At 63.9% G+C, this 53,078-nt stretch carries 73 protein-coding genes and 1 pseudogene (1 of these 74 cut by a window edge); 43 read left to right on the forward strand and 31 right to left on the reverse strand.

The genetic code is table 11. From position 1 onward, the window contains the following. Positions 1-254: 254 nt before the first annotated feature. The gene (locus LCM4576_RS05710) at positions 255-800 is read left to right on the forward strand and encodes a YbhB/YbcL family Raf kinase inhibitor-like protein (RefSeq protein WP_071030927.1); all 546 of its coding nucleotides are present in this window, start codon (positions 255-257) and stop codon (positions 798-800) included. A gap of 31 nt (positions 801-831) precedes the next feature. Here the strand turns inward: LCM4576_RS05710 and yghU are convergent, their stop codons facing one another. Further along, positions 832-1,701: a glutathione-dependent disulfide-bond oxidoreductase gene (gene yghU, locus LCM4576_RS05715; RefSeq protein WP_071030928.1), complete on the reverse strand. Its 870-nt coding sequence runs from the start codon at positions 1,699-1,701 to the stop codon at positions 832-834. 224 nt (positions 1,702-1,925) lie between these two features. On the opposite strand from yghU, the gene LCM4576_RS05720 reads away from it, so the two are divergent. Both LCM4576_RS05720 and LCM4576_RS05725 read left to right on the forward strand, forming a co-directional pair. After that, on the forward strand, positions 1,926-2,828 hold the full coding sequence (locus tag LCM4576_RS05720) for a S1C family serine protease (RefSeq protein ID WP_071030929.1): 903 nt from the start codon (positions 1,926-1,928) through the stop codon (positions 2,826-2,828). A 13-nt stretch (positions 2,829-2,841) separates the two neighbouring features. Next, positions 2,842-3,783, forward strand: a complete 942-nt coding sequence (locus tag LCM4576_RS05725; protein WP_071030930.1) for a LysR family transcriptional regulator — start codon at positions 2,842-2,844, stop codon at positions 3,781-3,783. Here the strand turns inward: LCM4576_RS05725 and LCM4576_RS05730 are convergent. Both LCM4576_RS05730 and LCM4576_RS36475 read right to left on the reverse strand, forming a co-directional pair. Next, the gene (locus tag LCM4576_RS05730; protein ID WP_071070776.1) at positions 3,734-4,462 is read right to left on the reverse strand and encodes an SDR family oxidoreductase; all 729 of its coding nucleotides are present in this window, start codon (positions 4,460-4,462) and stop codon (positions 3,734-3,736) included. The two genes, LCM4576_RS05725 and LCM4576_RS05730, sit on opposite strands and share 50 nt — an antisense overlap. 117 nt (positions 4,463-4,579) lie before the next feature. Further along, positions 4,580-4,726 carry a hypothetical protein gene (locus LCM4576_RS36475; RefSeq protein WP_157901200.1) on the reverse strand — a complete coding sequence of 49 codons (147 nt, stop codon included), beginning with the start codon at positions 4,724-4,726 and terminating at the stop codon, positions 4,580-4,582. A 63-nt stretch (positions 4,727-4,789) separates the two neighbouring features. Between LCM4576_RS36475 and LCM4576_RS05735 the strand changes: the two genes are divergently transcribed. The 4 genes from LCM4576_RS05735 (at position 4,790) to LCM4576_RS05750 (ending at position 7,849) form a co-directional block, all read left to right on the forward strand. Further along, positions 4,790-5,605 carry a transporter substrate-binding domain-containing protein gene (locus LCM4576_RS05735; protein ID WP_198540210.1) on the forward strand — a complete coding sequence of 272 codons (816 nt, stop codon included), beginning with the start codon at positions 4,790-4,792 and terminating at the stop codon, positions 5,603-5,605. Between the two features lie 130 nt (positions 5,606-5,735). Further along, the gene (locus tag LCM4576_RS05740; RefSeq protein WP_040980680.1) at positions 5,736-6,404 is read left to right on the forward strand and encodes an amino acid ABC transporter permease; all 669 of its coding nucleotides are present in this window, start codon (positions 5,736-5,738) and stop codon (positions 6,402-6,404) included. Then, positions 6,391-7,113, forward strand: a complete 723-nt coding sequence (locus tag LCM4576_RS05745; RefSeq protein WP_071030932.1) for an amino acid ABC transporter ATP-binding protein — start codon at positions 6,391-6,393, stop codon at positions 7,111-7,113. The genes LCM4576_RS05740 and LCM4576_RS05745 overlap by 14 nt, the downstream gene beginning before the upstream one ends. A 133-nt stretch (positions 7,114-7,246) precedes the next feature. Next, complete coding sequence (locus tag LCM4576_RS05750) at positions 7,247-7,849, forward strand: YdeI family protein (protein WP_071030933.1); 603 nt, start codon at positions 7,247-7,249, stop codon at positions 7,847-7,849. Between the two features lie 116 nt (positions 7,850-7,965). Here the strand turns inward: LCM4576_RS05750 and LCM4576_RS05755 are convergent, their stop codons facing one another. After that, a complete protein-coding gene (locus tag LCM4576_RS05755; RefSeq protein ID WP_071030934.1) occupies positions 7,966-8,292 on the reverse strand; it encodes a hypothetical protein in 327 nt (108 codons plus the stop codon). 312 nt (positions 8,293-8,604) lie between these two features. Between LCM4576_RS05755 and LCM4576_RS05760 the strand changes: the two genes are divergently transcribed. The 8 genes from LCM4576_RS05760 (at position 8,605) to LCM4576_RS05795 (ending at position 14,975) form a co-directional block, all read left to right on the forward strand. After that, positions 8,605-9,312: an SDR family NAD(P)-dependent oxidoreductase gene (locus LCM4576_RS05760; RefSeq protein WP_071030935.1), complete on the forward strand. Its 708-nt coding sequence runs from the start codon at positions 8,605-8,607 to the stop codon at positions 9,310-9,312. Positions 9,313-9,392: 80 nt separating this feature from the next. Further along, on the forward strand, positions 9,393-9,689 hold the full coding sequence (locus LCM4576_RS05765; protein WP_041009523.1) for a type II toxin-antitoxin system HigB family toxin: 297 nt from the start codon (positions 9,393-9,395) through the stop codon (positions 9,687-9,689). Next, positions 9,689-10,105, forward strand: a complete 417-nt coding sequence (locus tag LCM4576_RS05770; RefSeq protein WP_071030936.1) for a type II toxin-antitoxin system HigA family antitoxin — start codon at positions 9,689-9,691, stop codon at positions 10,103-10,105. The genes LCM4576_RS05765 and LCM4576_RS05770 overlap by 1 nt, the downstream gene beginning before the upstream one ends. A gap of 289 nt (positions 10,106-10,394) precedes the next feature. Next, the gene (locus LCM4576_RS05775; protein WP_071030937.1) at positions 10,395-11,603 is read left to right on the forward strand and encodes an ABC transporter substrate-binding protein; all 1,209 of its coding nucleotides are present in this window, start codon (positions 10,395-10,397) and stop codon (positions 11,601-11,603) included. Beyond that, positions 11,600-12,412, forward strand: coding sequence for an ABC transporter ATP-binding protein (locus tag LCM4576_RS05780; RefSeq protein ID WP_071030938.1), 813 nt, complete (start codon positions 11,600-11,602; stop codon positions 12,410-12,412). The genes LCM4576_RS05775 and LCM4576_RS05780 overlap by 4 nt, the downstream gene beginning before the upstream one ends. Continuing rightward, complete coding sequence (locus tag LCM4576_RS05785; RefSeq protein ID WP_071030939.1) at positions 12,409-13,113, forward strand: ABC transporter ATP-binding protein; 705 nt, start codon at positions 12,409-12,411, stop codon at positions 13,111-13,113. Before LCM4576_RS05780 ends, LCM4576_RS05785 begins: the two co-directional genes overlap by 4 nt. A gap of 7 nt (positions 13,114-13,120) precedes the next feature. After that, positions 13,121-14,008, forward strand: a complete 888-nt coding sequence (locus LCM4576_RS05790; RefSeq protein WP_040980698.1) for a branched-chain amino acid ABC transporter permease — start codon at positions 13,121-13,123, stop codon at positions 14,006-14,008. Between the two features lies 1 nt (position 14,009). Beyond that, positions 14,010-14,975, forward strand: coding sequence for a branched-chain amino acid ABC transporter permease (locus tag LCM4576_RS05795; RefSeq protein ID WP_071030940.1), 966 nt, complete (start codon positions 14,010-14,012; stop codon positions 14,973-14,975). Between the two features lie 169 nt (positions 14,976-15,144). Here the strand turns inward: LCM4576_RS05795 and LCM4576_RS05800 are convergent, their stop codons facing one another. Beyond that, positions 15,145-15,621 (reverse strand): Lrp/AsnC family transcriptional regulator, encoded by a 477-nt coding sequence (locus LCM4576_RS05800; RefSeq protein WP_071030941.1) that lies wholly within the window; start codon positions 15,619-15,621, stop codon positions 15,145-15,147. 102 nt (positions 15,622-15,723) lie between these two features. Here LCM4576_RS05800 and LCM4576_RS05805 point away from each other — a divergent pair, with 102 nt between their 5' ends. The 6 genes from LCM4576_RS05805 to LCM4576_RS05830 all read left to right on the forward strand — a co-directional run bounded on the left by LCM4576_RS05805 (position 15,724) and on the right by LCM4576_RS05830 (position 23,720). After that, the gene (locus LCM4576_RS05805) at positions 15,724-16,926 is read left to right on the forward strand and encodes a diaminopropionate ammonia-lyase (RefSeq protein ID WP_071030942.1); all 1,203 of its coding nucleotides are present in this window, start codon (positions 15,724-15,726) and stop codon (positions 16,924-16,926) included. Then, a complete protein-coding gene (locus tag LCM4576_RS05810; RefSeq protein ID WP_071030943.1) occupies positions 16,923-18,158 on the forward strand; it encodes a Zn-dependent hydrolase in 1,236 nt (411 codons plus the stop codon). Before LCM4576_RS05805 ends, LCM4576_RS05810 begins: the two co-directional genes overlap by 4 nt. Before the next feature lie 203 nt (positions 18,159-18,361). Then, complete coding sequence (locus tag LCM4576_RS05815) at positions 18,362-19,558, forward strand: diaminopropionate ammonia-lyase (protein ID WP_071030944.1); 1,197 nt, start codon at positions 18,362-18,364, stop codon at positions 19,556-19,558. A 45-nt stretch (positions 19,559-19,603) separates the two neighbouring features. Next, entirely contained in the window at positions 19,604-20,764 is a 1,161-nt protein-coding gene (locus LCM4576_RS05820; RefSeq protein WP_071031016.1) for a M20 aminoacylase family protein, read from the forward strand. Between the two features lie 97 nt (positions 20,765-20,861). Beyond that, positions 20,862-22,955, forward strand: coding sequence for an EAL domain-containing protein (locus LCM4576_RS05825; RefSeq protein WP_071030945.1), 2,094 nt, complete (start codon positions 20,862-20,864; stop codon positions 22,953-22,955). 258 nt (positions 22,956-23,213) lie between these two features. Beyond that, positions 23,214-23,720: a hypothetical protein gene (locus tag LCM4576_RS05830; RefSeq protein ID WP_071030946.1), complete on the forward strand. Its 507-nt coding sequence runs from the start codon at positions 23,214-23,216 to the stop codon at positions 23,718-23,720. A gap of 6 nt (positions 23,721-23,726) precedes the next feature. Here the strand turns inward: LCM4576_RS05830 and LCM4576_RS05835 are convergent, their stop codons facing one another. Further along, positions 23,727-24,026 carry an AzlD family protein gene (locus LCM4576_RS05835; RefSeq protein ID WP_071030947.1) on the reverse strand — a complete coding sequence of 100 codons (300 nt, stop codon included), beginning with the start codon at positions 24,024-24,026 and terminating at the stop codon, positions 23,727-23,729. Next, entirely contained in the window at positions 24,023-24,766 is a 744-nt protein-coding gene (locus LCM4576_RS05840) for an AzlC family ABC transporter permease (protein WP_071031018.1), read from the reverse strand. The genes LCM4576_RS05835 and LCM4576_RS05840 overlap by 4 nt, the downstream gene beginning before the upstream one ends. Positions 24,767-24,935: 169 nt before the next feature. On the opposite strand from LCM4576_RS05840, the gene LCM4576_RS05845 reads away from it, so the two are divergent. Continuing rightward, positions 24,936-25,394, forward strand: coding sequence for an Lrp/AsnC family transcriptional regulator (locus LCM4576_RS05845; protein WP_040981044.1), 459 nt, complete (start codon positions 24,936-24,938; stop codon positions 25,392-25,394). Between the two features lie 44 nt (positions 25,395-25,438). Here the strand turns inward: LCM4576_RS05845 and LCM4576_RS05850 are convergent, their stop codons facing one another. From LCM4576_RS05850 to LCM4576_RS36480, 6 genes and pseudogenes are all read right to left on the reverse strand, one after another. Further along, the gene (locus LCM4576_RS05850; protein WP_040980714.1) at positions 25,439-25,756 is read right to left on the reverse strand and encodes a plasmid stabilization protein; all 318 of its coding nucleotides are present in this window, start codon (positions 25,754-25,756) and stop codon (positions 25,439-25,441) included. Between the two features lie 42 nt (positions 25,757-25,798). Next, positions 25,799-25,996, reverse strand: coding sequence for a hypothetical protein (locus LCM4576_RS05855; protein ID WP_040980716.1), 198 nt, complete (start codon positions 25,994-25,996; stop codon positions 25,799-25,801). A gap of 26 nt (positions 25,997-26,022) precedes the next feature. Continuing rightward, positions 26,023-26,232 carry a hypothetical protein gene (locus tag LCM4576_RS05860; protein WP_040980718.1) on the reverse strand — a complete coding sequence of 70 codons (210 nt, stop codon included), beginning with the start codon at positions 26,230-26,232 and terminating at the stop codon, positions 26,023-26,025. A gap of 196 nt (positions 26,233-26,428) precedes the next feature. Further along, the gene (locus LCM4576_RS05865) at positions 26,429-26,926 is read right to left on the reverse strand and encodes a hypothetical protein (protein WP_071030948.1); all 498 of its coding nucleotides are present in this window, start codon (positions 26,924-26,926) and stop codon (positions 26,429-26,431) included. Positions 26,927-27,163: 237 nt separating this feature from the next. Then, on the reverse strand, positions 27,164-27,682 hold the full coding sequence (locus tag LCM4576_RS05870) for a ferritin-like domain-containing protein (protein ID WP_071031020.1): 519 nt from the start codon (positions 27,680-27,682) through the stop codon (positions 27,164-27,166). A gap of 85 nt (positions 27,683-27,767) precedes the next feature. After that, positions 27,768-27,863: pseudogene (locus tag LCM4576_RS36480) on the reverse strand (KGG domain-containing protein); the annotation flags it as partial. Between the two features lie 442 nt (positions 27,864-28,305). Between LCM4576_RS36480 and LCM4576_RS05880 the strand changes: the two are divergent. Continuing rightward, positions 28,306-28,530 carry a hypothetical protein gene (locus tag LCM4576_RS05880; protein ID WP_040980724.1) on the forward strand — a complete coding sequence of 75 codons (225 nt, stop codon included), beginning with the start codon at positions 28,306-28,308 and terminating at the stop codon, positions 28,528-28,530. A 45-nt stretch (positions 28,531-28,575) separates the two neighbouring features. Here the strand turns inward: LCM4576_RS05880 and LCM4576_RS05885 are convergent, their stop codons facing one another. Both LCM4576_RS05885 and LCM4576_RS05890 read right to left on the reverse strand, forming a co-directional pair. Further along, the gene (locus LCM4576_RS05885) at positions 28,576-29,469 is read right to left on the reverse strand and encodes an alpha/beta fold hydrolase (protein WP_071030949.1); all 894 of its coding nucleotides are present in this window, start codon (positions 29,467-29,469) and stop codon (positions 28,576-28,578) included. A gap of 39 nt (positions 29,470-29,508) precedes the next feature. Then, positions 29,509-29,742, reverse strand: coding sequence for a DUF6894 family protein (locus tag LCM4576_RS05890; protein WP_071031022.1), 234 nt, complete (start codon positions 29,740-29,742; stop codon positions 29,509-29,511). A 167-nt stretch (positions 29,743-29,909) separates the two neighbouring features. On the opposite strand from LCM4576_RS05890, the gene LCM4576_RS05895 reads away from it, so the two are divergent. Further along, positions 29,910-30,629: a Crp/Fnr family transcriptional regulator gene (locus tag LCM4576_RS05895; RefSeq protein WP_071030950.1), complete on the forward strand. Its 720-nt coding sequence runs from the start codon at positions 29,910-29,912 to the stop codon at positions 30,627-30,629. Between the two features lie 4 nt (positions 30,630-30,633). Here LCM4576_RS05895 and LCM4576_RS05900 read toward each other — a convergent pair whose 3' ends face one another. After that, on the reverse strand, positions 30,634-30,933 hold the full coding sequence (locus tag LCM4576_RS05900) for a DUF982 domain-containing protein (protein ID WP_071031023.1): 300 nt from the start codon (positions 30,931-30,933) through the stop codon (positions 30,634-30,636). A 702-nt stretch (positions 30,934-31,635) separates the two neighbouring features. On the opposite strand from LCM4576_RS05900, the gene LCM4576_RS05905 reads away from it, so the two are divergent. Further along, positions 31,636-31,953, forward strand: coding sequence for a hypothetical protein (locus LCM4576_RS05905; protein WP_071030951.1), 318 nt, complete (start codon positions 31,636-31,638; stop codon positions 31,951-31,953). 21 nt (positions 31,954-31,974) lie between these two features. Here LCM4576_RS05905 and LCM4576_RS34495 read toward each other — a convergent pair whose 3' ends face one another. After that, positions 31,975-32,157 (reverse strand): hypothetical protein, encoded by a 183-nt coding sequence (locus LCM4576_RS34495; RefSeq protein WP_083354669.1) that lies wholly within the window; start codon positions 32,155-32,157, stop codon positions 31,975-31,977. A 212-nt stretch (positions 32,158-32,369) separates the two neighbouring features. Continuing rightward, on the reverse strand, positions 32,370-32,624 hold the full coding sequence (locus tag LCM4576_RS37695; protein WP_407067361.1) for a DUF1524 domain-containing protein: 255 nt from the start codon (positions 32,622-32,624) through the stop codon (positions 32,370-32,372). Here LCM4576_RS37695 and LCM4576_RS05910 point away from each other — a divergent pair. Continuing rightward, positions 32,548-33,456 carry a hypothetical protein gene (locus LCM4576_RS05910; RefSeq protein WP_071030952.1) on the forward strand — a complete coding sequence of 303 codons (909 nt, stop codon included), beginning with the start codon at positions 32,548-32,550 and terminating at the stop codon, positions 33,454-33,456. The genes LCM4576_RS37695 and LCM4576_RS05910 overlap by 77 nt on opposite strands. Before the next feature lie 126 nt (positions 33,457-33,582). Here LCM4576_RS05910 and LCM4576_RS05915 read toward each other — a convergent pair whose 3' ends face one another. The 4 genes from LCM4576_RS05915 to LCM4576_RS05930 all read right to left on the reverse strand — a co-directional run bounded on the left by LCM4576_RS05915 (position 33,583) and on the right by LCM4576_RS05930 (position 36,394). Continuing rightward, positions 33,583-33,813, reverse strand: coding sequence for a hypothetical protein (locus LCM4576_RS05915; protein ID WP_041012457.1), 231 nt, complete (start codon positions 33,811-33,813; stop codon positions 33,583-33,585). 131 nt (positions 33,814-33,944) lie between these two features. Further along, on the reverse strand, positions 33,945-35,255 hold the full coding sequence (locus tag LCM4576_RS05920; RefSeq protein WP_071030953.1) for an NRAMP family divalent metal transporter: 1,311 nt from the start codon (positions 35,253-35,255) through the stop codon (positions 33,945-33,947). 241 nt (positions 35,256-35,496) lie between these two features. Beyond that, the gene (locus LCM4576_RS05925) at positions 35,497-36,135 is read right to left on the reverse strand and encodes an inorganic diphosphatase (protein WP_244508255.1); all 639 of its coding nucleotides are present in this window, start codon (positions 36,133-36,135) and stop codon (positions 35,497-35,499) included. Positions 36,136-36,148: 13 nt separating this feature from the next. Next, positions 36,149-36,394 carry a hypothetical protein gene (locus tag LCM4576_RS05930; RefSeq protein WP_071030955.1) on the reverse strand — a complete coding sequence of 82 codons (246 nt, stop codon included), beginning with the start codon at positions 36,392-36,394 and terminating at the stop codon, positions 36,149-36,151. A gap of 371 nt (positions 36,395-36,765) precedes the next feature. Between LCM4576_RS05930 and LCM4576_RS05935 the strand changes: the two genes are divergently transcribed. Continuing rightward, positions 36,766-37,008: a hypothetical protein gene (locus LCM4576_RS05935; protein ID WP_071030956.1), complete on the forward strand. Its 243-nt coding sequence runs from the start codon at positions 36,766-36,768 to the stop codon at positions 37,006-37,008. 54 nt (positions 37,009-37,062) lie between these two features. Here the strand turns inward: LCM4576_RS05935 and LCM4576_RS05940 are convergent, their stop codons facing one another. Continuing rightward, the gene (locus tag LCM4576_RS05940) at positions 37,063-37,782 is read right to left on the reverse strand and encodes a Crp/Fnr family transcriptional regulator (protein ID WP_040980750.1); all 720 of its coding nucleotides are present in this window, start codon (positions 37,780-37,782) and stop codon (positions 37,063-37,065) included. 302 nt (positions 37,783-38,084) lie between these two features. Here LCM4576_RS05940 and LCM4576_RS05945 point away from each other — a divergent pair, with 302 nt between their 5' ends. After that, positions 38,085-39,332 carry a trimethylamine methyltransferase family protein gene (locus LCM4576_RS05945; protein WP_071030957.1) on the forward strand — a complete coding sequence of 416 codons (1,248 nt, stop codon included), beginning with the start codon at positions 38,085-38,087 and terminating at the stop codon, positions 39,330-39,332. Between the two features lie 61 nt (positions 39,333-39,393). On the opposite strand, the gene LCM4576_RS05950 is transcribed toward LCM4576_RS05945, so the two are convergent. After that, positions 39,394-39,597 carry a CsbD family protein gene (locus LCM4576_RS05950; RefSeq protein ID WP_040980754.1) on the reverse strand — a complete coding sequence of 68 codons (204 nt, stop codon included), beginning with the start codon at positions 39,595-39,597 and terminating at the stop codon, positions 39,394-39,396. Positions 39,598-39,773: 176 nt separating this feature from the next. Between LCM4576_RS05950 and LCM4576_RS05955 the strand changes: the two genes are divergently transcribed. The 3 genes from LCM4576_RS05955 (at position 39,774) to LCM4576_RS05965 (ending at position 41,161) form a co-directional block, all read left to right on the forward strand. Then, positions 39,774-40,313, forward strand: coding sequence for an HD domain-containing protein (locus LCM4576_RS05955; protein ID WP_320411840.1), 540 nt, complete (start codon positions 39,774-39,776; stop codon positions 40,311-40,313). A gap of 311 nt (positions 40,314-40,624) precedes the next feature. Beyond that, positions 40,625-40,834: a cold-shock protein gene (locus LCM4576_RS05960; protein WP_040980758.1), complete on the forward strand. Its 210-nt coding sequence runs from the start codon at positions 40,625-40,627 to the stop codon at positions 40,832-40,834. Between the two features lie 105 nt (positions 40,835-40,939). After that, a complete protein-coding gene (locus LCM4576_RS05965) occupies positions 40,940-41,161 on the forward strand; it encodes a hypothetical protein (protein ID WP_071030959.1) in 222 nt (73 codons plus the stop codon). Between the two features lie 34 nt (positions 41,162-41,195). Here the strand turns inward: LCM4576_RS05965 and LCM4576_RS05970 are convergent, their stop codons facing one another. Beyond that, entirely contained in the window at positions 41,196-41,531 is a 336-nt protein-coding gene (locus LCM4576_RS05970; protein WP_071070748.1) for a hypothetical protein, read from the reverse strand. 267 nt (positions 41,532-41,798) lie between these two features. Here LCM4576_RS05970 and LCM4576_RS05975 point away from each other — a divergent pair, with 267 nt between their 5' ends. From LCM4576_RS05975 to LCM4576_RS06010, 7 genes are all read left to right on the forward strand, one after another. Next, a complete protein-coding gene (locus LCM4576_RS05975) occupies positions 41,799-42,044 on the forward strand; it encodes a hypothetical protein (protein ID WP_041009559.1) in 246 nt (81 codons plus the stop codon). 52 nt (positions 42,045-42,096) lie between these two features. Further along, positions 42,097-43,146, forward strand: coding sequence for a sensor histidine kinase (locus LCM4576_RS05980; protein WP_040981054.1), 1,050 nt, complete (start codon positions 42,097-42,099; stop codon positions 43,144-43,146). A 121-nt stretch (positions 43,147-43,267) separates the two neighbouring features. After that, positions 43,268-43,621: an SPW repeat protein gene (locus LCM4576_RS05985; protein ID WP_040981056.1), complete on the forward strand. Its 354-nt coding sequence runs from the start codon at positions 43,268-43,270 to the stop codon at positions 43,619-43,621. Between the two features lie 145 nt (positions 43,622-43,766). Continuing rightward, positions 43,767-43,937 carry a hypothetical protein gene (locus LCM4576_RS36485; protein ID WP_157901201.1) on the forward strand — a complete coding sequence of 57 codons (171 nt, stop codon included), beginning with the start codon at positions 43,767-43,769 and terminating at the stop codon, positions 43,935-43,937. Between the two features lie 187 nt (positions 43,938-44,124). Beyond that, a complete protein-coding gene (locus LCM4576_RS05995; RefSeq protein ID WP_071030961.1) occupies positions 44,125-44,343 on the forward strand; it encodes a hypothetical protein in 219 nt (72 codons plus the stop codon). 205 nt (positions 44,344-44,548) lie between these two features. Then, positions 44,549-45,454, forward strand: coding sequence for an HTTM domain-containing protein (locus LCM4576_RS06005; protein WP_157901202.1), 906 nt, complete (start codon positions 44,549-44,551; stop codon positions 45,452-45,454). Continuing rightward, entirely contained in the window at positions 45,451-46,623 is a 1,173-nt protein-coding gene (locus LCM4576_RS06010) for an SdrD B-like domain-containing protein (protein ID WP_131803221.1), read from the forward strand. Before LCM4576_RS06005 ends, LCM4576_RS06010 begins: the two co-directional genes overlap by 4 nt. 86 nt (positions 46,624-46,709) lie before the next feature. Here the strand turns inward: LCM4576_RS06010 and LCM4576_RS36750 are convergent, their stop codons facing one another. Together LCM4576_RS36750 and LCM4576_RS06020 are read right to left on the reverse strand one after the other, a co-directional pair. After that, on the reverse strand, positions 46,710-47,501 hold the full coding sequence (locus tag LCM4576_RS36750; RefSeq protein WP_071030965.1) for a hypothetical protein: 792 nt from the start codon (positions 47,499-47,501) through the stop codon (positions 46,710-46,712). Positions 47,502-47,618: 117 nt separating this feature from the next. Continuing rightward, entirely contained in the window at positions 47,619-48,101 is a 483-nt protein-coding gene (locus tag LCM4576_RS06020; RefSeq protein ID WP_071030966.1) for an Lrp/AsnC family transcriptional regulator, read from the reverse strand. Between the two features lie 135 nt (positions 48,102-48,236). Here LCM4576_RS06020 and LCM4576_RS06025 point away from each other — a divergent pair, with 135 nt between their 5' ends. Continuing rightward, a complete protein-coding gene (locus LCM4576_RS06025) occupies positions 48,237-48,992 on the forward strand; it encodes a tryptophan 2,3-dioxygenase family protein (protein WP_071030967.1) in 756 nt (251 codons plus the stop codon). Between the two features lie 289 nt (positions 48,993-49,281). Next, positions 49,282-49,704, forward strand: coding sequence for a DoxX family protein (locus tag LCM4576_RS06030; RefSeq protein WP_041009567.1), 423 nt, complete (start codon positions 49,282-49,284; stop codon positions 49,702-49,704). A 174-nt stretch (positions 49,705-49,878) separates the two neighbouring features. Here the strand turns inward: LCM4576_RS06030 and LCM4576_RS06035 are convergent, their stop codons facing one another. The 4 genes from LCM4576_RS06035 to LCM4576_RS06050 form a co-directional block, all read right to left on the reverse strand. Beyond that, positions 49,879-50,184, reverse strand: coding sequence for a hypothetical protein (locus LCM4576_RS06035; RefSeq protein ID WP_071030968.1), 306 nt, complete (start codon positions 50,182-50,184; stop codon positions 49,879-49,881). 72 nt (positions 50,185-50,256) lie between these two features. Continuing rightward, positions 50,257-50,526 (reverse strand): hypothetical protein, encoded by a 270-nt coding sequence (locus LCM4576_RS06040; RefSeq protein WP_071030969.1) that lies wholly within the window; start codon positions 50,524-50,526, stop codon positions 50,257-50,259. A 227-nt stretch (positions 50,527-50,753) separates the two neighbouring features. Further along, positions 50,754-51,227 carry a hypothetical protein gene (locus tag LCM4576_RS06045; protein ID WP_083361329.1) on the reverse strand — a complete coding sequence of 158 codons (474 nt, stop codon included), beginning with the start codon at positions 51,225-51,227 and terminating at the stop codon, positions 50,754-50,756. A 139-nt stretch (positions 51,228-51,366) separates the two neighbouring features. Next, positions 51,367-51,690, reverse strand: coding sequence for a hypothetical protein (locus tag LCM4576_RS06050; protein ID WP_040980781.1), 324 nt, complete (start codon positions 51,688-51,690; stop codon positions 51,367-51,369). A gap of 355 nt (positions 51,691-52,045) precedes the next feature. On the opposite strand from LCM4576_RS06050, the gene LCM4576_RS06055 reads away from it, so the two are divergent. The 3 genes in view from LCM4576_RS06055 to LCM4576_RS06060 are tightly spaced (each overlapping or abutting the next) and all read left to right on the forward strand, a layout consistent with a single transcriptional unit that may run on beyond the window. After that, positions 52,046-52,414: a hypothetical protein gene (locus LCM4576_RS06055; protein WP_071031025.1), complete on the forward strand. Its 369-nt coding sequence runs from the start codon at positions 52,046-52,048 to the stop codon at positions 52,412-52,414. Further along, positions 52,407-52,841 (forward strand): hypothetical protein, encoded by a 435-nt coding sequence (locus LCM4576_RS34505; RefSeq protein WP_244508253.1) that lies wholly within the window; start codon positions 52,407-52,409, stop codon positions 52,839-52,841. Before LCM4576_RS06055 ends, LCM4576_RS34505 begins: the two co-directional genes overlap by 8 nt. Next, positions 52,786-53,078: the beginning of a terminase large subunit domain-containing protein gene (locus LCM4576_RS06060; protein WP_371410033.1), read on the forward strand. 418 nt of this gene lie beyond the right edge of the window; 293 of the gene's 711 nt are visible here — the first part of the coding sequence; the start codon lies at positions 52,786-52,788; its stop codon lies off the right edge, out of view. The genes LCM4576_RS34505 and LCM4576_RS06060 overlap by 56 nt, the downstream gene beginning before the upstream one ends.

The raw sequence follows: 53,078 nt of genomic DNA on the forward strand, positions 1-53,078 counted from the left end.
CCGCCGTCTCGCGCAGGCGTGATTGGTAGTGCGCAGGCGTGATTGTTCGCGCGGCCGATTCCTCGGTTAGTGTCGTGATCGATCCAACACCCCCTGGATCGACCGGCCGTGGGGTCCCACCTCCATAGTCCGAACGAAAGAGCCCCGACGGCCTCCACCGGCGGGGCTTTTTCTTTGTCCAGGCAGGCGGTCGCGCCTGCTTGCCCTTTTTCGGGCCGCTTTTCCGCTACGCTGTGTTGTTCAGGGAGGATCAAATGATCTTGCGCGTCAGCTTCACCATGCTTGCCCTGGTCGCCTTGGCCACCCAGGCGCAGGCGTTCGAGATATCCAGCCCCTCGGTCTCCGACGGCAAATGGGATGCGAAATATCTCGGCGACAAGGCCGGCTGCGGTGGGCAGAGCGTCTCGATCGCGCTTGCCTGGAAGGATCCGCCGGCCGGCACGAAGAGCTATGYGCTGACCATGTTCGACACCGACGCCAACGGCGGCAAAGGGTTCTGGCACTGGCTGGCCTGGAACATCCCGGCGAGCGCCAAGGGACTGCGCGAGGGCGCCGGCGCGCAGGGTGGCAAGCGCATGCCCAAGGGCTCGGTACTGGGTAAAGGCGACGTCGGCCGCGTCGGCTATTTCGGCCCGTGCCCGCCGCCCGGCAGCGGCGACCATCACTATGTCTTCACGCTCTATGCGCTGGGCGAAAAGACGCTGCGCACGCCGGACAATCCGCTGCCGGACATGGTCTCGGTCGCCGCCAAGAGTTCCGCGCTCGGCCAGGCGACGGTGACGTATACTTATGGAAGGTAGCTAATCTCCCCCCTTGATGGGGAGATTACCCTCACTCCGCYGCCTCCAGCTTGTCCTGCGTCTTCGTCTCGAAGTCGCTGGCGTCGTGGCGCTCGCGCAGCTGGAAGGCCGGATCGCCGGACATGCGGTTGACCATGCGCCCGCGGCTCACCGCCGGCCGCGCATCGATCGCGTCGGCCCAGCGCTGGACGTTCTTGTACTCGTGCACGGACAGGAACTCCGCGGCGTTGTTGTAGCTGCGGCCCTTGGYGAGCCCGCCATACCAGGGCCAAACCGCAATGTCGGCGATGGTGTAATCGGGGCCTGCGAGATATTCGCTCTCCGCCAGCCTGCGGTCGAGCACGTCCATCTGCCGCTTGGTCTCCATGGCGAAGCGGTCGATCGCATATTCGATCTTGTGCGGCGCATAGGCRTAGAAATGGCCGAAGCCGCCGCCGAGATAGGGTGCGGAACCCATCTGCCAGAACAGCCAGGAAAATGTCTCCGCGCGCGCCGCGCGCTCGGTCGGCAGGAACGCGCCGAATTTTTCGGCGAGATAGGTGAGGATCGAGCCGGACTCGAACACGCGCACCGGCTTCGGCTCGCTGCGGTCCATCAGCGCCGGGATCTTCGAGTTCGGGTTGACCTCGACGAATCCGCTGCCGAACTGGTCGCCGTCGCCGATCTTGATCAGCCAGGCGTCGTATTCCGCGCCCTTGTGGCCGAGCGCCAGAAGCTCCTCCAGCATGATCGTCACTTTCTGACCGTTGGGCGTGGCCAGCGAGTAGAGCTGCAGCGGGTGCTTGCCGACCGGCAATTCCTTCTCATGCGTCGGGCCTGCGATCGGCCGGTTGATCGAAGCGAACTCACCGCCATTCGGCTTGTTCCAGGTCCAGACTTTCGGCGGGATATATTCGTCCATGTGCGGAGGCCCTGTAGGTTCGGAGAACTGCGACGTCTGCTGATGGCGATAGACTTAGGTGCGGTTGCGCGCGCGTCAAAGAAAAAAGTTCAATCTTCGTTGAACTAGCGCTTGTACCAGCATGCAGGGCTTCCCTCCTCCCACTGGGAGAAGGACGAGGGCCCTTGCGCCGCGCGCCTCCGGCCATACTTAATAGGCGAAGACCCGCAATGCAGGATGGATCGATGACCATCGGGAAAATTTCGCGCTCCGTCGTTGCCGTGCGCGCCATGGTGCCGGACGACGCTTTCACCGCCAACGCGCTGGGCACGCGCCGCGAAGGCAGCGGCGTGGTGATCCGCGACAATGGGCTGGTGCTCACCATCGGCTACCTCATCACCGAGGCCGAGGAGGTGTGGCTGACCGACCAGGACGGCCGCGTGGTCGCGGCCCACGCGCTGGCCTACGACCAGGAGACCGGTTTCGGTCTCGTCCAGGCGCTGGCGCCGCTCGGCCTGCCGCCCGTCCAGTTCGGCAACRCCAGGAAGGCCAATATCGGCGATGCCGTGACGCTCGCCGACGGCATCGGCCAGCAGGTCGATGYGCATATCGTCACCAAGCAGGAATTCGCCGGCTACTGGGAATATCTGATCGACGAGGCGATCTTCACGGCGCCCGCGCATCCGTCCTGGGGCGGTGCCGCGCTGTTCGACGGCGACGGCAAGCTGCTCGGTGTCGGTTCGCTGCGCCTGCAGATGAGCCGGGCCGGCGAGGTCGCCGACATCAATATGGTGGTGCCCATCGACCTTTTGACGCCGATCCTCGACGATCTCATCAAGCGCGGCCAGACCGCGACGGCGCCGCGCCCTTGGCTCGGCGCCTTCTCGGCCGAGTCGAACGGCATGGTGGTGGTGATGAGCGTGGCGGAAGGTGGCCCGGCCGCCAAGGCGGGCCTGCGTCAGGGCGACATCATCTCCGACGTGCGCGACGGCGAGGTAGACGGTCTGGCGGATTTCTACAGAAAGCTCTGGCAGAACCCGGCCGGCTCGGAAATACCGCTGCGCGTCGTGCGCGACGGCCGCGAGACCTGGCTGCGCGTCAAATCCGCCGACCGCAATTCCTTTCTGAAAAAGCCGCAACTCCAATAGGTTCGGCGCCCTTATGCATCCCAGGCTGCTGAAAACCTTTCTGGCGGTCGCGCGCACCCGCAACGTCACGCGCGCGGCGCAACAGGTCAATCTCGCGCAGTCGAGCGTCAGCGACCAGATCCAGGCGCTGGAAACCGAGCTGGGCGCCAACCTCTTCACCCGCTCGCGGCAGGGGCTTACCCTGACGCCGGCCGGCGAGGCGCTGAAACCCTATGCCGAGGACCTGCTGACGCTCGCCGACGATGCCCGCGCCGTCATCGATGCCACCAAAGCCGAGGCGGCCGGCAGCCTGTCGATCGGCGCCCTGGAGACGATCGCCTCGGCAAGGCTTGCCGGCTGGCTCGCCGGTTTCCGCGCCGCGCATGCCGGCATCGACATCAAGCTTAAGGTGGCCGGCAGCGGCGAGTTGCTGCGCCGGCTGGAGGACGGCGAGATCGACGTCGCTCTCTGCTTCGAGCGGTCCAATATCGGTGAGCCGGACCTGCGCTTTGCCAGGCGCGTCGTGGCGGCCGAGCCGCTTGCGCTGATCGTGCCGCCCGGCGACAACCGCGCGGATGTCGATCTGGCGGCGCTGGCCGAGAAGCACTTCGTCGCCACCGAGACCGGTTGCGTCTACCGGGCCATGGTCGACAAGGCGTTTGCCGAAGCGGGCCTGGGCAAACCTAGCCTCGCCGCCGAAGCAGGCAGCATCGATGCCATCGCCGGCCTGGTGGCGGCCGGCGCCGGCTTTGGCCTCGTGCCGCGGCTCGCGGTCGCTGCCGCGATCGACCGCGGCGAGGTTGCCGAACTTGCCTGGCCCGGCCCGGTCCGCTCGGCGGACGTCGTGATGATCTGGCGCCGCCGGCGCGTCCAGCCGCCGGCGCTGAAGGCGCTGCTCACCGCTGTGGGGGAGGGCTTCGTCCCGGTCAAATCAGACGGTGCCCGCCCTCGACATGCAGCGTCTCTCCCGTCGTGAAGCCATTGCCGATCAGGAAGCGGATCGCGTCGGCGATGTCCTCGGGCCTTCCGACCCGCCCCGCAGGCAAGCGCTCCGCCATCGCGGCAAGCGTCTCGTTCTTCGCATCGCCAACGACGAACCCCCAGATCGGCGTGTCGACCCAACCCGGCGAGACGGCGTTGACGCGGATCGGCGCCAGCTCGACGGCCAACGCCCGCACCAGCCCTTCCAGCGCCGCGTTGACCGCGGCGACCACCGAGCCGCGCGCTGCGGGTCGGTAGGCGGCGATGCCCGAGACGAAGGTGAGCGAACCGGACGGAGGCAGTATCGGCGCTCCATGCTTGGCAAGCAGCAGCGGTCCGTAGAACTTGCTTTCCACCACACGCTGCGCGGCTGAAAGCTCGACCTCGGGCAGCAGCCGGTAGGCGCCCTCGATTGCAGCGGCGGTGCTGACGATATGGTCGAGCCGGCCGATGCGCTGAAACAGTGCGGCGACCTCATCCTCGCGGCCGATGTCGGCCACCGCCGTTTCAAGCGTGTCCCGACGGCCGAGCGCTTCCCGCGCCGCGCTCAGCTTCGCTTCGCCGCGCCCGGCGATGATGACGTGCGCGCCTTCCGCGAGGCAGCGCTTGGCAAGCGCCAGCCCCATACCCGAGCTGCCGCCGACGACCAGGATTCTTTGCTTGTCCATGTCCATACCTTTCCTTTGCATGGAGAGGGTTTGGCAGGTCGCAGGGCGAAGCGGAAACGGAAGAAACCGATGGCGCCATCGGAAACTCCGATGGCGAGGCCGACGGGCTCGCCGACTGTCAGCTCAGGCTCTGGCATAAACGGTCGCGAGAACCTGGCCGCGCGGGAAACCCGGCTCCTCGCGGTCCTGCGCGAGGAACCGCAATTTCGGCAGCCTTGACTTGGGCGCTGCCCGTTCCAGATGCACAGTACGGGCTCCGAGTTCATGCATTGCGCGCACTCCTGATCGTCGACGTATTTCAGGCTGACGAATGCCCGCCGAAAGGAGATATCTGTGAACAACAAGTCGCTTATCATGCTGGCCACGTCGCTGGTTTCCGGCCTCCTATTCTCGTTCGGCGCAACGCCCATGGCGGCGGCGCAAAGTGCTGCAACCAACATAGTGGTCGGCGCCGACACGACCTTCCCGCCATTCGAGACCGAGACGAATGGCGAGGTCACKGGCTTCGACATCGACATGATCAAGGCGATCGCCAAGGCCGAGGACATGACGGTCAGCCTGAAAACGCTGCCGTTCAACGGCATCATTCCAAGCCTGCAGGCCGGCTCGATCGATGCCGCGGTTGCCGGGATAACCATCAAGACCAGCCGCATGCAGAACGTCGATTTCAGCGACGCCTACTATAAATCCGGCTTGTCGGTGCTGGTGAAGAAGGACTCCGGCATCAAGGGCTTCGACGACCTCAAGGGCCATGTGGTCGCCACCAAGAAGGCAACCTCGTCCGTCGATTATCTGACCAGCCACGGCTTCGCGGCGGATTATGTGAAGCAGTTCCAGAGCATCGATGCCGCCTACCAGGCGCTCGAGACCGGCGGCGCGGACGCGGTCATCTTCGACAATCCCGTCAACGTCAACTTCAAGGCCGGCCACGACAATGTCGAGACCGTCGGCCCGCTGCTGACCGGCGAATATTACGGCATCGCCATCAGCAAGCAGAAGCCGGAGCTGGTCGAGAAGATCAATGCCGGCCTCRCCAAGATCAAGCAGAACGGTGAATACCAGAAGCTTTTCGAGAAATATTTTGGAGGTGACACCAGCGGCGTCGTCAATGAGGTGCAAAAACCGGCCTCCGTTGCGATTTCGGGCTGAGGACCGTTCGGATCGACCGAACGACGGATTCCCTCAGCTTCCCGACCTGTCCGGCCGGAGGGAGCGCATGGCGCGAGCCATGCGCACCGCCGGCGAGGCAGGCGGGAAATAGCATTCCAAGGCACGGTCCATGGGCTCGATCTGGCAAAACCTACCCGTCATCCTTGATGGCCTGCGGCTCACCATCCAGTATTCGATCGTCGCTATCCTCCTGATGGTGGTCATCGGCCTGTTCGCGGCGCTGATGCGCCTGTCGACAATCGCGCCGCTGCGCTGGATCGCCACCGGCTATGTCGAGATTTTTCGATCCACCCCGCTGTTGGTGCAGCTTTTCTTCATCGTGCTCGGCCTGCCGGCGATCCTGCCCGTCAACCAGTGGTTCGGTCAGCTCACCTATCCCATCCTCGCCGCCGCCTTCACGCTCAGCCTCAACGAGGGCGCCTATGTCACCGAGATCATTCGCGCCGGCATTCTCGGCGTCGACCGGGGCCAGAAGGAGGCGGCGCAGTCGATCGCCATGAACGGCTTCCAGACGATGCGCTATATCGTCCTGCCCCAGGCGTTCAAGCGGATGATTCCGCCGCTGGTCAACCAGGCTGCGCAAACGATCAAGGACACCTCGCTGCTGGCGCCGGTCGGCATCGCCGAGCTGGTCTACAAGGGCGAGATCGTGATCGCCGAGACCTTCGCGTCCTTCGCCATCTGGGGGCTGATCGCCGCCCTCTACTTCGTCCTCATCTTCTCGCTGTCGAAGTTCTCGTCCTATCTGGAGAGGAGGCTTCAAGTTGATAAACGTTAAGGACCTTCACAAGTCCTTCRGCCACAACGAGATCCTCAAGGGGATAACCACCCATGTGGAGGAAAGGGAGGTCGTCGTCGTCATCGGCCCGTCGGGAAGCGGCAAAAGCACGTTCCTGCGCTGCCTGAACGGGTTGGAGAAGGCAACCAGCGGCGAGATCGAGATCGCCGGCATGGTGCTGACCGATCCGAAGACGAACATCCACCAGCTGCGCCAGCATGTCGRCATGGTGTTCCAGCAGTTCAACCTGTTCAAGCACCTGACCATTCTGGAGAATGTCACGATCGGCCCGCGCAAGGTCAAGAAGATCTCGGTCGAGGAGGCCAACAGGGTCGCGCGCGAATTGCTGGCCAAGGTCGGCCTCATCGGCAAGGAACAAAGCTACCCCGACGAGCTTTCCGGCGGCCAGCAGCAGCGCGTGGCGATCGCGCGCTCCCTGGCGATGGGACCGGCGGTCATGCTCTTCGACGAGCCGACCTCCGCGCTCGATCCCGAAATGGTGGGCGAGGTGCTTCAGGTCATGAAGACCCTCGCCGTCGAGGGCATGACGATGGTCGTCGTCACCCATGAGATGGGTTTTGCCCGCGAGGTCGGGCACCGGGTGATCTTCATGGATGACGGCATGATCGTCGAGGAGGGGGCGCCGAAGGCGCTTTTCTCGGATCCGCAGAGGGAGCGCACGAAGAGCTTCCTGGCGAAGATCCTGTAGCGCCAGACCGCCGGATTCCCCTCCATCGGCCTTAGTGCCTGCTTCTGCTGACAGAAACTGGCAACAGAGGAGGCTACATGGGCCGCGGAATCGGCGAGACTGTCTCCCGGTCAGCAATGCGGCAGAGGTGGCGATGGCCCCGATCAAGGTCGATCCAGACAAGGTGCGCGAGTTCCGCGATGCCGACAGCTTCTATGCGTGGCTGGCCGACAACCATGCCGGCGAAAGCGAGGTCTGGATCAAGGTTCACAAGGTCGGTTCGGGGCTGGCATCGATCACGCCGAAGGAGGCGATCGACGTCGCGCTCTGCTTCGGCTGGATCGATGCGGTTCGCAAGTCGCTTGACGACAAGAGTTTCCTGCAGCGCCACACGCCGCGCGGCAAAAAGAGCATCTGGAGCAAGATCAACATCGACAATGTCGCGCGCCTGATCGAGGCGGGCCGCATGACCGAGCATGGCCTGCGCGAGGTCGAGGCGGCCAAGGCCGACGGTCGCTGGGATCGCGCCTATGGCGGATCGAGGGAGATGACCATCCCGCCCGACCTGCAGGCAGCAATCGATGCCGAGCCGAAGGCGAAAGCGATGCTGGAGAGGCTCTCGGCGCAGAACCGCTTCGCGCTCGCCTTCCGCACCCACAACATGAAGACCGAAGCGGGACGCAGGAAGAAGATCGCCGATCTCGTCGCCATGCTGGCGCGCGGCGAAGCGATCCACCCGCAGAAGAAGAAGCCGTAAACGCAAACAAAAACGCCGCCCGAAAGGGAGGGCGGCGTTTTCGGAAAGCGATGATCCTGAACCCTTTGCAAGCGGTCGCGGATCATCCGGTCATGAAGTTCGAAACGCGTCGGGCCTTACGCAGCCTTCTTCGCAACATGCTTCTTCGCATGGTGCTTGCGCACGTGATGCTTCTTGGCGTGATGCTTCGAATGCTTCCTCACGTGGTGATGCTTGCGAGCATGATGACGATGATGCTTGCGGTGATGCTTCTTGTGCGGGCCATTGCTGGCCGGCTTGGCGGCATCGGTAGCTGCCGGCTTCGCGGCTTCGGTGGTCGCAGCCGGAGCCGTGGTCGTCGCCGGAGCCGTGGTCGTCGTCGTGGCGGTCTGGGCATTGGCGGCCGGCACCGCGAAAGCGAGCGCGACGGCAAGGCCGAGTGCGGAAAGAAGGGTCTTTTTCATAATCGGCAATCCTTGGGTTTAAGATCGATGTCTTTGTYGCGCGCCGCAAATTCGGCTGCTCCGGTACCGCTTATGACAGCCGCTTTTTTCGCGAGTTTTTCCCGACTGTTGAATCTTGTTTCCAGATTGTGTCTGACGCTTTCCCTTGCGGAAAGAGATGGCCGCCTGCGACGAAGGCGACCGTGCATCCGGCTGGTTTGGAGGCAGGCTTTTCATGAGCCCGATCGCACGATGCGTGCGAATTGCGCGCCCTAATCATTCGATCCGATCGATGCCATCTTGCTGCTGACATACCGAACGGGAGCAGGAGCAATGACCACCAACATAGATCACTCCGGCAAGGTGACGCTCGTCACCGGCGGCAACCGGGGCATCGGCCTGGAAACGGCGCGCCAGCTTGCGGAACTCGGCTTCAGCGTCCTCATCGGCGTGCGTGATCTTGCCAAGGGCGAGGCAGCGGCGAAGACGCTTGGCGGCAAGGTCGAAGCCATCGAGCTGGATGTCGCCGCGCCCGAGGCGGCAGCCCGCGCCGCGGCCGAGGTCGAACGCCGGTTCGGCCGGCTCGACGTTTTGGTCAACAATGCCGCGATCCACTATGACCCTTCGGCGCGGGCGCTCAAGCCCGACTGGACGGTGATCCGCGAGGCCTTCGAGACCAATGTCTTCGGCGCCTGGCGTGTGGCGGTGGCTTTCGCGCCGCTGCTTCGCGCCTCCGGTCGCGGCCGGCTGGTCAACGTCTCGTCGGAAGGCGGCTCGCTCGCTTCGATGGGCGCCGGCGCGCCGGCCTATTCGGCCAGCAAGGCGACGCTCAACGCRCTGACCCGCATCCTGGCGGCCGAGCTGCGCGGCGCGGGCGTGCTGGCCAATTCGATCTGCCCCGGCTGGGTCGCGACCGACATGGGCGGTCCCGGCGGCCGTCCCGTCGCGCAAGGCGCCGCCGGCATCGTCTGGGCCGCGACCTTGCCCGACGACGRCCCGACCGGCGGCTTCTTCCGCGACGGCAAAAAGCTGCCGTGGTGAGCAGGCATCGATGAGGCGGATATTTCCCAAATTGGGTAAATCCTTCTTGTTCCCGCTTTGGGAAATGGCTATATGGGTGCATGCAAATCGTCAGCAGGAAAGCGCTCGTCACCTTCTGGACAACGCACCCGCAATCAAAAATGCCGCTGACGGCCTGGTTCAATGCATCGAGCAAGGCCGAGTGGAAGGGACCGGCTGACATCAAGGAACAGTTCGGCACAAACGTCGATTTCGTAGCTGATAATCGAGTGGTGTTCGACATTGCGGGCAACAAGTACCGGCTGATTGTGCATGTCAGCTATACGTTCAAGAGGGTGCTCATTAAGTTCGTCGGCACCCACGCGGAGTACGACAAGATAGACGCGGAGAAGGTGTGATGGACAACATCCGACCCATCAGGAACGAAGCCGATTACGATTGGGCGATTGCGGAGATCACTCGCTATTTTGACAAGGAGCMGGTTCCCGGCACGCCTGACGCCGATCGTTTCGATGTTCTTGCTGAACTCATCGAAGCATACGAGGCAAAGAACTACCCTATCGCGGAGACCGACCCGGTGGACGCGATCACTGCTCATATGGAGATGGCCAATCTCGGCAGGCACGCGCTGGTAAAGCTGCTCGGGTCAGCGTCGCGCGCATCTGAGATTCTAGCCCGCAAGCGAGCGCTGACGATGGATATGGCTTTCAAGCTCAATCGTGAATGGCATATCCCCGCAGAGGTTCTGATCGCCCCTTATCACTTGGCCGACCAGGGCAACAAAAAGGATAAAAAAGCCGCCGCTCGTGCTTGATTGCCCGGGGTATCTCATCCCCGTGCGACCGCCTCTTGGTCGTTTCCGGCAACTGGTCATCCCATTCATCCGCCATGCTACGAAAATAGCATTCCAGGCCCGCGAAATGTGATGCTAGGCTCGCGCCCGTGCACCCAAGGCACACTGCGGCCCAGTCCGCAAACAGGAGGACCTGCAAGAGGAGGAGCGCAGAGCGGGATCGAGGCTCCAATCCAAAATCCGAAAGAACCATTGAACCATCGCGAGGCCGCCGCGTTTCCTGTGGTTGGCCACCAGGGAGGAACCACCAGTGAAAGCATCCTGTCTCGTCTCGGCCGCGCTCCTTGCGGCATCTGCAATGCCGGCGGCGGCCGGCCAGATTTCCGACGGCAAGGTCAAGATCGGCATCCYGAACGACCAGTCGGGCGTCTATGCCGATTTCGGCGGCAAGTGGTCGGTCGAGGCTGCCAAGATGGCGSTGGAGGATTTCGGCGGCAAGGTGCAGGGCGCGCCGATCGAGATCGTCAGCGCCGACCACCAGAACAAGCCCGACATCGCCTCCAACATCGCGCGCCAGTGGTACGACACCGAGCAGGTCGACGCGATCATGGAGCTCACGACATCCTCCGTGGCCTTGGCCGTCCAGGGGCTTTCCAAGGAAAAGAAGAAGATCGACATCGTGACGGGTGCCGCCGCCACCGACCTGACCGGCAAGCAGTGCTCGCCCTACGGCTTCCACTGGGCCTATGACACCYATTCGCAGGCCGTCGGCACCGGCGGCGAGCTGGTCAAACAGGGCGGCGACAGCTGGTATTTCATCACCGTCGACTATGCTTTCGGCTATTCGCTGAAGGACCAGACCGCCAAGCTCGTCGAGGCGAGCGGCGGCAAGGTGCTGGGGGAGGTGCGCTATCCGCTGGGCTCAACCGACTATTCCTCCTTCCTTTTGCAGGCGCAGTCTTCCGGCGCCAAGATCGTCGGGCTCGCCAATGCCGGCCTCGACACGTCGAACTCGATCAAGCAGGCGGCCGAGTTCGGCATCGTCGCCGGCGGCCAGCGGCTTGCAGCACTTCTCTTCACCCTCGCCGAAGTGCATGGCCTGGGCCTGCAGGCGGCGCAGGGCGTTGTGCTGACCGAGGGCTTCTACTGGGATCGCGACGACAAGAGYCGCGAATTCGCTCAACGCTTCTTCAAGCGCACCAACCGCATGCCGAACATGATCCAGGCCGGCACCTATTCGGCGGTGACGCAGTATCTCAAGGCCATCGACAAGGCCGGCACCGATGAGACAGAGGCGGTGGCCAAGGAACTGCATGAAATGCCGGTCAACGACGTCTTCACCGCCAACGGCAAGGTGCAGGCCGACGGCTCGATGGTGCACGACATGTATCTCTACCAGGTCAAGAAGCCGGAAGAGTCGAAGAAGGACTGGGACTACTACACCTATCTGGCGACCATTCCGGGCGACAAGGCTTTCATGAAGGCCGAGGACAGCGGCTGCCCGCTCGTCACCAAGTGACGCTCGAAACCGCCGCCGCCGTCCGGTCGGACGGCAAGGAACAGACGCCGCGGGTGGTGCTTTCCGCCCGCGGTTTGCGGCGCGACTTCGCCGGCTTCGTCGCGGTCAAGGATGTCGACCTTGACGTTCATCATGCCAGGATCCATGCGCTCATCGGCCCGAACGGCGCCGGCAAGACGACCATCTTCAACCTGCTGACCAAGTTCCTGCAGCCGACCAGCGGCAGGATCGAATTGCTCGGCACCGACATCACCCGCACGCCGCCGGCAAGAGTGGYGCGCATGGGCCTCGTGCGCTCCTTCCAGATCTCCGCGATTTTTCCGCACCTTTCGGTGCTCGACAATGTGCGCGTCGCGCTGCAGCGCCCAAGCAGGCTGGGCTACCAGTTCTGGCGCTCTCTCTCCGCACTCGACCAGCTCACGCCAAGGGCGCGCGAGCTGCTCGCCATCGTCGGGCTGGACGAAGCGGCGCATCGCCTGGCCGGCGATCTCTCCTATGGCAGGAAGCGCGTGCTGGAGATAGCCACCACGCTGGCTCTCGATCCGAAAGTGCTTCTGCTCGACGAGCCGATGGCCGGCATGGGGCATGAGGATGTCGGCATGATCTCCGGCATCATCCGCTCGCTGGCGAAGGATCGCGCCGTGCTGATGGTCGAGCACAACCTCACCGTCGTTGCCGATCTTTGCGACTGGATCACCGTCATGCAGCGCGGCCAGGTGCTTGCCGCCGGCGACTACGCCACCGTGAGCCGGGACGAGCGCGTGCGCGTGGCTTATATGGGGACGGAGCATGAAGAGGGCGGGGCATGAGTGAGCCGCTGCTTGCCGTGCGCGACCTCCACGCCTGGTATGGCGAGGGCCATGCGCTGCATGGCGTTAACCTCGACGTCATGCGCGGCGAGACCGTGACGCTGCTCGGCCGCAACGGCGTCGGCAAGACGACGACGCTGCGCGCCATCATGGGGCTAATCCGCAAGCGGACGGGAAGCGTCACCTTCAACGGCAAGGAACTGATCGGCCTGCCGCTGCACCGCGTCGCCCACCAGGGCATCGGCTTCGTGCCGGAGGAGCGCGGGATCTTCGCCACCCTTACCGTCGACGAGAACCTCATCCTGCCGCCGGTCGTGGCGAAGGGCGGCATGAGCGTGGAAGAGATCTTCGAGCTGTTCCCCAATCTCAAGGAGCGCCGCAACAGTCARGGAACGAAGCTTTCCGGCGGCGAGCAGCAGATGCTGGCCATCGCCCGCATTCTGAGGACAGGYGTTGAGATGCTTCTGCTCGACGAGCCGACCGAAGGCCTGGCGCCGGTCATCGTGCAACGCATCGGCGAGTTGCTGGCGACGCTGAAGAAGCGCGGCATGACCATCCTCTTGGTCGAGCAGAACTTCCGCTTCGCCGCCCGCATTGCCGACCGCTTCTATCTGATGGACCATGGCAAGGTGGTCGAAGGCTTCCCGGTCGGCCAGCTTTCCGCGCACACCGACAAGCTRCACGAGGTGCTGGGGGTATGATCGCGCCATGTTGACGGTCTTCGGCATCCCCATCCAGGCGCTTCTCGGCCAGCTCCTTGTTGGCCTGATCAACGGCTCCTTCTATGCCATGCTCAGCCTCGGCCTCGCCGTCATCTTCGGCCTGTTGCGCATCATCAACTTCGCCCATGGCGCGCTCTATATGCTGGGCGCTTTCATCGGCTACCTGCTGCTGGTGCATCTCGGCATCGGCTACTGGCCGGCGCTGGTCCTGGTGCCGCTGATCGTCGGTCTGTTCGGCATGGCGGTGGAGCGCGTGGCGCTGTCGCACCTCTACCGTCTCGACCCGCTTTACGGCCTGCTCTTCACCTTTGGCCTCGCCTTGGTCATCGAAGGCGTGTTCCGCTACTATTACGGCGTCTCGGGCAATCCCTACGCCGTGCCGACGCTGCTCGCCGGCGGCACCAATCTCGGCTTCATGTTCCTGCCCAATTATCGCGGCTGGGTGGTGGTCGCCTCGCTCATCGTCTGCATCGGCACCTGGCTTTTGATCGAGAAAACCAGGCTCGGCTCATATCTGCGCGCCGCCACCGAGAACCCGGAACTGGTTCAGGCCTTCGGCGTCAACGTGCCGCTGCTGCTCACGCTCACCTACGGGCTGGGCGCGGCCCTTGCGGGCCTTGCCGGCATTCTCGCCGCGCCCGTCTATCAGGTCAGCCCGCTGATGGGCTCGGACCTGATCATCGTCGTCTTCGCCGTCGTGGTGGTCGGCGGCATGGGCTCGATCCTCGGCGCCATCGTCACCGGCTACATGCTTGGCCTCGCCGAGGGCCTGACCAAGGTGTTCTATCCCGAGGCCTCGAACCTCGTCGTCTTCGTCATCATGGCGATCGTGCTTTTGCTCAGGCCCGCCGGCCTGTTTGGAAGGGACGCCTGAGATGAGCGGGGCGACCCTTCACGCACAGCGCGCCGCCGCCTCCGTCAGGCTGGAACGGGCGCTGGTGGCACTGGGCATCGTGGCGCTGATCGCCGCGCCCTTCGTCATCTATCCGATCTTCGTCATGAAGATGCTGTGCTTCGCGCTCTTCGCCTGCGCCTTCAACCTGCTGCTCGGCTACACGGGCCTGCTCTCCTTCGGCCACGCCGCCTTCTTCGGCGGTGCCGCCTATTTCTGCGCCTATGCGGTGAAAGCCTGGGGCTGGCCGCCGGAAGCCGRCATCCTGCTCGGCACCGCGGGCGCCGCCTTGATGGGCCTCGTGATGGGCTTCCTCGCCATCCGCCGCCAGGGCATCTATTTCGCCATGATCACGCTGGCGCTGGCGCAGATGTTCTATTTCTTCTGCGTGCAGGCGTCCTTCACCGAAGGCGAGGACGRCATCCAGGGCGTGCCGCGGGGCCATCTCTTCGGCATGCTCGACCTCAACGTGCCGATGACCATGTATTTCTTCGTGCTGGCGATCTTCCTGCTCGGCATCTTCGCCATCTGGCGCATCGTCAACTCGCCCTTCGGCATGATCCTGCGCTCGATAAGGGAGAACGAGAACCGCGCCATTTCGCTCGGCTATTCCGTCGGCCGCTACAAGCTCGCCGCCTTCGTCATGTCGGCCGCGCTCRCCGGTCTTGCAGGGGCTACGAAGGCGATCGTCTTCCAGTTCGCCACGCTCACCGACGTTACCTGGCAGATGTCGGGCGAGGTGATCCTGATGACGCTGCTTGGCGGCATCGGCACCATGGTCGGCCCGGTGGTGGGAGCGGGCCTCGTCGTGGGGCTGGAGAACACGCTGGCGACGTCCGGCTTCCCGGTGACCATCGCCACCGGCCTGATCTTCATGGTCTGCGTGTTGATCTTCCGGCGCGGGATCGTCGGCGAGATCTATGTGCGGTGGTTGGGGCGCGGAGGTTGAGTGCGGCGCGCTTCTCCCCCCTTGAGGGGGAGATGGCCGCGAAGCGGCCAGAGGGGGGCCTCGCGCGTGGAGTGCCAACGCCCTTTGCTCGATGTTAGACGGCGTTGCGCTCTATGTGAGACGACCCCCTCTGTCGCCTTCGGCGACATCTCCCCCTCAAGGGGGGAGATTAGCGCCCCACCGGCACTTCCATCCCAACCTTCACGCGGTCCATCGCAACAAAAGTGCGGAACCGCTTCACATTGTTGTTCGCGAAGAACAGCCGCCTGGTCAGTGCCTCGTAGTCGGCCATGGTGGCCACCGTGACGACGAGGATGAAGTCGGCCTCGCCGGTGACGTAGTAGCATTGCTGCACTTCCGGGACCGCCGCGAAGCCGCGCTTGGCGGCATCGATCAACTCGGCGCGCTCGCTCTCCACCTCGACCTCGACGAATATGGTGATCGGGTGGCCGACCTTGGCCGGGTCGACCAACGCGACATTGGCGCGGATGACGCCCGTCTCCTCCATGCGCTTGATGCGTCGCTGTACGGCTGGCGCCGAGAGGTTCACTGCCTCGCCGATGGTACGTTGCGGCGTGGCGTTGTCCTTCTGCAGGATGGCGAGGATGGCACGGTCGAAGGCGTCGAGGTCGGGCGAAATAGACATGGCAGTGTTCCAAACGAAACAAACTTGCATTTCAAGCGCCAAAAGAGAGCGCCTTTTTCGCYTGGCTTGCAATAAATTTCAGCCATCAAGACGGAGAAACCCATGTTCCTGCTCAACCGCCGCCCCGACCATCGCCAGCCGCTGACCGAGGAAGACGCCGCGACGCTTGGGCTTGCCGGCGCCCAGGAGGCCGGGCGCTTCCTTGCCGCGCGCGACAACCATGCCGAGACGCCGCTTCATGCCTTGCCCTCGCTGGCGGCCGAACTCGGCATCGGTGCGCTCCACATCAAGGACGAGGGCAAGCGCCTCGGCCTCGGCAGCTTCAAGGCCCTGGGCGGCGCCTATGCCGTGATGCATCTGGTGCTGGAGGAGGCTGGCAGGCGGCTCGGCCACGCCGTCGCGGTCGAGGACCTGCGCAAGCCTGAGGTGAAGGCGATCGCCGCGCAAATGACCTTCGCCTGCGCGACCGACGGCAACCATGGACGCTCGGTGGCGCAGGGCGCCGGCCTTGTCGGYGCGCGCTCGGTCATCTTCGTCCATTCGGGCGTCAGCAACGAACGCGTGGCGGCCATCGCCCGCTTCGGCGCCGAGATGGTGCGCGTCGCCGGCGATTACGACCAGTCGGTCAGGGAAGCCGCCCGCGTCGCCGCCGAGCGCGGCTGGACCGTCGTCTCCGATACATCCTGGCCGGGCTACGAACGCATCCCGGGACTGGTGATGCAGGGCTACACCGTGATCGTGCGCGAAGCGCTGGAACGCTTGCCTGAGCCGCCCACCCATGTCTTCCTGCAGGCCGGCGTCGGTGGCTTCGCCGCGGCGGTGGCCGGCCATCTCGCCATTGCGCGYGGCGACGCGAGGCCGACTGTGACCGTGGTCGAGCCCGCGCGGGCGGCATGCGTCTATGAGACGGCCAAGGCCGGACGTCCGGTGACGATCGCGCACAGCAAGCCGACGGTGATGGCGATGCTCGAATGCTACGAGCCGTCGCTGGTCGCCTGGCGCGTGCTGTCACGGATCGGCGATGCCTTCATGACGGTGGAGGAGGAAGACGCGGTGTCGGTGATGAACCGCCTGGCGCGGCCTGCGGGCGATGATCCGGCGATCGTCTCCGGCGAGAGCGGCGGGGCAGGGCTCGCCGGACTGATCCGCGCTGCCGGCGATAACAAGATGCGCGCTGCGCTCGGCCTCGACGCCAGTTCGCGCGTGCTCATCATAAACTCCGAAGGCGCGACGGATCCTGGCCGATATGCCGAACTGGTCGGCATGGCGCCGGACGAGGTCGCAAACGCGAGGCAGCCGGCATGAGCAATCTGACCATCAACGCCGACCGGCTTCTGGGCCGCATCCAGGAACTCGGCGGAATCGGCCGCGACGCGCAGGGCAGGCTGGTCCGCGTCGCCGCATCCGACATGGACAAGCTCGGCCGCGACCGCCTCGTCGGCTGGCTGGAAGAGGCTGGGCTTGAGGTCGCCATCGACCGCATCGGCAACATCTTCGGCATCTGGAAGACAGGCGCCACCGAAAGCCAGTCGCCGGTCATGCTCGGCTCGCATATCGACACGGTGATCGACGCCGGCATCTATGACGGCTGCTATGGCGTGCTTGCCGGCCTCGAAGCGATCGAGAGCCTGAAGGAGGCCGGCTTCGCGCCGGCCCGTCCGCTCGTCGTCGCCGCCTTCACCAATGAGGAGGGGGTGCGCTTTTCGCCCGACATGATGGGTTCGCTGGTCTTTGCCGGCGGCCGCGACCTCGAGGAAGCGCTGGCCTCCATCGGCACCGACGGCACGGTGCTGGGCAAGGAACTGGAACGCATCGGCTATGCCGGCGAGCACGAGCCCGGCTTCCTCAAGCCGCACGCCTATGTCGAATTGCATGTCGAGCAGGGGCCGGTGCTTGAGCGCGAAGGCATCGCCGTCGGCGCGGTCGAAAACCTGCAGGGCATTTCCTGGCAGCGCATCACGATCGACGGGGAGGCCAACCATGCCGGCACTACGCCGATGTCGATGCGCCGGGATGCCGGCGTCGCCGCGGCGCAGGTGATCGGCTTCCTCGCCGACCGGGCCAGCGCGTCATCGACGCGCACCGTCGCCACTGTTGGCACCATGGCCTTCGAGCCCAACGCCATCAACGTCATCCCGTCCCGAGCGACCTTCACCATCGACCTTCGCGACCCCGACGAGATGCACCTTCGTGAGATGGAAGCGGCGCTCGTCGCCTTCCTCGACAAGTTGGCCGCAAGCGCCGGCGTCACCGTCCACGCCGAAAGCCTGGCGCGTTTCGAGCCGGTGACGTTCGATGCCCGCATCGTCTCGYTGATCGAGGATGGCGCCAGGGCCGCCGGCCTTTCGTGCCTGCGCATGACCTCGGGCGCCGGCCAYGACGCGCAGATGATCGCGCGCATCGCGCCGTCGGCGATGATCTTCGTGCCGAGCCGGGGCGGCATCAGCCACAGCCCCGCCGAATTCACCGCTCCCGACGGGCTGGTTGCCGGCGCCAACATCCTGCTCGGCGTCGCCGCCCGGCTGGCGGCCGACTGATCGCGGGAGGAACGCAGATGGGTGCAGCGGCAGCGAAATACCACCAAAAATAGTCATGTTGGCTGTGTCGGGTGCTTCCGAACCGAACATTCGGCGACATCCAATCGAAACAAACTTCAATCACTTAGCCAATTAAAGCGCGCGCAGAATCGCGCCGGAGTCGCGCCCGCCAAAAGAGTTCAGTGCCTCGCAGGAAGACTAGCATGCTGCTTCTCAACCAACGTCCCGAACACAACCAGCCGTTGGTTGCCGCCGATGCGGAGGCACTCGGCATGGCTGGCGGCGAGCGGGCCGAGCATTACCTCAAGGCGCGCCACGACCATGCCGAGACACCGATGCACGCCTTACCGGCGTTGGCCGACGAGCTCGGCATCGCGTCGCTTCATGTCAAGGATGAAGGCCAGCGTCTGGGCCTTGGCAGCTTCAAGGCGCTGGGCGGCGCCTATGCCGTCATGCGGCTGGTGCTGGAGGAGGCCGGCAAGTGGCTCGGGCGCGATGTCGATATCAGCGAGATAAACGACGCCAGAGTGCGCCAGATCGCGTCCGGCATGATCTTCGTCTGCGCCACCGACGGCAACCATGGCCGCTCCGTGGCGCAGGGCGCCAGCCTCGTCGGCGCGCGTTCGGTGATCTTCGTCCATGCCGGTGTCAGTGCCGAGCGCGTCGCGGCCATCGCCCGCTTCGGCGCGGAGATCGTCGAGGTCGAGGGCGGCTATGACCATGCGGTGCGCGAAGTCGCGCGCGTCGGCGCCGAGCGCGGTTGGAAGATCATCTCCAACACGTCCTGGCTCGGCTATGAGCGCGTCCCTGGGCTCGTCATGCAGGGCTATACCGTGATCGTGCGCGAGACGCTGCGGCGCATGGCCGAGCCACCAACGCATGTCTTCCTGCAGGCCGGCGTCGGTGGCTTCGCGGCGGCGATCGCCGGCCATATGGCCGTCATGCTTGGCTCCAGGCGGCCGAAGGCCGTGGTGGTCGAGCCGCGACGCTCGGCTTGCATCTACGCATCGGCTGAGGCCGGACGTCCGGCGACGGTCGCAAAGCAGGAGCCGACCGTGATGACGATGCTTGAATGCGCCGAGCCCTCTCTCGTCGCCTGGCGCGTGCTGGCGCGCGTCGGCGATGCCTTCATGACGGTGGACGAAGAGGACGCGGTCGCGGTGATGAAGCGGCTGGCGCGGCCCCTGGGCGGCGATCCGGCGATCGTCTCCGGAGAGAGCGGCGGGGCAGGCCTGGCCGGGCTGGTCCGCGCCGCCGGCGACCGACGTATACGTGCCGCACTCGGCCTCGATACGCACTCGCGCGTGCTCGTCATCAACTCCGAGGGCGCGACTGACCATGGCCGCTTTGCCGAGCTGGTCGGGATGGCGCCGGAAGAGGTGTTCCTGCAGAGTGCCTGACAGCAATTCCGGTTCTCCCTGTTAACAAGAGGCTTGGAGCGGCCGATGGCTGAACTCGACCAACAGGCACTGCACAGCGAGATGACGGCGTGGCGGCGCGATCTCCACGCCCATCCCGAGTTCGGCTTCGAGGAAAGACGCACCGCCGCCTTTGTGGCGGAAAAACTCCGCGCGTTCGGACTGGAGGTGRCCGAAGGCGTCGGCGGCACCGGCGTCGTCGGYACGCTGACCCGCGGCAGCGGCAACCGGGCCATCGCGCTGCGCGCCGACATGGATGCGCTGCGCATCGCCGAGCAGGGCAAGCAAGCCTGGCGCTCGCAGACGCCCGGCACCATGCATGCCTGTGGCCATGATGGCCACACCTCGATGCTGCTCGGCGCGGCCAAGCTGCTCGCCAACGAAGGCGGCTTCGACGGTACGGTGCGCTTCATCTTCCAGCCGGCCGAGGAATGGGGCAGGGGCGCGCTGGCCATGCTGGACGACGGCCTGCTCGAGCGCTTTCCCTTCGAGGAGATCTTCGGGCTGCACAACATGCCAGGCCTTCCCATCGGCCATTTCGAGACCCGCAGCGGCCCGGTCATGTCGGCCGAGGACAATTTCGAGATCGTGCTCAAAGGCCTCGGCGGCCACGCGGCGCGGCCGCATGCCGGCCAGGAGACGCTGGTCGCCGCCTGCGCGCTGGTGGTCAACCTGCAGACCATCGTCTCGCGGCGCCTGAGTCCAGCCGATGTCGGTGTCGTCTCGGTGACCGAGCTCATCACCGACGGCACCCGCAATGCGCTRCCGGGGCTGGCGCGCATCCTGGGCGATTGCCGCAGTTTCCGGTCCGAGGTGAGCGCCGCGATCGAAAAGGAGATGCGCCGCATCGCCGAGGGCACCGCCCAGGCCTATAACGTTGCTGCTGAAATCACTTACACGCGCGAGTTCGTGCCGTTGATCAACGACGCGGCGCTTGTCGACGAGGCATTCGCTGCCGCGCGCATGGTGCTGGCGAACAATGTTGTTCACGTTGCGGCGGAGCCTATGACCGCGTCGGAGGATTTCGCCCGCTTCCTCGACCGTGTCCCTGGTTGCTTCGTCTTCATGGGCAATGGCGACACCGCGCCGCTGCACAATCCTGCCTATGATTTCAACGACGAAGGCCTGCTGCACGGTGCGCGGTTCCATGCGGCGGTGGTGAGGCGGCGGTTGGCGCTGGGCAGTTAGCAATCCCGCAAGGGGGAGATTAGCTGCCMCCCACCCGGTAACTCTTTCTTCTCTGCTTTCATGCAGTATTGCCGGGACAGGGCGGCAAGAACAAAGAATGGCGGACGACAATAAACGCAACGGCAAGTTCTGGGCGCTGGCGCTTGACCGGGCTCAACTCGGCCTGTGGGACTGGAATCTGTCGACCGGYGATTGCTATTATTCGCCGACCTGGTCGAAGATGCTGGGCTATGAAGCGGGCGAGCTTGCCAACACGTCCGATCTCTGGCTGAAGCTGACCCATCCCGACGATCGCCAGCGCGCGCAGGAAAGCGGCGACCGGCATATTGCGGGCCTCGTCGATTCCATCGAGACGGAGCTGCGCCTGCGCCACAAGGACGGCCACTGGGTCTGGGTGCTCGACCGCGGCGGCATCGTCGAGCGCGACGCTGACGGCAAGCCGCTCAGGCTGATGGGCGTGCAGACCGACATCACCCGGMAGAAGGAGGCCGAAGCGGCGCTGGAGCAGATCAACGTCCGCTTCCGTCTCGCGCTCGCCGCCAGCGGCACGGGCATCTGGCACTTCGATATCGGCACCCAGAAAAGCTATTGGGACGCCCGCACGCGCGAGATATTCGGCGTCGTCACTGACCACGACGAGGTGRCCGCCGACTTCTGGCACACTTTCCTGCATCCGCAGGACAAGGAAGTCGCCGAGCGTGCCCACGATGTGCCGGTCGGCTCTGAGGGCGTCGCGGCCGTGCAATATCGCATCGTCCGCCGCGACGGTGAAATCCGTCACGTCGAGTCGCTTGTGCGCTTCATCGCTGCGGGCTCAGCCGGCCAGATTTTGGGCACGGTGCGCGACATCACCGAGGAGAAGAGGCGTGCCGAGGAGCTTGCCTTCGCCGCGCGCCACGACGCGTTGACCGGGCTGCTCAACCGCGCGGCCTTCGACCGGCTGCTTGCCGAGAACATCGCCATGGCCGAGCGGCTGCCACTCGCCGTATTCTATGTCGACCTCGACTACTTCAAGGCGCTCAACGACTATGCCGGCCATGCCGCCGGCGACGTGGCGCTGAAGAGCGTCGCGGCGGGCATCCTCGCCAGCCTGCCCGCTTCGGCGCATGYGGCGCGGCTTGGCGGGGACGAATTCGCGCTTTTGGTGCCGAACTGCAATGACGCCTGCGCCGAGCGTCTTGCCCGCGCCGTGCTTGCCGCCGTGCGCGACGCCGATCTCGGCCCGGCCGTCACTTCGCGCAGGCTTGCCGCCAGCATCGGCATCGCCTTCGTGCGCGACCGCAACATGAGCGTGGCCGATGCGCTTGCTTGCGCCGACGATGYCTGCTACGCCGCCAAGGCCGGCGGTCGCAACCGCTTCGCGGTGTTCTCGCCGGAGACTACGTCGGGCGCTGGCGGCCTCAACGCCGCACGGCTGGCGGCTGACCTTGTCGATGYGATGGAGGACGGCCGGCTGAAGCTGTTCGGTCAGGAAATCCACCGGCTCGGCCAGCCATGGGAAGACAGCCGCCATGTCGAAGTGCTGGCCAGGCTCGAGGCTCGCACCGGCAACATGATTCCGCCCGGCGATTTCATGCCGGTCGCCGAACGCTTCGGCCTTGCTGCCCGGCTCGACCGTTGGATCATCCGCACCGCGCTGACGCGCCATGGCGATGCGATGCGAGCGGGGGCCATCGCGCTCGACTTCAATTTGTCGGCGCAGACGCTTTCCGATCCGCAACTTTGGGATTTCGTCGACGAGGCCATCGCCGAGAGCGGCGCGTCACCGTCGGCCGTCGGCTTCGAGATCACCGAGACGGCCGCCGTCACCAATTTCGACGCGGCGGCGGAGTTCGTGCGCCGGGCGCGCGAACGCCATTGCCGCGTCAGTCTCGACGACTTCGGCGCCGGCATGAGCTCCTTCGAATATCTCAGGCGCTTTCCCATAGATGCGATCAAGATCGACGGTTCGTTCGTCGAGCACATCGCCGACAGCCCGTTCGATCGCGAGATCGTCTCGGCGATCACCGGCATCGCCCGATCGATGGGCGCCGCTGTGGTGGCCGAAAAGGTCGAGGAGAAAAACGCGCTGGAGATCCTTATGGCCATGGGCGTCGCCTTTGGCCAGGGCTATTTCCTGCACCGGCCCGAGCCGCTGGAGGCGATCGTGGCGAGGGCGAGGGGCGGCGCGCGGGAGATGCGGGCAGGCTGATATCGCCATGTTCCCATGTTGGGAAGGCGCCTGGGCGGGGGCGGTGCTGCCTTGCCGGGACGGCGATCTTGCATAGGCTCCTTTTGCCAAACAAAGCGATAGACCGGTTCGCCATTTCGTTAAATGATGAACGGTTGCTCTGTCGAATTCTTAGGACAACTGGGTTACTGCCTGCGAACTGTTCCGCTCGGGACATGATGTCTTGGGTCGACCGCCCGGCGTCCGAATCATGATGGACCGGCGCCTGCGAGACCGGCAATGTCTTCACCGCTCAACAGCACCAGGCTTGTGATCCTGCAGCGGCAACGCCTGCCTTCGACTCCCGGAGCGGCGGCAAGTATCGGCATCGGCTCCAGGCTCACGACTTCACCGCTGATGCCGGCCGAGCCCGCAGCATYGCCATCCATGTTCAGCGTCGACAACCTCAACATCACAGCCATGAAGGTCCGGCTGATGGAGCGCGCTGGCAAGGAGTTTGGCGTCGATCAGACCGACTACGAGTCCGTGTCTTCCTATGGGGCGGCGATCAAGAACGCCATCGAAGCGTTGAAAGGGCAATCTCCACAGGCGATTGCCGAAATCGAGAGACAGCTTGGGCTGGATCAACTTGGCGTTTCTCTCGATACGCTTGTCAATGCCATAGTCGATCCGCGAGGCAGCGACAGCGAAAGGCTGGATGCCGCGCTGAAGCGGCATGCGGGCGGGCAGGCCGAAGGCGACGCGGCTTCGGTCCAGCCGGACGAACTCGGACTTTACGGCGGCTGAGGCCTGCTAACCGATCAGCCACCGCAACGCTCCCGCCGAGCCAACCCCGATCACCACCGTCGGCAGCATCGACAGCCTTGTCGCGGCAAGCACGGTTATGGCCAGTGCTGCGAGGTCGGCCGGGTTCTTCGAGACGAAGTCCGGCGCGATCACCGAGATCAGCACGCAGCCGGGCGCCGCCTCCATCACCGCCGTGGCGCGGGGACTGAGCGTGCGGTTCCTCAGCACCAGATAGCCGCCGATGCGGGTGAGATATGTCACGCCGGCCATCGCCGAGATGGCGAGCACGGTCATCGGGTCGATCATTTCTCACCTGCCAGGAACCACGCGGCCACCAGGCCGGAAAGCGCGCCGGCCGCCACATACCAGGCACYGGGCACGGTGAGATAGACGAGAGCCGCCACGACCAGGCTGACCAGCCAGGGCCGCGCCGCGACAAAGCCCTTCCACATGCCGCGCAGCAGAACCAGGAAGACGGCCGGGAAGGCCATCGCGAAACCATATGTCTGGACGTCGCCGAGCACCGGRCCGAGCGCCGCGCCGCAGGTCGTGAACGCCACCCAGGCGAGATAGAAAGGCAGGCCGGCGCCCAGGTAAAAAGCCAGGCTGAAAGCCGGCCGCAGGCCGGAGGCGGCGCGGCGTTGCGCGTCGGCCAGGCCCACCGCCCAGCTCTCGTCGCACATCAGGAACAGCGCAGGAAACACCTTTCGCTTCGGCAGGCGCTTGATGAAGGGCGCAAGTGCGGCGCCCATCAGGAAATGCCGGCTGTTGACCAGAAGCGTGATGGCGGTGATCAACAATACATGCGGCGGCGAGGTCCAGAGCTGGATCGCGGCGAATTCGGAGCCGCCGGCGAAGTTGAGGCCGGTCATCAGCGGCACCTCGGCCACAGAAAGGCCTTTCTGCGCGGCCTGCGCGCCGAGAACCAGCGCATAGGGGATGATGCCGAGCAGCACCGGCGTCGAGGCGGCAAGCCCGCGCCGGAACTCGGCGCCGCGGCCGTTGCTGGTTTGCTCCCCGGCGAGGGCGATCTCGGAAACGCTCATGACTTTGCCTTTGGCTGGCCTTGCGGCCGCCATTCTCCCGGTCGGTTGTGGGTTGTCGATCGCCGGACAATAGCCGAAACGCCCGGCAATCGGGTTGCGAAGATGCGTCGCTTCTGCCACGATTTGGCACTGGGTAGCGCATTCAGGCAAAAGATTGGAATTCTGGGCCATGAAGCTGGACGAGATCGACAGACGTATCCTGCGCGCGCTGCAGCGCGACGGGCGCATGGCGAACAACGATCTGGCGAAGGAAGTCGGCCTGTCGCCGTCACCTTGCCTGCGGCGCGTGAAGCTGCTGGAGGAGGCGGGCGTCATCGACCGCTATGTCGCGGTGCTGAACCCGGCCAAGATCGGCCGCGGCCAGACCTTCTTTACCCGCATCTGGCTGAAGCAGCAGGACGAGGACACGATCGAGCATTTCGCCGCCGAGGTGGCGAAATTTCCGGAAGTGATGGAATGCTATCTGATGCTGGGCGATTGCGATGCCATGGTGCGGATCGTGGCGGCCGGCATCGACGACTACCGCCGCTTCCAGTCGGAGCATCTGAGCCGGATCAAGGGTGTGCAGAACGTCAAGACGGACGTACCCAGCCAGACAATCAAGCAGACTTCGGAAATGCCGCTGTAGGGTCTTCCCTTCTCCCCTTGTTGTGGGAGAAGGGGAGGTCCTCACTAATGCGCGTGGTGCTCGGCATTTCTCTTGCGCGTCGCAGCCGCCTTCTTGGCCGAGGCCGAACGCGCGGCCGCGGATCGCTCGCCCGACGCCTTGCCGCCGGCCTTGCCGCCTTTGTGYGCYGCCGGATGGCCGGTGTGTTTGCCGCGRCCGGAGCCGCCCTCCTTCTTGCCGCCGGCGTCGTCCTTGTTGACCGTCGCCCAGGCGCGGCGCTCTGCTTCCTTCTCGGAGACGCCGCGCTTCTCATAGCCTTCGGCGATATGGTCCGCCTTGCGTTCCTGCTTGTCAGTGTATTTGGATTTGTCTCCGCGTGGCATTGTCTTGCTCCTTGTTGCGCTGAGTGAAGCCGCAGACCGGCCTCAGGAACCCTTTTTCTTGGCGACGTCGCTGAGGTCAGACCGTTCCGGATCCTTGTTGTTCTCGCCGGCGGCGTCCCGATCCTCGTCGGGATCGTCCTTGGGTGGCAGGTAGCCGCGCGGCTTGTTGGCCTTCGGGCCTTCCCAGCGCGGCCATTGATCGGAGGTTCCGGGGCGTCCTGTGTTCGGTGAATTGCTCATCTCAACCTCGCTTGCTTCTCGGGCGGTCAGCCCTCCGCCTTCATGGTCCGGGCGATCCTCAGGAGCTTGTCCCGGTCATGCCCGTGCTCCCGGATCAACTCCCGCGCCTGCTTTGGCGATAGATCGGTGTTCTCCGCCAGGAAGCGCACATCGGGATCGTCGCCGCCCTTGGTCGGCAGGTTACCTGACGGAGTTCCTGCTGGGCCTGGGCGGTTGGGAAGTTCGCTTTTCTGCATGGTTTTGTCCTTCCAATACTGAACCAACCCTTCGCGGCGAGGCTGGTTCCTTTTCGTTCGCGAGTTTGGCGAGCCGTCTTCATATCGGGGGGCTCCGGCGAGAGTGCGCTACGCGCGCCGTAAGCCCCTCAGCTGCTGCCTGATTTTCGTAATCAGCCCGTTGCCTTGCTCGAATGGCACGGCATCACTCCGGCGATCAGGTTTCCTGCTTTTCCTGGCGGCGCGCGGACGCTTCTTTCTTGCGGCGCAATACCTCGTCGGTGCCGACGATGTCCTTGGCACCGCCGGTGATCGCTGTCGAAACGACGGCCGGGGGATCGCTGGCCGGAAAACTGTCCTCGAGCCCGGACTGCAACTGCTCTTCCAGCGTGTCCGGGTCTTCCGAGCGCCCTTCGGCACGACGCTCGTCGATCTCTTCCAGATCCTTCTTGGCGTCAGGGTGCTCTCGCACGTTGCGCAGCGTGGACACGACAAGCTCGACGGCGAACTCCTTCATCVCTTCCGAATCCGGCGCGGCGATATCCGTCTCCTCGACCAGCCGGACCAACGATGCCTCGAGTTTATCCAGCTCCTTCATTCCCTGTTGGCGCGCGAGTTTCTGTGCGAGCGAATTGATAAGAATTGGCGCAAAAGCCGAATAGGCCTGCAAGCGGGTCTCGTCGACTCGCTCAGGATGAAGCGTATGCGTGGACATCAGTTGCCCTCCATTAGAATGCCGGCCTCCATTCTGCGGCGCGGCATCTAAGCAACCGGGAGGAGCCGAACTGGTTCCATGCGGCATCGGCGGGTAACGGTTTGAAGTTCCGTTCTACAGGTACGACCAACTCCCCCGACGGTTCGGATTCCAGCCTACGGCCCCGGCGTTGAACCGGGGCCGCTTCATCAGGCCAGGCGATGGTATGCGGACCGAAGCCATGGCCTCTGGCGCCTTCTATGCGGCCTGCAACGCTCGCTCGTTCGCAYCACTTTCGCCCAGCTTGGTAAGCGCTTCGTCCGTTGCGGACTCTTCCTTGAGCGTGTCGCGGAGCAACGGCAGCGCGTCCTTCAGGCCGAGTTGCTCTGCCCAGGCGATCAGCGTGCCGTAGCGCGCGATCTCGTAGTGTTCGACCGCCTGGGCAGCCGCTACAAGGCCGGCATCGAGAGCCGGCTCATCTTTGTATTCCTCGAGGATCTCCGAACCTTCTTCAATGATGCCATCGATCGCCGGGCAGGTCTTGCCGCGCGCAGGTTTGCCGAGGATTTCGAAAACCTTTTCGAGTCGATCGACATGGCCCTCCGTCTCGACACGATGCTTCTCGAAAGCCGCGCCTACTTCTTCCGCTGACGCGGCTTTGGCCATTTTCGGCAGCGTCTTCAGGATTTTCTTTTCCGCATAGTAAATGTCCTTGAGGCCATCTACGAACAGGCTTTCCAGGCCGTTCGCGGGTTCGGACGAACGCTTCGTCGCCATCGATTTCTCCATGATTTGAAAAGGCACAACTCCAAAACGAAGGTGGCGCGGTGCAAAAGCACCGACGCCACCTTTTAACTCAGCGCTGGCCGCCCTTGCGGCCGGCTTCCGAGGCACGCTGGCGGTCTTCGGCGAAGTTGCCGCTGCCGCCCCTGTGCTGACCCGCACCGCGCTGATCCATGTTGCGGTCCTCGGCCTGCTGCTGCTCACTGCCGCGATGCCGGTCGTCGCGGTTCTTGTGGCTCTGCTGGCCGGCCTTGACGTGCTGTTCGTGGCTTCCGCCTTGATTGGGCATGTCGACTTCTCCGTCGGTTGGGATTCTTCTTCAGGGTGAATTCAAGGACGCGTTCGGCATCCTTGAGTAAAAGGAACAGGCGCGAACTGGCTATGTTCCGGCTGAAACATTTCGTGACCGCCTCGGACTGAAGTCCGACCTGACCGACGCATTGGGCCGGCATGTGCAACCAATCCGCTTTTTGCGAATTGGGGAGCGGCCGTCGAGAAAAGCCCCCTCCATCGCCGGCTGTCCTGGTGCCCGCCGATCGCCCCCGCGCGCATTTCGGCGGGCACCAATATCCATGAACAAGAAGGCCGCTTAACCGGCTTCGGAGCGAGACGACGTTTTGACCTATATCTCTGCAAAACCCGCCCGGCAGGACGCCGAAAGCCTGCCTGCCAACGATAATCAACCTGCCACCCTTGCCGATCTTTCCTTCCTCGACGTCATCAATGACGAGGATGAGGTCGCCGATATCGCCAGGCGCGCTGAACGTCTCGGCCACGCCACGCTCATTGCAATGGCGGCCGGCCTGGCGGCCCTGCCGCTGCTCTACCTGATGCTAGCGTGAGCCGGGCCTGTCCGCGCTGGGGGCGGTATCCGGAAAGGACTGTGTCTATCTTCCGGAAAAGAAGGCGTCGAGCGTGGCCGCCGTTTCGATCGGCGACTCCTCCGGAAAGAAGTGACCGCCGGGCAGGGCGCCGCCGCTGACGTCGTCCGCCCAGTTCCGCCACATCGCTTCCGGGCCGCCTTCCTGCGCGTACCATTCGGCCAGCGCCCCATGCTCGCTCCATAGCGCCAGCAGTGGGCAGGCGATGCGCCGGCCGGCCTCCCTGTCGGCACGGTCATGCTCGCGGTCGAGGGAAGCCGCCGCGCGATATTCTTCGCAAATAGCATGGATATGCGCGGCATCACGCAGCGCATCGATATAGAGCTGCCGCACTCCGGGCGGAAACGCGTCGGGCGACGATCCCCAGCCGGAGAGCGCATTGTCGACGACGGCATCGGCGGCGGCCGCAAGCATCGTCTCCGGCAGCGGCCAGGGTTGCGATAGCAACGACCAGGGCCAGTAGCCTAGCGCCAGGCGGTCGTCCGCCCGGTCCCAGGCATCGCCTGTCGGGATGATGTCCAGCACTGCAAGCTTCTCGACTCGGTCCGGGTGGTCGAGCGCCAGCCGGTAGGCAACGCGCCCGCCGCGATCGTGACCCGCGACCATGAAGCATCGAAAGCCGAATGTCTCCATCAGCATGACCATGTCGGCGGCCATGGCGCGCTTGGCATAGGGCGCATGGTCGCTGGTCGATGGCGGRCAGGAGCTTTGTCCATAGCCGCGCAGATCGGCGCAGACGACGGTGAAATCCCGTGCCAGGCCGGGAGCCACCTCGCGCCACATCGCATGGGTCTCGGGAAAACCGTGCAGCAGGAGCAGACCGGGCCCGCTGCCAGCGCGGCGGGCGAAGATCCTTGCTTCGCCGGTATCAATCTCGCGACTGTCGAAATTCTCAAACATGGCTTGTCTCCGGCGGCTGGCGCCGACAGCGTCGACCGCTCACGTCCAGGCGGAGTCCAATATCAGCGACGCTTCGAAAATCTGGTCGCGCTTTTCATCCAGCACCTTGACGGTGATGGTCAGATGCCTGCCGCCCGGCATTTCGTCGCGGGYGACGTCGTGCAGGATGCGCAACGCCTCCATGCCGGCGCGCTCGCGGCTGGCGAAGAGCTGTCCCTCGGTGTCTTCCTGGCTGTGCTCGGTGTTGTAGAGGTTGAAGTAAAAGCGCTGCATGGACAGGTCCATCCCCGGAAATTTCGAAGGTCAATTCGGTAGCGCGGTCGTGGTTCCAAGCCGCTGATCCGGAGAGAAGAATCCGCGCGGTGCCACCTGTCGGCTGGTGGCCGCCTGCAACCAGCCCCACCTTGCAGCGTTAGCAGTCTCCAACGGAGAACGTGCAATTGCTGGAATCGCTTTACCTCAATCTCGGCCAGCATGACGCCTTGTCGGAAGAAGAGAAGGCTTTGCTCACATCGACTTTGTCGATCGAGAAATATGTTGGCACCGGCGAGGATATCGTCTCTGAAGGAACCAGGCCGACCTATAGCACGCTGATCATCGACGGGTTTGCCGCTCGTTACAAAGTTTTGGAGGATGGCGGCCGTCAGTTCACCTCGCTGCAGGTCCCGGGGGATTTCGTCGATCTCCATGCCTTCCTGCTGAAGACGATGGATCACGGCATCACTGCCTTGTCGCCTTGCCATGTGGCTGCTRCCGAGCACAGCAAGCTCAAGACGATCACCGAACAGGCGCCGCATCTCACCCGGCTTTTGTGGCTCGACACGCTCGTCGACGGCRCCATTCATCGCGAGTGGATCGTGGCGATGGGACGCCGCTCCAAGCTCTCCCACCTCGCACACCTGATATGCGAGCTGTTTAWCCGGCTACAGGTGGTGAAGAAGACGYGCGACATGGGTTTTTACTTGCCRCTGTCGCAGGCTCAACTGGCCGACGTGCTCGGCCTGTCCGTCGTCCATATGAACCGGGTGATCGGCACGCTGCGACGCATGAACGTCATCAACTGGACGAACCATATGATCACGATCCTCGACTGGGAGCGGCTGGTTACGATCGCAGAGTTCGATCCGACCTATCTCAGCATGACGCGCGAGCCGAGATAGGTCTCTAGCCAGGCGGCTTCTTGGAGCGCGACCAGAGCTCGTCCAGCATGGTCAGGGCCGCGCTTGGCTGCGCGGATTTCAGCAGCCCCTGCTGCGCGGCGGCTTTCTTGAAGGCGGCAAAGGCGACGGCCGGCCGGCAGGTGCCCGCGATTGYGTCGTCCACCAGCCGCGCCGCCTTGAGATAATCCGGCGCTTCCTTGTTCTTCCAGGCCCCGGCAAGCGCCTTCTTCGCCTCTGCGACCGTGGTGACGACCATCGTGCCGCCGCTGACGAAGCGGAYGGTGAGCGGCAGGAAACGGCTCATCGGGTCGTCACCATCCGAACCATTCGCGCGTTCGCCAGGCAAGGCCGACAAAGGGTGCGGCCGTGAWCATGGCGGCTACAAGGGCAAGGAGCGGATTCACAGGCAAGGATTTCATGGTGCACCACAAGATTGGGAATGGCCGTAAACGATGACCTAGCCAGTCGGTTGCATTCGCCCAGCGGTTCGGAGGCTACATGTTGCTCGCGGGCCTGGCGGGAGGCGCCGGCCGATGTGGCGGACGCGGCCGCGGCCTTAGCGGGATATCCGCCAGCGAGGCGCGGATTACCCTGGCGGGAATCGGCGGTGCTGCGGCACGCCGGCGCAGCAAAGCGGCCGAGAGAGTGCCGATGAGAGTTCGAACGTCCATGGGACTCCTCCTGAAGAGTCCCCCCAACGATGGAATCTAGCATCACGCTCGGGTGGTCCGCATTTAACTTTGATGCATGCCGAAGGGTCTTGGCCAAGCGCGACGAACCGAGCCAACCTTTTCTGGCGATATGCGTTGTCCCTTGGAAATTCGCTTCAGCGCGGTGGCGCCGGCCGGCTTTCACGCCGCTCGACCCGCCTGAAAGGCAAGCGGAGGATATTTCGCAGTTCCGACCGAGACGCCAAATACTGCCCGCTGAATGAGATCGCGCCGGCCCCATGCGTTTCTAGCCTGGCCGAGGCGCTCTCACGAGCACTGACCATGAGGAGGATCCCATGAAGAAAGCGCTTCTCATCGCGGCTTTCGCTCTGATCCCGGCTCTGCCGGCGGTTGCGCAGACCGCCCAGCAGGGGGACGAGCAACCGACGGATCAGCAGACGCAGAACTGTCAGGCCAAGCCCGACGCCAACGACCAGCAGCAGAAACAGAAGCAAGAGGCCGATACGGATGAACTGTCGAAACAGCTCGGCAATTGCGGCGGCGTGCTGAAACCGCCGCCGACCGGCGACAAGAACGCAACGCCGCCGCCGCCGACAGGCAGCGAGATGCCGGTGATCAAGCCCGGCCAGGTGCCGCCGCAGACRGGCCAATGAGAACTGACCGGTCGACCAAGGTCAGTGTTTGCGCTTTCCGCCTTCTACCGGCTTGACGGTCGAGCCGTGGGCTTCGCGGATCATCTGTAATGCCTCGTCGCGGGTGAGCCCGCATTTGCGGGCAAAATAGGCCGCCTCGAGGATTTCAGCTCGAGATGCTGCCGAAACGCCTGCGGGAGTCTGCCTGTTCTTCTTCTTGGCCATCGGCTCACCGTGCCATGAATCACTTAGTCAGCTAATTATATGTCCGTCGTTTCTTATTGCAAATTCGCCACCGTTTTCGACAGCATCTTCGGGGACCATTGCGCCGGCACCGAATTGTGCCTTGCAGGCCGCGCGAGCCACCGGCTGCCGAACATGTCGAGTCGCCGCTTGTTCCGAAAGATTCCGCGGCGGCATCGCCGGCATCAGCGGGCTCAAAGTCCCGTCGATCCCTCACTAAACCTTAGGAACGAAAGCCAGTTCTGCGAATTGGTATTCCGTCTCGACAGCAACAGGAGGTTACTATGGGACGAGGTATATTGCTTTGGCTGCTGGGGGTTCCAATCCCGATCATCATCCTGCTTATGCTGTTCGCGCGGTAGGAGATGGGTGATGAATTCCGCTGTAACTGACGTCGAACTTTCCGGCGCGACCGAGTCTTCGTCTTCTGCCGTGAGTTGGGGTCCGATCGTTGCGGGAGCCTTCGCCGCGGCGACCCTGACAGTGGTTTTGATGCTGATCGGCTCCGGGTTGGGGCTAACCATGGTTTCGCCCTGGACCGGCGCCAGCGCCTCGACCACCACTTTTGCGGTTTCGGCCGCCGTCTGGTTGATCGTCGTGCAATGGCTGTCGGCCGGGCTGGGCGGCTACTTGACCGGCCGGCTACGGACGAAATGGGTCGGCATTCACGACAACGAAGTCTACTTCCGCGACACCGCGCATGGCTTTCTGGCCTGGGCGCTGGCGACGCTGCTGGTTGCCGGCGTGTTCGGCTCTGCCTTGTCCGCAACAATCGGGGCGGGCGTGCAAGCGGGGTCCAACGTTGCGGCGGGCGCGGCGGCGGGTGCTTCGACGGCAGCCGCGAATGGCGCCGCCGCAACCGACAACAACACCTTGGGTTATTTCATCGACCAGCTCTTCCGCCCGGCCGACACAGGTAACGTCGCCCCAGCCGGCCAGAATGACGCCGGCATGACGGCGCAGGCAACACGCATCCTGGTGGCAAGCGCCGCCAAGGGCGAGGTGTCGGCCGACGACAAAGCCTATCTTGCGAAGCTGGTAGCCTCCCGCACCGGGCTTTCTCAGGCCGATGCCGCCAAGCGCGTCGATACTGTGCTTGGCGGCATTGAAGACGCCAAGAACAAGGCGAAGGCGGCCGCCGACACCGCCAGAAAGGCAGGTGCCACCTTCGCGCTCGTCGGCGCCCTGTCGATGATCGTTGGAGCTTTCATTGCCAGCGTTGCCGGCGCTCTCGGCGGCAGGCAGCGCGACGAAGACGAAGCGCTCTTCGTTCGCGGCTGACAGCCCGGCTGCCTTCGGCATCCCTCGTCAGGTGCGCCCGCTGGCCTTGCCGGCGGGCGTCTATTGTCGCTGGATGCGTCACCAGCCTGGGCGCGATTCCTTCGGCAAACGCGGGTGCGAACGGCCTCACCGAGCCTGCTGACTCTCCCGCCGCTCTTCCTGCCGTTTCTCGATCTCGTAGGAGAGCCAGCGACAGAACATGCCGATGATCGAGGTGGCCGCTCCTCCGAGCAGACAGGCCGTCAGCAAAGGACTTTTCGAGGCGCTGTCCCAACTTACGGTCGCCAGCAGGATCACGCTCACGGTGGAGATCAGATAGCCGGTGCCCTTGAGCAGATGAAGCGAAGATTTGGTCATATTTGCCCGCCTTCAAAATGAATAATCAATGCTGACCGAAGTCGCGCACTATCCCTCCAGACGACCGGTTGGGTGCAGCTCAGGCGTTGACCGCCTTTCTCGTCTTAGGTGCCGCGCAGCGGGCGCAGCACTCACAAGAACCATTGAGCGACCAGACCGAGCGACGACATACSCATTGCCAATGTCGACAGCCAACCCAGCGCGCGCAGCCAGCCCTGGACCGGGAATTCTCCCATGATGTCCTTACGGGCAGCCATCAGCATCATCACGACCATGACCGGCACAGCGCACATGCCGTTTATCACGGCGCTCCAGTAAAGCGCCTTGATCGGGTCGATTGGGGTAAACATGATCCCAGTGCCAAGAGCGGTCGCCGCGGCGAGCGTGGCGTAGAAGGCGGCTGCTTCCTTCGGCTTGCGCTGAAGGCCGACCGGCCAGCGCAGCGCTTCGCCTACTGCGAATGCCGYCGAACCCGCCAGCACCGGCACCGCCAGAAGTCCGGTGCCGATGATGCCCGCCGAGAAGACGATGAAAGCGAATTCTCCAGCCGCCGGTTCCAGCGCCTTTGCCGCGTCCGTTGACGAGGTGATGTCCGTCACCCCCGCCTTGTGAAGGGTCGCGGCGGTGGTGAAGATGATCGCGACGGCGATCAAATTCGAGAACGCCATTCCGACCAGCGTGTCGGCGCGTATCCGCCCGAACGCCCGTGTGGCTTGCCAGGGCGCCCATCGCAGCGGCTCGGCGGTCAGCTTGAGCTCCTCCTCTTCGACCTCCTGCGAGGCCTGCCAGAAGAACAGATAAGGCGAGATCGTCGTGCCAAGGATCGCCAGCAATGTCGTGAAGAAAGCCCCGCTCCATTCGAGGTGCGGAATGAACAGGCCTTTGGCCGCGTCGATCCAGGGCACATTGGCCGCGAACATCGCGATGACGTAGGCAAAAAGGCTCAAGGTGGTCCATTTGAGGACCGTCACGTAGCGGGTGTAGTCGAGGAACACGATCGCCGAGACACAGATGATCGCGAAAGCGACGACATAGAGGGAACTCGGTCCGCCGACGAGCAGTTTCAACGCGTCGGCCATGGCGCTGAGATCGGCGCCGATGTTGATGACGTTGGCAACGAACAGCAGCATCACCACAACGGAAAGCAGCGGGGCCGGATAGTGCCGGCTGAGGTTGCCTGAAATACCCTTGCCCGTGGTGCGGCCAATGCGAGCGGCGATCTCCTGGATTGCCGCCATCAGCGGGAAGGTGAACAGCATGGACCAGCCGATATTGAATCCGAGTTGGGCTCCAGCCTGGCTGTAAGTTCCGATGCCGGAGGGATCGTCATCGGACGCACCGGTGATGAATCCGGGCCCGATCGTGCGAAGGAACCGTTGGAAAGGACCTTTCGCCAACGTGCTGCTTTGTTCTCTATCGATTTGCGAACCGATCCCGGTCATAGGAAGGCCGCCGGCGCGGGGTCGGCCGTGAGCGCGAGGTGCGCCAAGGATTTGGGGCGGCTCTTCCGCATTGCATAAGCACCTGCTAACGAAGRCATAAGGTAACCGGCGGATGAACGATCGGTTCCAGAGTGACGGTCACCTGGGCATGGCCAGCCGAGGTTCCCACCGCATTCGTTCATGGCCCAGAGGTTCTCACCGACGGTCAGAAAACCGTGCGAGGCAGGCATCCGCTGTCCGCTCAATGCGAGAATTTTCGCTTGAAAATTTTCATCCCCTCCACAAGCGAAGCCCTGGCCTCGGCGGCGTTTTGCCAACCCTTAAGCTTGATCTTCTTGCCGGTGCCCAATACCGACGAAAGAAAAAACTGCTCTATCTCCCGGCGAAGATCCTGTGGGACATCGGCGATAGCGACGGGCTCGTCCTGCGCGTCTTCATTGTGCGGGCAGAAGATATACCTGTCGTTACGAACCTTCGAGCCATCGGGGTCCTGCTGCTTCACGCGAAGCGCGCCAAGTAGGTCGCATTTAATAACAACGCCCGGGGCGGCGGCGGCCTGATGGATAACGAGCCCGTCCAGGGGATCACCATCGTCCCCCAACGTGGACGGCACGAAACCCCAATCATAGGGGTAGGTATTTCCCACCGGAAGAGGGCGGGAGTATTCGAACACGCGGGTCTTCCGTTCATAGGCTAGTTTCGCGGCCGATCCCCGCGGCGTCTCGACGACCACACGGAATAGTTTACCAGAGATTGCCGGAAGTTTGAGGTAATCAGCCATTTCAAATCGGGAGCCGCGCCGAGTCAGTTGCGCAAAGTGAACTTTCACCGGCAGGGGAAGGTTCCAGGGCGAGGATGCGTTGCGGATCGTTGAGATCAACCGCGAGCCGATTTCAGCAAACCGATGGCAAAGGATAGCTCGTACGACCGACAACCCTGAACTCGAAAACGCCAGGGCGCAGCCGCGTCGGCGGCCTGTCGGTCAGCTCGACGACCCGAATCCATCTGTCGGCACCGGCGCGCAGCGTGACCTCGACGCCGAGCGCCTTTCGCGCCGCCTCGTACGGCGCCATCGCCTCGACGRCATGGCTTGCAAGGACGGTCTCGCCATCCATCTCTTCCACGCGATAGGCCTTCATTCATCGAATCCCCACCCACAGTTTGGCCGACCGCGGGGCAGAGCAAAATTACATTTGATATTTTGCGCCATGCTGGCGCGTCCGCGGCGCAGCCGGCGCGTGTCCCACCGGCTTATCGGCCGAAGAGGAAGAAGGCCGGCAGCGCGACGAAGATCGGAACCGCAGCGGCTGTCGCGCGGAATGTCTCGGCCCCGTCGGGAAATTCCGTCGCTTTCGCTCCAGCAATGGAACATAACCGCCGGTGGCCGGTTCGGTGCGCGGCGGCTCCCCCGCCGCCATCGGGGTCCCTCCCGATAGAAGCCCGCCCGCTCACCCCTGCGGACGGGCTTCTCTGTGGGGGAGAATTTCTTTCAGCCGTGGGAGAGACCGGCATGGCAGGCAAGACAACGCATGATCAGCAGCAGCGCATCATCGAGGAGCGCGTCAACACCAAGAATGCCGGCAAGGATTTCAATGCCGAGGAGGAACTGAAGCGGCCGCATCAGGAGCGGGCTGCCCGCGCGAAGGGCAATACGTTGAAGCCTGCYGAGAGCGACCTGACCGATCCCGACGRCCGGCAGATGCTGCGCGGCGAAAACCAGGAATCCCCGCACCGGAAACGGCGTTCTGAATGATGCATGTCGCCCGAAAACTGCGCAGCGGTTTTGGCAAGATGCCTTCAGCGGCGATCAGCGCGGCTCGCGCGTCATTGAAAGATAGGTCGGGTCGAACTCGGCGATCTGCTGCAGCTTCTGCCAGTCGAGGATCGTCACCGTATGGTTTGCCCAGGCGATCACGCCGCTGTTGCGCAGCGCGCTGATGACACGGTTCATATGCACCACCGACAGGCCCAGCACGTCGGCGAGCTCGGCTTGCGAAACGGGCAAATGGAAGCTCATGCCGTTGGTGCGCTTCACCACTTGCAGCCTGACGAACAGCTCGCAGAACAGATGCGCCAGATGGGAGACTTTCGAGCGCCGCCCCATGGCGACGATCCACTCGCGGTGGATGGCGCCGTCGATCAGCGTGTCGAGCCACAAGAGCCGCGTCAGGTGCGGTGCCCGCTCGGTGATGCTACGCAGCTTCGAATGGTCGGCCAGGATGACGCGGCAGGGCGAGAGCGCGATGACGCCGTGGTCCATCGTCTTCAGCAGAAAGGCATAGAGGTCGACGAAATCGCCTGGAATCTGCAGCGATGTGAATTGCCGGCCGCCATCGGCAAGCACCTTGTAACGCGCGGCGAGTCCGTCGAGGATGAGCGTGCTGTAGGCCGGCCGCGATCCGGACGCGACGATGTCCTGCCCGGCGGCGAAGCTGCGCTCGCCCGTCATCAAATTGCCGAGCAGGGATTGCTCATCATCCGACAGGCTGTCGTGCTGGCCGAGATTCAGGAAAAGCGATTCAAGCATTCATGTCTTCCATGAGCGGGCCGAGCGGCCCGGTCACAGGGGATGTCACAAGTGATTCAAAACAGGCGCGTTTGACGAGGTATGGGGTTGTTAGACACAGTGCGCTAACATTTGATAACTCGGCGCTTTTTCTCGGGCGAAATGCCGATTGACGCATTGCGGCCGGTGCCGCCGGATCGCTCGTCCGCCGCGCCTTTCTGGAAGCGACGCAAGGTGGCGCGCCGGGAGCGTCGCGAAGGCAAGCCGATCCGGATATTCCTGCGTGCCGGCCTCATCGAACCTTGCGCCGGCCGAGGAGTTGCATGCCGGCTTCATGGCCAAAGGAATATCGCGCGGCGGCGGATTTTGTCGCCGCGGCCTATCGTCCCGAACAGGACGAGGCCGGGCTGGAGACGATCGAGAGGGCGGCCGACCGGGTTCTTGAGGAAACCGGCATCCGCTTTCTGGACGATCCGCAGACCATCGACGTTCTCAAGCAGGCCGGTGGCGTGGCGACCGGAGATGTCGTGCGCCTGGACGGGGCCGAGTTGCGCCGCGTCATACGCCGGCATGCGCCGGCAAAGTTTCTGCTGCGCGGCAGGAATCCGGCGCGGGATACGCCGGTCGGCGCAGGCGCACCGCCGGTCTTCGCGCCGATCTACGGCGCGCCCAATGTCGTGCTCGACAACGGGGCGAGAGAGGCGGGAAGCCGGCGGATCTACGGCGAACTTGTCGCCGCCGCGCATGCCGCGCCGGGGCTCACCAACACCGGGCAGATGATCTGCGTCATGGAGGACATCCCCGAGGATCGGCGGCCGTTGGAGATGCTGCTTGCGCATCTCAGCCGCTCCGACAAGCCGTTCATGGGCAACATCGCTTCGCCGGCCGCCGCCGAAGCGGTAATCGACCTGACCGCCGCGGCGGTCGCGCGGCCGGCCTCTGCCGGCGAGTGCAACCTTCTCCACCTGATCAACGCCACGCCGCCGCTCACCTATTGGCCGAACCCATTGAAGTGCCTGCGGGCAATCGCGCTGAAGGGCGAGGCGAGCATGGTTTCGTCCTACATGATGATGGGCGCGACGTCGCCCGTCACCGTGGCCGGCGCGCTTATCCAAGGCTATGCGGAGGTGCTTGCCGGACTTGCGCTGGCGCAGATCTGGCGTCCGGGCGCGCCGGTCGTGATGGGCATCCTAGCCTATCCTTTTGATATGCGCCGGATGCTGCCCAGCTTCGGCGATCCGGCCTCCCAGCTCGTTCAGTTCTACGCGGCCGAGCTGGGCAGGCGGCTTGGYGTGCCGATACGGGGCGATGGCGCGATCACCTCGGCCAAGATCGACGACGCGCAATCCGGTGCCGAAGGGGGCAGGGTACTCTCGGCCTCGGTGGCCTCCGGCGCGAGYTTCATCCTCCACGCCTCCGGTTGGCTGGAGCAGGGCCGCACGGTGTCGTTCGRAAAATTCGGTCGCGATGCCGCTGCTCTGGCTGAACTCGGCAAGCCGACCGAGCCGCCGCCCCTGCCGCTTGACCGGGACATCGAGACTGAAATATRCAGCCGCATTACGCGGCTTTGACCTGCCAAAGAAAAGGGCGYCGTCGCGAGACAGCGCCCTTCCTGGTTACCCCAGTCGGCTTTTACCATCCTTGGCGGTCGTACCAGTCGTCGATGTCGCGGCGCACGCGATCCTTCTCGAGGCCGTAGCGTTCCTGGATCTTCCCTTCAAGCTGATCGCGTTTTCCCGCGATGCGGTCGAGGTCATCGTCGGTTAGCTTGCCCCACTGTTCCTTGACCTTGCCCTTCATCTGTTTCCAATTGCCTTCGACGCGGTTCCAATCCATTGCCTTACCTCCTGTTGAACACGAGTGGCTAACGATGGCGCGGTCGCGAGGTTCCTGCCGCAAAACGTTTGTTGGCCGGCAGGCTTGGCAGCGTCACGGGTCTGCCGGCGCGGCGACCGCGCTAGTGAAAATTGCAGGGCGTTGCGGGAACATTCGGCTTGCGCGGATGTTCTTGGATGCAGATGGCGCGCAGCCCCGCTCCCCCCCCGCGAAAAGCGCGCCACCGACCGGGTTCAGACCCGAGCAGCCCGCCTCGGCCGTCCCTCGCCGGGGCGGGCTTCATATTGATGATTGGAAGGATCATGCTTCACCGGGCAGCCAAGATCGCTGAGCAGGCTCATRGCGGCCAGAAAGACAAGACCGGACGACCCTACATCGAGCATTTGAGGCGGGTCGCCGATGCCGTCGAGACGCTGGACGAAAAGACCGTCGCCTATCTGCATGATGTCGTCGAGAAAGGTGAGGGTTGGAGCCTCGAGCGGCTCGAACAGGCCGGCTTCAGTTCATCCGTTGTCGCGGCCGTCGACGCGCTGACGAAACGGATGGACGAAAGCGAGCAGGGGTTCATCTGCCRCGCAGCCTCGAACGCGCTCGCCAGGTCGGTCAAGGAAGCTGATCTGAAAGATAATCTATGGCAGGCACATCAGGCAGGGCTTTCTCCAGCCAGATATGAAACCGGCCTCGTGGTGCTCCATGGATTGAACGCCAGCGCCTAGAGCAATTCCAGGAAAAGTACGAAGCGGTTTTCCGTCCGGAATTGCGTAAGAACAAAGGGATAGAGCGGTTCGCCGTTTCCGCGAACGGTGGAACGCACCAAGCCCTGTCGAAGGCTGATGTAACGAGTATTATTTCGGAATCCCTTGCGAATGTCCGAATTAAGCGCTATCTATCAACAATCGATCTTGTTGAACGAACGTTGTTTTCGCGCCAAAGCGCCCGACGATATTCCCTCTCAATTTCGAAGAATACGGCGTTTGGTCAGGTGGCCAAGCGACGATAATTTACGTCGATTTGAAAGGAAATCGCAATGAGCTCTGGGACCGTGAAGTTTTTCAATGCCACCAAGGGCTTCGGCTTTATCGAGCAGGGCGGCGGCCAGCCCGACGTGTTCGTGCACATCTCGGCCGTGGAGCGCGCTGGACTGCGCTCGCTGGTCGAGGGCCAGAAGGTCAGCTTCGACATCGTGAAGGATGCTCGCAACGGCAAAAGTTCTGCCGAAAACCTGCAAGCCGCCTAAACATAACGCCTCCGGGTTCTTGACCACGGATGTACTGGCACCAGCCTCGGAGGCGCGTTGGAGAAGGTCGGGCTTTGCCCGGCCTTTTTTGATCAAGGAGAAGAAATGAAGTCCCTATCGGATAGCAGTCTGTTCAAGCCGGTTYCGTCTCGAACGGAAGCCAAAACCGACATGACATCTCGCGTCGCGCGGCAGATCCTGGACTTGGAAGCAACTGCCAGGGAGGCCAAGACGAAGCGATTGCGCGCTGCCAGGCTGGCGCAGGAAGCCGACGCGCCCGCGGTCCCGCCGAAGAAAGCCGTTTCGAAGCGAAACAAGAAGGCGTGAGCACGAGTCTAGCGCGTGCTTAGATGATCCTGCGCTATTTCCGCGTCAACTGCAGCAGATCGCTGGTGACATCGCCGCAAGTGTGACCATCCAACATCTTCTCGAGATCGTTGCGGTTGTCTTGGCTAAAGTCGCCGGGCATATCAAGCGCCGCCAGGCCATCGTCATCGAACTCGATCGGCGCAGCGTAAAGCTGCGCGATCTGTAACACCAGGTCCTCGATGTCTTCGCGGGCGATGTTCTCGGCCAGGTTGTTCAGCCTAATCTCTTCCGAAAGCCGGATGATGTTGACGATGCCTTTGATCCGCAGGGCCTGTTGGACCCTGCGGTGCGCATCATCGCGCAACTGAATGGAGAATCGTCGGAACATGGAATGCCTCCTTTCTTGGAGGATATCCCTCGATCGCCATCATGCGTCCCACAGCCGCGAATAGCAAGAAAAAAAGTAAAAAAAGAAAAAATAATCAATAAGTTAGCATAGAGCAACAAATGTGGTTTCGACCCATCGTTGGTATGGTTAGTTTGTGCCCTCTTTCACAGCTTAAGCATCCTTGACGTGCTATGCGGCGAACCCTACTTCTACTCACAGCGAGGCATTTACTCATTCTTGGCATTTTTGTCAGTGAGAGAGGCAGGCATGGCTGAACTCGAACGGCCGCAAAGATTGCAGATCATGCTGACCGACGAGGAATTGGCGGCGCTGGAGAACTGGCGTTTCGAAAAGCGCATGCCAAGCCGATCGGCTGCGGTGCGTGAGCTTTTGCGCCGCGGGCTTGCATCGGATGGGTTCTTGACTGCCGGCGCAGGCGCGAAGTCGCAGGATTTTGGCGTGATAGCCCAGGACAGGAAGGTCGGCAATGGCTCCAGCGACTCTAAGCCATAAGCAGATGCACCCGAGYCGTTGCCTTGATGTCTATCGGCCCTAGCTAATGCACATGACCGATCCGGGGGGGATTTTCCGACAGAATGCCAATGCCGATGCGCGCCTCGCGGCGATCGTCGATTCATCCTACGACGCCATCATCGGCAAGAATCTCAACAGCATCATCACCGATTGGAACCAGGCGGCCGAGCGTATGTTCGGCTACAGCGCCGAGGAGGCCGTGGGCCAATCCATACTGATGCTGCTCCCCGAGCATATGCACAACGAAGAAGCCGAAATCATCGGCCGCATCCGTCGGGGCGAGGGGGTGGGGAGCCACGAGACGACGCGCAAGCGCAAGGATGGCTCGCTGATCGCCGTGTCGATCACCGTCTCGCCGATCAGGAACAACACAGGCGAGATCATCGGCGCCTCGCAGATCGCCCGCGATATCTCCGCCGCCAAGGAAAGCGAGCGCCGCATCCGCCTCCTGATGCGCGAGGTCAACCACCGCGTGAAGAACCAGTTCGCGGTGATCCTGTCGATGGTCAGGGAAACCAGCAAGCGCTCGACCGACCCCCGCGAGTTCGAGGAAATGATCCGCGCCCGCATCATGGCGCTGTCGCGCTCGCACGACCTTCTGGTCACCACGGAATGGGCCGGCGCCAGCCTGTTCGACCTTGTCCAGGAACATTTGAAGCCCTTCGGCCATGAAGACCGCATCTCGCTTTCCGGACCGCTTCTAACGCTGCAGTCGAATGCCGTGCAGAATCTTGGCATGGCCTTCCATGAACTCGGCACCAACTCGTCCAAATATGGCGCGCTGGCCTCGGAGGGCGGCCATATCGAAATCACCTGGAAGGTTAAAACCGGCCCCGAAGCGCAGCGACGCTTTCATCTTGTCTGGCACGAGACATCCGCGGGGGCGGCAACCGCGCGGAAGGCGCCCGAACGCAAGGGGTTCGGCACCGTGGTGCTGCAGCGGGTGGCCCCGCAGTCGCTGAGCGGTTCCTCCAGCCTCGAACGCTCGCCCGAGGGTGTGAAGTGGGCACTTGAGGCGCCGCTCGAGGCGATCGTCGTGCCGCAGCTCGGCGCTGAAGATGGCAGTGATTTCAAGGGCTAAGGTGCCTGCGCGGGCGGTCCTCCCTTGTAGCTCTGTAAAGATGGATTACATCATGTAACAGAGCGTGTGATCGCACGCTCAGGTAGGTTGCTTTGGTCAAGCTTCATCCATGGAGGTTGTCATGGCAATGATGGAAGCAAGAAAGAGTCTCGACTGGATCACTCTGGTCCTCGCGATCTGCCTGTTCATCTCACCCTGGGTCATCGGATTCACCGCGGCGATGGTGCCCGCGTGGAACGCCTGGATTGTCGGCGTTCTTCTCGGCGCGCTGGCGCTGGCGACGCTTTCGGTGTTCGCCGAGTGGGAAGAATGGGCAAGTGTGGTCCTTGGGCTTTGGCTGATCGTGTCGCCCTGGTTGCTACGCTTCGCGGCTGACACGCATGTCATGGCCACGCATGTCGTCCTCGGCGTGCTGGTGGTCGCGGCATCGGCTTGGGCCGTCTGGGACTTCCGTCATCCCCACGCGCATGCGTGAGGGGTGACTGAATGGGAGCCCGCCGCGTGAGCGGCGAGCTCCTCGGACTTTGATCTCTTGGGCATGGGGCAAGGCGGCTGTTGCGGTGGCTTCACGCAATTGCTGCAACCGGAAACCTTTTCGTGCATTCTTGGGAATGGCCCCGATGCTCCAGCCCGACACCCCCGCCAAATGCTGCTCCTATTGCGGCGGCCGCGACCATGATTTCGAGGAATGTCCGAAACGCAAAGCCGACGCCGAATGGGAGCGCGAGACGGCGCGGGTTGCCGGCGTTAAACCTCCGCTCGCCGAGGAAGATGTATCGGCAAAGTCCTGAGGCTGCGGTCCTCCAGCGCTGCGATCATTCCGCACTTTAACCCTAAGCGCACGCCCCGCGGCGCCCGCGATGAATGTCCCGCACCGCCATAGAGGTCAGGGCGGCCGCCGCCCAAGCCCTGACTTTTTCTGGGACGATCGAAGAACGGCGTTGAACCGGTCTATAGTCTCGGACCGGGGGTGCGCGGGTGGCGGATATCATCTCGATCAGAACAAGTGCGGAGCCTGCCGGGGCGCTGTCGGGGGGACGCTTGCGGCTGATTGCCTTCGTGGCGATCGCTGCCTTCATGATCGCCGGTCCGGTCGCGGAACAGGTCTTCGGCGTGCGAACGGCATTGCTGCGCTCCTGGACCATGTTCAGCGCGATCGGGCTCGGTGTGATCGACGCTTCCTTCGAGATCCGCTGACCCGATGGCGCGCTTGTTCCGCTCGACCGGTTCGAGATGCTTGGCGCGCCTCRCAACGGGGGGCTGAAATGGATCCAAAGCCGCGAGGACCTGGCTTCTGTCATCAGGCGGCTCTGCGCTGTCGCCGGGCAGGGCGCCGACATCCGTGTCCGTGCCAGGCTTGGCATTCGCGGCGGGTGGCAGACCATCCATACCGATGACCAAAATGCCTGCGCGGACTGACTTGATCGCCGACTGGCGGAACTGGCGTTCGGCATCCGCCTGGGCCGCGCGCTTCGTTGGCTGGGCGGTCGAGACGGAGGGCTCGTCGCGTTCGTCCGCGTTGATCCGCATCGGCCTGGCAATGCTGTTCTGGTCGCGCTGGGCCGGCGAGTTGCTGCTCTATATGGACCGATCGCCGGCCGGCCTGTTTCTGGCGGCCAACTTCTTCGTCGCCACCGCGCTGCTCTTCATCGGCTATCACAGCCGCGCCGCCGCCGTCTGGGCGGGCGCGGTCGGACTGGCGATGTACTATTATTTCGGCTTCCAGCTTGGCCGCGAGCCCTGGACCCACCACCATACCTATCTGCTTGCCGTCGCGGCGCTCCTGATCGCGCTCACCCCTTGCGGCCGCTCCTATTCGCTGGATCGCTATCTGGCGGTGATGCACGCCGAGCGTATGGGTGTTCYGCCGCTGGCGGAGCGCGGCAATCTATGGGGGCTACGACTGATCGTGGTGCAGCTCTCGGTGCTCTATTTCTTCGCCGCCTTCGACAAGTCGAACCACGCTTTTCTCAGCGGCGCGCGCCTCGAGCAGATATTCCTCTGGTACTATGCGGGTTCGGATTACCCGGCCGGCCTTGCCTGGCCGGCCACCATGGCGTCCGTCGCCGTGGTCGCGCTTGAATATTGCTTGGCTCTTGGCCTGCCGTTTCGCCRCAGCAGGCGCTTTCTGGTCGTGCCTGGCCTGGCGTTTCACGCCATCATCTATGTGACGCTGCCGGTCTATACGTTCAGCGCCACTATGGCGTTGCTCTATCTCGCCTATTTCGATGCGGATGCCGTCGACAAGGTAATCGCGCGTCTCCACGGAACCGGATCGGCAGCGACTGCCAGAGGGGAAATTTCGTGAAGCGTGGTTTGTTGTTTCCGGGCGCCGTCGCCGTCGCGGTGGCCATGAGCCTGGCCATGGACTGCAGCGTAGCGCATGCTGGCGGTGCCGAGGACTATTATCCCAAGCGCGTATGGGGTTCCTTCGAAGGCGGGCAGATGAACACCTCGCTGCTTGTGTTCCGCGACCTTAACAGGAACGGCGTCTACGATCTGGGCGACCGGCCGATGTCGCGCGTGGCCGTCGAGCTCGACAAGCCGAACGGCAGCACGATCATGCGCCTGACCAATGTCGACGGCTTCGCGAATTTCCGCATGTCGGTCAGCCAGCGTGATTTCGAAGTTGTCGATCCCGGGCACTATGCGTTCCGCGTCGTGCCACCGCCGGGGTATACTGTCACCACCGGCAATGCCTCGCAGGAAAGCGACTATGTCGTTTCGCCCGGATCGCCGGGCGACATGATTGCAAGGACCACCACGCATCCGGTCGGTCTCGCGGCGGACCTGACGATGGGCGGCGCGGCCGCCGCCGGATCGCGCGTGTCCCTCACGGGGCCCGACGGCGTAACGTCCGCCGCCAAGGTCGGCCTCGACGGGCGCTTCAGCGCAGCCGTCACGCCAGGCGAATGGCTGGTCGATTTTTCGGCCGGCGGAGCGACTGAGCGGAGGCATGTCGTCGTCGGCTCGGCGCCGGTAATACTCTCGGCGTTTTCCGGCCTGGGCAGATCGGCCGAGGCGCCGCTGCCCAACCAGCATGTCGTCGGCTTCGACGACTTGATGACGTCGCCCGGCGTGTTCGAAATTCCGTCCGGTTACGGCGGGCTCAACTGGTACAACCTCGTTGCCATGCACCAAAGCTTCACCGCTGGCCCGGGCTACGTCAACACCACCATGTCGGGCGAGTTCATCGCCTATAACAGCTCCGGCCACCCGGCGCAGGTGTTCAGCGACAAGCCGTTCGATTTCACCGGCGCCTATTTCGGCGCCGGCTGGGACGATGCGGAGGGCGAGACGCTGATCCTCAAAGCATGGCGGGGCGATGAGCCCGCCTATGAGGACCAACTGGCGCTGTCCGCCAACGGCCTTGTCTATTTCGCGGCCGACTACAGCCRCATAACGAGGCTTGAGATCCGCACGCTGCATTACTGGCAGGCCGCGATCGACGATTTCGCTTACCGCACCGGGCCGTAGCGCGATCAGCAGAGTGGCCGCTGCGTTCAGGCATGAAGCGCGTCCTTTGGTCGGCTTCTGCGCGAGTGCGTAAAGGCCAGGCCGCGTCAGCAGGACGATCTCGGRGAAGTTCCGCAGGAACGCGGGCCRCCGTCCGAATGCCCGGCGCCGTCGTTGTGATGGCCGGTGCCGCCATTGCCTCCGGAACTGCCGTTCCCGCCGGAGCTGCCGTTTCCACCCGGGCTGCCGTTGCCACCGGAGCCGCCATTGCCTCCCGAGCCGTTGCCACTGGAACCGCCATTCCCAGCAGAGCCGCCGTTGCCCCCTGAACCGGTCCCGCCGGAACCACCGTTCCCGCCACCATTTCCAGCGCCGCCGTTTCCGGCGGAGCCGCCGTTTCCGGCGGAGCCGCCGTTTCCGGCGGATCCGCCATTGCCGCCGGAGCCGCCGTTGCCGCCATTCCCTCCGTTGCCGCCAGCGGAACCACCGTTGCCGCCGTTCCCGCCAGCGGATCCGCCATTRCCACCGTTGCCGCCGTTCCCGCCAGCGGAGCCGCCGTTGCCGCCATTTCCTCCGTTGCCGCCATTCCCTCCGTTTCCGCCAGCGGAGCCGCCATTGCCGCCGTTGCCGCCATTTCCGCCGGTGGCCTGGGCCAGAAGAGCGCGCTTGGCCTCCTGCAGCAGGGCTTTCCGATCTATGGACTGGTGGAGCCCGTCTCGCGACTCCGGCAGGACCGACACCGCGCGCGTTGTGATCGGCAGCAGCATGGTCGATGCCAGCACCGCCGCTGCCAGAATGGGAAGGGATCGCCGCCTTATGCCGGCATTGCCCGTGAAGGCCAAACCGAAGCGTCCTGCCGACACTCGCCTGGCAGGCTCGGAACCTGTTTCGATCGACATGATACCAGTCACCCGCGTAACCCGGGCGGGACTATAGACGGGTTGAACCTTTGTTCTCGACCATCCCAGAAATAGTCATCTGGTCGACGCGGCGGCCGCTCGTCCGGCGTCCTCGGTTCATTTGTCGTGCGCGCCTCTCACCCGCGCTGCCGCCTCGGCAAAGGAGATCTCGCCCTTGATCTCGCGCATCRCCATCGAGGTCACCGTGCGGCGCACGCCGGGCAGGCGGCTGAGCTCCTCGCGCAGCATGCGGTCGAGCGCCATCATGTCGACGGTGACGATCTGGAGCAGATAATCGGCTTCGCCCGTGGTGGCGTAGCAGCGGCGGATCAGCGGGTGCTTCTTCACCGCCGCCTCGAAGRCATCCGACACCTCGAAATCGATCGACACCTGAATGAAGGCCTCGATGCCGAAGCCGATCCCGGCCGGGTCGACGCGGGTCGAATATCCGCGGATAATGCCGGCCTCTTCCAGCRCCTTCACCCGTTTCCAGCAAGGCGTCTTGCTCAATCCGACCTCCTCGGCGAGCGCGCCGAAGGAGATGCGCGCGTCGCGCTCAAGCGCAGCGACTATTCTGCGGTCGAGTGCATCCAGCGTCATTCGTTCTCCAATATGGCAGAAGACGTCGACAATCGTCCTTCGTTTTGTGCCATTTGAACAACAGAAAGGAACAATGTTCAAGCCGAAAGCGCTATCCTTGTCGCCAGTCGAAACCCGACGCGAGGAGGACGAGCCATGGACAAGACGGACTATCACGCCCGCATCGAGGCGCCCGAAATGCGCGACTACGGCGTTTATCTGAAATGCGACCAGCTGCTCGCCTGCCAGAAGCCGCTCGCCGARATGGTCAATGCCGACGAATTGCAGTTCCAGATCGTGCATCAGGTCGAGGAGCTTTGGATGAAGCTTATCGCCTACACGCTGGTCGACGTGCTCGACTATCTGGAGAGGCAGGACACCCACCGCATCGTCACGCTGATGGGCCGCGTGCACCGGTTGATGCGCATGATGACGGCGCAGCTCGATCTTCTGGAGACGATGTCGCCCAAGGAGTATCAGCAGATCCGCCTGCAGCTCGGCAATGGCAGCGGCCAGGAATCACCGGGTTTCAAGCTCTTGCTGCGCCTGCCGCCGGATCTTTGGCGGGCCTTCAAGCATGCCTATTGCGACGGCCGCGGGCTGACCGTGGAGGATATCTATGACGAGCATTACGACCACGGTGATTCCTATGTCGTGGCCGAGGCGCTGATCGAGTTCGACGAGCTGTTCCAGAAATTCCGCGCCAACCACCTTTATCTGATCCACCGCTCAATCGGGCTGGGCGCCAAGTCGCTGAAGGGACGGCCGGTGGAAATCCTCGAAGGCGGCGCCCGCCATCGCTTCTTCCCCGAGCTCTGGGACATACGCTGCGACATGACCGACCGCTGGGGCGCCGAATACGGCATCGTGCGGGATTCAATCAGCCATCCGCCGCAGGCAAAGGCGGGGTAAGGGCGCAACCTTCCTCGCCCCGCGCGAAGCGGGGGGAGAGGTGGCCGCGCAGCGGCCGGAGAGGGGCCCTCGTAGAGTGCCGACTAGATGGGGTTCGCCGCTTGGCGTTTGTCCCACCATCGCTGGCGCAGCCCCCTCTCCGTCGCGGCTTCGCCGCGCCACCTCTCCCCCGCCTGTGGCGGGGGCGAGGAAAAGGGCGCCTCGAAAAATCTTCCCCACCCCTGTCGGAATCCTCTCCCTCCGCCCGTCCTTGGGGCATCGACCGCTTCAACAATCCGGAGGGACACTCGTGGAAAACACACAATCGACCTGGCAGACCGTCGCCATTCTCATTGCCCGCCTGATCTTCGCCGCCATGTTCGCGATGGGCGTCGCCTTCAAGCTCATGGATATGGGCGCCACTGCCGGCTACATCGCCGCCGCGGGCTTTCCGTTCCCGCTGTTCCTGGCCTGGTGTGCGGCGATCCTCGAAACGCTGCTGGTGATATCCTTCCTCACCGGCGCTTATCTGACACCGTTGGCGCTGATCGGCGCGGTTTACGTCACCTTCCTTGGCTTTGCCTTCCACGGCCCGTCGCACTGGGCCGGAAACCAGGCCGAGTTCGGCGCCTTCATGTCGCATTTCCCCTTCGCCGCCGGCCTGCTCTACGCCGCGGCGCACGGCCCCGGCAGCGTTCTTGCGCTGCGCCAGGGCTGGCCGGGCAGGGCATGACCCTTTCCTTCTCCCCGTTCCACGGGGGTGAGGCGTGGTCCGCGTTAGCGGACGAAAAGCCAATTGCTTGGCTTTTCGAACAACGAACGCCCGGAGCGAAAGCGCAGGGCTGTCGTGCCCCGAAGGGCGGATAAGGGGCGGCGCCCACATACAAGGCAAGGCGCCTGCCCGCCTTCACATCTGATCGTTATACGGCTCCTTCATCTGCCCGACCATGCGCGCCAGCTTGGAGAAGGACGGCATGTCCGCTTCCGGCTGGCACTGGTTGGCAAGCTCGAGCAGCCGGATTGGGAAGTTGACGGCGTCACGGCTCGATGCCGACATCCCTTCCGACCGGTCCTCACCCGTCTCGACGGCCTCGGCTTTACRCAGTGCGATATCGATTTCCTCGACTGTGAGCACACCTTTCTTGACGAGCACGTGGTTGATCGCGGCGACGGCCATCAGCAGGCCCTCGAGTTGCAGATTGGCGACGTTCATGGCGTTCCTCCCATTGACCTCGCCTCAAGAACGCATGAGGGGCGTTTCCGATCCGGGTGGAAGCCTATGCGGCTAAGCCTCCATCCACCGCTCGCCATATTCGCTCCAAAGCTGCCTGATCTCGCGATTGCCGAGCGGYGGCGTCTGGCGGTCGCCATAGAAAACGGCGACRGCACTGAGGTCGTACTGGCCCTCGGCCTGGGCGATGAGGCGGATCGCTTCGCCGAGTGGTCTCGAATGGAAGATCGGATCGRCCTGGCCCCGGCCCAGGCTGCGAACGCCCGAAATGCTTGCAGGCACATGCCGCATCCGAAAGACGGATGCCATGGCAGGTCTGTCCATGCTGCTCTCCGCGATTCCCTGAGGGAATGATCCCATAAGCTCCGGCTAATGACCAGCCCGGGGACAACCAGCCACAGCAGAGGGCAGGGAGCAGCACAACCTTGAAACGAAAAGACCTGATATAGAAAGAAAAAGGCCGAGCGCGACGGCCTTTGCCTCCGCGCGGCCGCCGCGAGGCGCTCACCGCCATTGCTCGGTTCGGCCGCTRCAGCCGGGACCGGAAAGGTCTACCTGTRCCAGCGACGCAGCCAGTCCGGCTCGGGGTCGGCGTTTCGGCTGATCGCCATGCCGGCCAGCAATCCGACCAGTCCGCCGATCAGCATTGCCGTCGAGAAGGTGCCGGGGTTCTGCTGCACCGTTTCCGAAACGCTATGTGCCTGGGTGCGCAACTGGCTCGCCGCGCGCGACGCGCGATCGGAGGCGCCGCTGTAGAGGGACGAGGCACGATCGGCCGCGCTTCGGTACCAGCCCTGCGCGGTCTCGGCAGCATCCTCGGCCTGTTCCGCAAGCGCGCGGTTCAGCCGGTTCACCTCGCGCTTCAGCTCGGCGATCTGCTTTTTCATCGCGTCTTCGGACGCTTTCGCGGCCCGCGTGTTGCCACGCGACGCGGCGCTGCTGCGCGATGYGCTGCTGCTGCGCGCGGCCGTGGTTTTCGGATTGCCGTCGGCTGAATTGGCGGTGCTAGTGTCGTTGTCTGCCATCGGTTTCTCCTTTTTGCCTCCTGGAACGGCCAAGGCGTCGCATGGTTCCGCGCCGCATGATCCGAGCCCCGTGCCCGCCCGGCCAGAAAACAGAGCCGCGGAGCGTGCTCCGCGGCCCTTGCTTCAAGCCCGGCGCCCGTTACTTGCCGCAATTCTTGTCATTGACGTTCGGCTCCATCGTGCCGGCGGTCGAGTTGTTCGCATCGCCCACCGTGCCCTGCGGGCTGTTCGGGCAGTTCTTGTCGGCGTTCGAATTCATGTCGCCGCCGCTGATGCTGCCGGTCGTGCCGGTGTCAGGCGGCCCCATCTGGTCAGGCGATGGCGTGGCCGGCGTCTTCGGGTCGACCGTGATGGTCTGGCCGCTGCCGCCGCCATTGTTTCCGGCGGTGCCGGCGGTCTGGCCCATCGCCGCCGTGGCGAGACCGATCGTCAGGGCCGAAGCTGCAAGGATCTTCATAAGCATGATCTTCTCCTCTGTGCGAGACGGTTCGTCTGTCGCGTTGCGACTAAGGGTGGAACCCGTCGGACCAAGGTTGGTTCCGACAAAATTCCCTTCGGCTTTCGGCTGCAGGGCCCGATCCATGGCTGTGGCGAGGCGCGCCTCGCCCACAGGGGTCGGGCCAAGCGGATTTGGAGAAATAGGAAAGTTTGCCTAAACCCTATTGCCGGGTGAGGGCAGCTATGCTACTATTCTGTCCATGGTGCTGATTTGCGCCAACGGCCCGCCGCAAGGCGGGTTTTTTGTTTCAAGCACTGGCGGGACAGAGGGGCGCGAGGGAACGCCGCCTCATCCATTCCATCTGCACATCGAGGCCTCCATGCCACGTTACGCCACCATCGTCACCGCCGATGACGGCGCCGAGATCGTCAGCGCCATCGGCGAGTTCGAGAGCGCAAGCCTGCCGCTCAGCTCAGGCCGCATTGAGCAGGTTGCGCCCGGCGTGCRCATCGGCATGGTGCGTGGCGGCATGGTCGATGCCGTCGCCGGTTTCGGCTTTCCGCGCCAGGGCCCCAGCCCCTCGGCAGCTCGCGTTGCCATCGCGACGTTGGAAGCAATGACCGCGCCGGCGGCCGACGGCGAGCCCGCCAGGCCGGCACGTGCCAAGCCGCGCAGGAAACCCGCGCGCAAGGTCCGCAAGGCGAAGGCGGCAAAGGCCGCGTCATCCGTCCYGGCTGCCCATGGCTGACGAAAACGAGGCCCGCCGCAGGCCCGCTGGCGCGAAGCGGGCAGGGCGAAAGCCGCAGGCTCGCCGCGTCGATGTTGCTTCGCCCAATCGCCCGAAGCGCTCGCGAAAGACGCTCGTCGACGACTTCGCCGCTGCGCTGCGCGCCGACTTCCGCGCCCATGGCGCCGGCGTCATCGCCGCGGTGCGGGCCGAAAAACCGGAGCAATACCTGAAGGTCGTGCTGACGCTGCTGCCCAAGGATTTTTCRCAGGATTTCGATGCCGATAAGAACAGTCTCGACCGGTTGAGTGATGACGAGATCAAGAGCCGAATCCGCGGCCTCGAAGCGAGTCTGCGGCCTTTCCTCAAAGAAGATGCCGGCCTCGAAGGAGATGCGGGCGTATCTGGCCCTTCTGGAGGAACTGGAACGGCGGCGGCGCGGCAATAGCCTAGCGGTCTACAAGCCCTACGACAGGCAGGCCGAATTTCACGCAGCAGGAGCAACGAACCGCGAGCGCCTGTTCATGGCCGGAAACCAGCTCGGCAAGACCAGGGCAGGGGGCGCGGAATGGGCCATGCACCTCACCGGCCGCTATCCCGACTGGTGGGTGGGCAAGATGTTCGACCAACCCGTCAGGCTGTGGGCCGCCGGCGTCACCGGCGAAGGCACGCGCGACAACCCGCA

The organism is Mesorhizobium sp. LCM 4576 (genome assembly GCF_001854815.1).
GTDB lineage: Bacteria > Pseudomonadota > Alphaproteobacteria > Rhizobiales > Rhizobiaceae > Mesorhizobium > Mesorhizobium plurifarium.

What these genes read in the sequence shown, in the direction of transcription:
- LCM4576_RS05725 (WP_071030930.1), top strand. Translation starts at nt 2,842, where the DNA reads ATGCATCCCAGGCTGCTGAAAACCTTTCTGGCGGTCGCGCGCACCCGC.
- LCM4576_RS05730 (WP_071070776.1), bottom strand. Translation starts at nt 4,462, where the DNA reads ATGGACATGGACAAGCAAAGAATCCTGGTCGTCGGCGGCAGCTCGGGT.
- LCM4576_RS36475 (WP_157901200.1), bottom strand. Translation starts at nt 4,726, where the DNA reads ATGCATGAACTCGGAGCCCGTACTGTGCATCTGGAACGGGCAGCGCCC.
- LCM4576_RS05740 (WP_040980680.1), top strand. Translation starts at nt 5,736, where the DNA reads ATGGGCTCGATCTGGCAAAACCTACCCGTCATCCTTGATGGCCTGCGG.
- LCM4576_RS05750 (WP_071030933.1), top strand. Translation starts at nt 7,247, where the DNA reads ATGGCCCCGATCAAGGTCGATCCAGACAAGGTGCGCGAGTTCCGCGAT.
- LCM4576_RS05755 (WP_071030934.1), bottom strand. Translation starts at nt 8,292, where the DNA reads ATGAAAAAGACCCTTCTTTCCGCACTCGGCCTTGCCGTCGCGCTCGCT.
- LCM4576_RS05765 (WP_041009523.1), top strand. Translation starts at nt 9,393, where the DNA reads ATGCAAATCGTCAGCAGGAAAGCGCTCGTCACCTTCTGGACAACGCAC.
- LCM4576_RS05790 (WP_040980698.1), top strand. Translation starts at nt 13,121, where the DNA reads ATGTTGACGGTCTTCGGCATCCCCATCCAGGCGCTTCTCGGCCAGCTC.
- LCM4576_RS05800 (WP_071030941.1), bottom strand. Translation starts at nt 15,621, where the DNA reads ATGTCTATTTCGCCCGACCTCGACGCCTTCGACCGTGCCATCCTCGCC.
- LCM4576_RS05815 (WP_071030944.1), top strand. Translation starts at nt 18,362, where the DNA reads ATGCTGCTTCTCAACCAACGTCCCGAACACAACCAGCCGTTGGTTGCC.
- LCM4576_RS05835 (WP_071030947.1), bottom strand. Translation starts at nt 24,026, where the DNA reads ATGATCGACCCGATGACCGTGCTCGCCATCTCGGCGATGGCCGGCGTG.
- LCM4576_RS05845 (WP_040981044.1), top strand. Translation starts at nt 24,936, where the DNA reads ATGAAGCTGGACGAGATCGACAGACGTATCCTGCGCGCGCTGCAGCGC.
- LCM4576_RS05855 (WP_040980716.1), bottom strand. Translation starts at nt 25,996, where the DNA reads ATGAGCAATTCACCGAACACAGGACGCCCCGGAACCTCCGATCAATGG.
- LCM4576_RS05860 (WP_040980718.1), bottom strand. Translation starts at nt 26,232, where the DNA reads ATGCAGAAAAGCGAACTTCCCAACCGCCCAGGCCCAGCAGGAACTCCG.
- LCM4576_RS34495 (WP_083354669.1), bottom strand. Translation starts at nt 32,157, where the DNA reads ATGGCCAAGAAGAAGAACAGGCAGACTCCCGCAGGCGTTTCGGCAGCA.
- LCM4576_RS05910 (WP_071030952.1), top strand. Translation starts at nt 32,548, where the DNA reads ATGAATTCCGCTGTAACTGACGTCGAACTTTCCGGCGCGACCGAGTCT.
- LCM4576_RS05915 (WP_041012457.1), bottom strand. Translation starts at nt 33,813, where the DNA reads ATGACCAAATCTTCGCTTCATCTGCTCAAGGGCACCGGCTATCTGATC.
- LCM4576_RS05940 (WP_040980750.1), bottom strand. Translation starts at nt 37,782, where the DNA reads ATGCTTGAATCGCTTTTCCTGAATCTCGGCCAGCACGACAGCCTGTCG.
- LCM4576_RS05950 (WP_040980754.1), bottom strand. Translation starts at nt 39,597, where the DNA reads ATGGATTGGAACCGCGTCGAAGGCAATTGGAAACAGATGAAGGGCAAG.
- LCM4576_RS05960 (WP_040980758.1), top strand. Translation starts at nt 40,625, where the DNA reads ATGAGCTCTGGGACCGTGAAGTTTTTCAATGCCACCAAGGGCTTCGGC.
- LCM4576_RS05970 (WP_071070748.1), bottom strand. Translation starts at nt 41,531, where the DNA reads ATGTTCCGACGATTCTCCATTCAGTTGCGCGATGATGCGCACCGCAGG.
- LCM4576_RS05975 (WP_041009559.1), top strand. Translation starts at nt 41,799, where the DNA reads ATGGCTGAACTCGAACGGCCGCAAAGATTGCAGATCATGCTGACCGAC.
- LCM4576_RS05980 (WP_040981054.1), top strand. Translation starts at nt 42,097, where the DNA reads ATGACCGATCCGGGGGGGATTTTCCGACAGAATGCCAATGCCGATGCG.
- LCM4576_RS05985 (WP_040981056.1), top strand. Translation starts at nt 43,268, where the DNA reads ATGGCAATGATGGAAGCAAGAAAGAGTCTCGACTGGATCACTCTGGTC.
- LCM4576_RS36485 (WP_157901201.1), top strand. Translation starts at nt 43,767, where the DNA reads ATGCTCCAGCCCGACACCCCCGCCAAATGCTGCTCCTATTGCGGCGGC.
- LCM4576_RS06050 (WP_040980781.1), bottom strand. Translation starts at nt 51,690, where the DNA reads ATGCTTATGAAGATCCTTGCAGCTTCGGCCCTGACGATCGGTCTCGCC.